This is a genomic window from Microcystis sp. M169S2 (assembly GCF_020245865.1).
In the GTDB taxonomy this organism is placed as follows: Bacteria; Cyanobacteriota; Cyanobacteriia; order Cyanobacteriales; family Microcystaceae; genus Microcystis; species Microcystis ichthyoblabe_A.
Genome location: NZ_JADBUB010000107.1, coordinates 1 through 54,602, shown reverse-complemented (window position 1 = coordinate 54,602; position 54,602 = coordinate 1). Strand labels below are relative to the sequence as shown.

60 protein-coding genes and 2 pseudogenes are annotated in these 54,602 nt (G+C 43.6%); 30 read left to right on the top strand and 32 right to left on the bottom strand.

What is annotated here, in order from left to right:
• Positions 1-632 precede the first annotated feature (632 nt).
• Positions 633-1,601 carry an integron integrase gene (locus IM485_RS11415; protein ID WP_287743118.1) on the bottom strand — a complete coding sequence of 323 codons (969 nt, stop codon included), beginning with the start codon at positions 1,599-1,601 and terminating at the stop codon, positions 633-635.
• A 593-nt stretch (positions 1,602-2,194) separates the two neighbouring features.
• Here IM485_RS11415 and IM485_RS11410 point away from each other — a divergent pair.
• Positions 2,195-5,959, top strand: coding sequence for an FAD-dependent oxidoreductase (locus tag IM485_RS11410; protein WP_287743116.1), 3,765 nt, complete (start codon positions 2,195-2,197; stop codon positions 5,957-5,959).
• A gap of 229 nt (positions 5,960-6,188) precedes the next feature.
• Here the strand turns inward: IM485_RS11410 and IM485_RS11405 are convergent, their stop codons facing one another.
• The 3 genes from IM485_RS11405 to IM485_RS11395 all read right to left on the bottom strand — a co-directional run bounded on the left by IM485_RS11405 (position 6,189) and on the right by IM485_RS11395 (position 10,228).
• The gene (locus tag IM485_RS11405) at positions 6,189-8,399 is read right to left on the bottom strand and encodes an aromatic acid exporter family protein (RefSeq protein WP_353846011.1); all 2,211 of its coding nucleotides are present in this window, start codon (positions 8,397-8,399) and stop codon (positions 6,189-6,191) included.
• Between the two features lie 55 nt (positions 8,400-8,454).
• A complete protein-coding gene (locus IM485_RS11400; protein ID WP_170915562.1) occupies positions 8,455-8,631 on the bottom strand; it encodes a hypothetical protein in 177 nt (58 codons plus the stop codon).
• Positions 8,632-8,695: 64 nt separating this feature from the next.
• Positions 8,696-10,228, bottom strand: coding sequence for an NHLP bacteriocin system secretion protein (locus IM485_RS11395; RefSeq protein ID WP_353846010.1), 1,533 nt, complete (start codon positions 10,226-10,228; stop codon positions 8,696-8,698).
• 573 nt (positions 10,229-10,801) lie between these two features.
• Here IM485_RS11395 and IM485_RS11390 point away from each other — a divergent pair.
• The 10 genes from IM485_RS11390 to IM485_RS11345 all read left to right on the top strand — a co-directional run bounded on the left by IM485_RS11390 (position 10,802) and on the right by IM485_RS11345 (position 18,646).
• Entirely contained in the window at positions 10,802-11,404 is a 603-nt protein-coding gene (locus tag IM485_RS11390; RefSeq protein WP_287743110.1) for a DUF3782 domain-containing protein, read from the top strand.
• Positions 11,405-11,648: 244 nt separating this feature from the next.
• Positions 11,649-12,209: a DUF3782 domain-containing protein gene (locus tag IM485_RS11385; RefSeq protein ID WP_287743107.1), complete on the top strand. Its 561-nt coding sequence runs from the start codon at positions 11,649-11,651 to the stop codon at positions 12,207-12,209.
• 175 nt (positions 12,210-12,384) lie between these two features.
• Positions 12,385-12,816, top strand: coding sequence for a hypothetical protein (locus IM485_RS11380; RefSeq protein ID WP_287743104.1), 432 nt, complete (start codon positions 12,385-12,387; stop codon positions 12,814-12,816).
• 57 nt (positions 12,817-12,873) lie between these two features.
• Positions 12,874-13,263, top strand: coding sequence for a hypothetical protein (locus IM485_RS11375; RefSeq protein WP_287234226.1), 390 nt, complete (start codon positions 12,874-12,876; stop codon positions 13,261-13,263).
• A 3-nt stretch (positions 13,264-13,266) separates the two neighbouring features.
• Positions 13,267-17,136: a tetratricopeptide repeat protein gene (locus IM485_RS11370; protein WP_287743101.1), complete on the top strand. Its 3,870-nt coding sequence runs from the start codon at positions 13,267-13,269 to the stop codon at positions 17,134-17,136.
• Between the two features lie 34 nt (positions 17,137-17,170).
• Entirely contained in the window at positions 17,171-17,392 is a 222-nt protein-coding gene (locus tag IM485_RS11365; protein WP_002736659.1) for a hypothetical protein, read from the top strand.
• A complete protein-coding gene (locus IM485_RS11360) occupies positions 17,370-17,627 on the top strand; it encodes a ParE family toxin-like protein (RefSeq protein WP_002737575.1) in 258 nt (85 codons plus the stop codon). Before IM485_RS11365 ends, IM485_RS11360 begins: the two co-directional genes overlap by 23 nt.
• A gap of 16 nt (positions 17,628-17,643) precedes the next feature.
• Positions 17,644-17,904, top strand: coding sequence for a tetratricopeptide repeat protein (locus IM485_RS22725; RefSeq protein ID WP_353846009.1), 261 nt, complete (start codon positions 17,644-17,646; stop codon positions 17,902-17,904).
• Between the two features lie 230 nt (positions 17,905-18,134).
• Positions 18,135-18,449 carry a nucleotidyltransferase domain-containing protein gene (locus IM485_RS11350; RefSeq protein WP_002737075.1) on the top strand — a complete coding sequence of 105 codons (315 nt, stop codon included), beginning with the start codon at positions 18,135-18,137 and terminating at the stop codon, positions 18,447-18,449.
• Positions 18,446-18,646 (top strand): hypothetical protein, encoded by a 201-nt coding sequence (locus tag IM485_RS11345; RefSeq protein WP_287743099.1) that lies wholly within the window; start codon positions 18,446-18,448, stop codon positions 18,644-18,646. Before IM485_RS11350 ends, IM485_RS11345 begins: the two co-directional genes overlap by 4 nt.
• A gap of 292 nt (positions 18,647-18,938) precedes the next feature.
• Here the strand turns inward: IM485_RS11345 and IM485_RS11340 are convergent, their stop codons facing one another.
• Positions 18,939-19,463 carry a DUF2062 domain-containing protein gene (locus tag IM485_RS11340; protein WP_287743097.1) on the bottom strand — a complete coding sequence of 175 codons (525 nt, stop codon included), beginning with the start codon at positions 19,461-19,463 and terminating at the stop codon, positions 18,939-18,941.
• A gap of 64 nt (positions 19,464-19,527) precedes the next feature.
• On the opposite strand from IM485_RS11340, the gene mnmE reads away from it, so the two are divergent.
• Positions 19,528-20,901, top strand: coding sequence for a tRNA uridine-5-carboxymethylaminomethyl(34) synthesis GTPase MnmE (mnmE, locus tag IM485_RS11335; protein WP_287743095.1), 1,374 nt, complete (start codon positions 19,528-19,530; stop codon positions 20,899-20,901).
• A 62-nt stretch (positions 20,902-20,963) separates the two neighbouring features.
• Here the strand turns inward: mnmE and IM485_RS11330 are convergent, their stop codons facing one another.
• The 4 genes from IM485_RS11330 to IM485_RS11315 all read right to left on the bottom strand — a co-directional run bounded on the left by IM485_RS11330 (position 20,964) and on the right by IM485_RS11315 (position 22,502).
• Positions 20,964-21,281: a DUF4164 family protein gene (locus IM485_RS11330; protein ID WP_079209767.1), complete on the bottom strand. Its 318-nt coding sequence runs from the start codon at positions 21,279-21,281 to the stop codon at positions 20,964-20,966.
• A gap of 113 nt (positions 21,282-21,394) precedes the next feature.
• Positions 21,395-21,691, bottom strand: coding sequence for a polyhydroxyalkanoate biosynthesis repressor PhaR (locus IM485_RS11325; protein ID WP_287743092.1), 297 nt, complete (start codon positions 21,689-21,691; stop codon positions 21,395-21,397).
• A 113-nt stretch (positions 21,692-21,804) separates the two neighbouring features.
• Positions 21,805-22,113: a DUF4164 family protein gene (locus IM485_RS11320; RefSeq protein WP_002760170.1), complete on the bottom strand. Its 309-nt coding sequence runs from the start codon at positions 22,111-22,113 to the stop codon at positions 21,805-21,807.
• A gap of 113 nt (positions 22,114-22,226) precedes the next feature.
• Positions 22,227-22,502, bottom strand: a complete 276-nt coding sequence (locus IM485_RS11315) for a hypothetical protein (RefSeq protein WP_002737292.1) — start codon at positions 22,500-22,502, stop codon at positions 22,227-22,229.
• A gap of 368 nt (positions 22,503-22,870) precedes the next feature.
• Here IM485_RS11315 and alr point away from each other — a divergent pair, with 368 nt between their 5' ends.
• On the top strand, positions 22,871-24,067 hold the full coding sequence (gene alr, locus IM485_RS11310) for an alanine racemase (RefSeq protein WP_287743090.1): 1,197 nt from the start codon (positions 22,871-22,873) through the stop codon (positions 24,065-24,067).
• A 209-nt stretch (positions 24,068-24,276) separates the two neighbouring features.
• A complete protein-coding gene (locus tag IM485_RS11305; RefSeq protein ID WP_287743121.1) occupies positions 24,277-25,581 on the top strand; it encodes a cytochrome P450 in 1,305 nt (434 codons plus the stop codon).
• Positions 25,582-25,703: 122 nt separating this feature from the next.
• Here the strand turns inward: IM485_RS11305 and IM485_RS11300 are convergent, their stop codons facing one another.
• The 6 genes and pseudogenes from IM485_RS11300 to IM485_RS11275 all read right to left on the bottom strand — a co-directional run.
• Entirely contained in the window at positions 25,704-27,695 is a 1,992-nt protein-coding gene (locus IM485_RS11300; protein ID WP_104396198.1) for an ABC1 kinase family protein, read from the bottom strand.
• Between the two features lie 299 nt (positions 27,696-27,994).
• Complete coding sequence (locus IM485_RS11295) at positions 27,995-29,089, bottom strand: glycosyltransferase family protein (RefSeq protein WP_104396196.1); 1,095 nt, start codon at positions 29,087-29,089, stop codon at positions 27,995-27,997.
• A 353-nt stretch (positions 29,090-29,442) separates the two neighbouring features.
• Complete coding sequence (bchI, locus tag IM485_RS11290; RefSeq protein WP_002803387.1) at positions 29,443-30,516, bottom strand: magnesium chelatase ATPase subunit I; 1,074 nt, start codon at positions 30,514-30,516, stop codon at positions 29,443-29,445.
• A gap of 83 nt (positions 30,517-30,599) precedes the next feature.
• Positions 30,600-30,989: a hypothetical protein gene (locus IM485_RS11285; RefSeq protein ID WP_194017933.1), complete on the bottom strand. Its 390-nt coding sequence runs from the start codon at positions 30,987-30,989 to the stop codon at positions 30,600-30,602.
• A 129-nt stretch (positions 30,990-31,118) separates the two neighbouring features.
• Complete coding sequence (gene glyS, locus IM485_RS11280; protein ID WP_287743085.1) at positions 31,119-33,251, bottom strand: glycine--tRNA ligase subunit beta; 2,133 nt, start codon at positions 33,249-33,251, stop codon at positions 31,119-31,121.
• 51 nt (positions 33,252-33,302) lie between these two features.
• Positions 33,303-33,509, bottom strand: a pseudogene (locus IM485_RS11275) (transposase); the annotation flags it as partial.
• Positions 33,510-33,778: 269 nt separating this feature from the next.
• On the opposite strand from IM485_RS11275, the gene IM485_RS11270 reads away from it, so the two are divergent.
• From IM485_RS11270 to IM485_RS11265, 3 genes and pseudogenes are all read left to right on the top strand, one after another.
• Complete coding sequence (locus IM485_RS11270) at positions 33,779-33,919, top strand: DUF4277 domain-containing protein (protein ID WP_104396191.1); 141 nt, start codon at positions 33,779-33,781, stop codon at positions 33,917-33,919.
• A gap of 384 nt (positions 33,920-34,303) precedes the next feature.
• Positions 34,304-34,411, top strand: a pseudogene (locus IM485_RS23000) (bluetail domain-containing putative surface protein); the annotation flags it as partial.
• Positions 34,412-34,605: 194 nt separating this feature from the next.
• Positions 34,606-34,929, top strand: a complete 324-nt coding sequence (locus tag IM485_RS11265; protein ID WP_002766059.1) for a HesB/IscA family protein — start codon at positions 34,606-34,608, stop codon at positions 34,927-34,929.
• On the opposite strand, the gene mraY is transcribed toward IM485_RS11265, so the two are convergent.
• The 3 genes from mraY to mutT are packed head-to-tail and all read right to left on the bottom strand — an operon-like array spanning position 34,930 to position 36,725.
• Positions 34,930-35,997 carry a phospho-N-acetylmuramoyl-pentapeptide-transferase gene (gene mraY / locus IM485_RS11260; RefSeq protein ID WP_287743082.1) on the bottom strand — a complete coding sequence of 356 codons (1,068 nt, stop codon included), beginning with the start codon at positions 35,995-35,997 and terminating at the stop codon, positions 34,930-34,932.
• A gap of 45 nt (positions 35,998-36,042) precedes the next feature.
• Positions 36,043-36,306 (bottom strand): DUF3134 domain-containing protein, encoded by a 264-nt coding sequence (locus IM485_RS11255; RefSeq protein WP_002735746.1) that lies wholly within the window; start codon positions 36,304-36,306, stop codon positions 36,043-36,045.
• The gene (gene mutT / locus IM485_RS11250; protein WP_104396188.1) at positions 36,303-36,725 is read right to left on the bottom strand and encodes an 8-oxo-dGTP diphosphatase MutT; all 423 of its coding nucleotides are present in this window, start codon (positions 36,723-36,725) and stop codon (positions 36,303-36,305) included. The genes IM485_RS11255 and mutT overlap by 4 nt, the downstream gene beginning before the upstream one ends.
• Positions 36,726-36,828: 103 nt before the next feature.
• Here mutT and IM485_RS11245 point away from each other — a divergent pair, with 103 nt between their 5' ends.
• Positions 36,829-37,152 (top strand): 30S ribosomal protein PSRP-3, encoded by a 324-nt coding sequence (locus IM485_RS11245; protein WP_002760450.1) that lies wholly within the window; start codon positions 36,829-36,831, stop codon positions 37,150-37,152.
• Positions 37,153-37,296: 144 nt separating this feature from the next.
• Here the strand turns inward: IM485_RS11245 and atpC are convergent, their stop codons facing one another.
• Complete coding sequence (gene atpC / locus IM485_RS11240; RefSeq protein WP_002735380.1) at positions 37,297-37,713, bottom strand: ATP synthase F1 subunit epsilon; 417 nt, start codon at positions 37,711-37,713, stop codon at positions 37,297-37,299.
• A gap of 74 nt (positions 37,714-37,787) precedes the next feature.
• Positions 37,788-39,236 carry a F0F1 ATP synthase subunit beta gene (gene atpD / locus IM485_RS11235; protein ID WP_287743079.1) on the bottom strand — a complete coding sequence of 483 codons (1,449 nt, stop codon included), beginning with the start codon at positions 39,234-39,236 and terminating at the stop codon, positions 37,788-37,790.
• A 599-nt stretch (positions 39,237-39,835) separates the two neighbouring features.
• Here atpD and IM485_RS11230 point away from each other — a divergent pair.
• Positions 39,836-39,979 carry a hypothetical protein gene (locus IM485_RS11230; RefSeq protein ID WP_287743077.1) on the top strand — a complete coding sequence of 48 codons (144 nt, stop codon included), beginning with the start codon at positions 39,836-39,838 and terminating at the stop codon, positions 39,977-39,979.
• A 51-nt stretch (positions 39,980-40,030) separates the two neighbouring features.
• Here IM485_RS11230 and IM485_RS11225 read toward each other — a convergent pair whose 3' ends face one another.
• Positions 40,031-42,418 carry an ATP-dependent Clp protease ATP-binding subunit gene (locus IM485_RS11225; RefSeq protein WP_287743075.1) on the bottom strand — a complete coding sequence of 796 codons (2,388 nt, stop codon included), beginning with the start codon at positions 42,416-42,418 and terminating at the stop codon, positions 40,031-40,033.
• 254 nt (positions 42,419-42,672) lie between these two features.
• Positions 42,673-42,966, bottom strand: a complete 294-nt coding sequence (locus tag IM485_RS11220) for a hypothetical protein (RefSeq protein ID WP_192575977.1) — start codon at positions 42,964-42,966, stop codon at positions 42,673-42,675.
• Between the two features lie 71 nt (positions 42,967-43,037).
• Here IM485_RS11220 and IM485_RS11215 point away from each other — a divergent pair, with 71 nt between their 5' ends.
• The 3 genes from IM485_RS11215 to IM485_RS11205 are packed head-to-tail and all read left to right on the top strand — an operon-like array spanning position 43,038 to position 43,948.
• A complete protein-coding gene (locus IM485_RS11215; RefSeq protein WP_104396185.1) occupies positions 43,038-43,322 on the top strand; it encodes a helix-turn-helix domain-containing protein in 285 nt (94 codons plus the stop codon).
• Positions 43,323-43,351: 29 nt separating this feature from the next.
• On the top strand, positions 43,352-43,681 hold the full coding sequence (locus IM485_RS11210; protein WP_002794896.1) for a DUF6883 domain-containing protein: 330 nt from the start codon (positions 43,352-43,354) through the stop codon (positions 43,679-43,681).
• 6 nt (positions 43,682-43,687) lie between these two features.
• Positions 43,688-43,948, top strand: a complete 261-nt coding sequence (locus IM485_RS11205) for a DUF4926 domain-containing protein (RefSeq protein ID WP_002794897.1) — start codon at positions 43,688-43,690, stop codon at positions 43,946-43,948.
• A gap of 158 nt (positions 43,949-44,106) precedes the next feature.
• Here the strand turns inward: IM485_RS11205 and IM485_RS11200 are convergent, their stop codons facing one another.
• Both IM485_RS11200 and IM485_RS11195 read right to left on the bottom strand, forming a co-directional pair.
• Positions 44,107-44,316, bottom strand: coding sequence for a BrnA antitoxin family protein (locus tag IM485_RS11200; protein ID WP_238141924.1), 210 nt, complete (start codon positions 44,314-44,316; stop codon positions 44,107-44,109).
• Positions 44,303-44,614: a BrnT family toxin gene (locus IM485_RS11195; RefSeq protein ID WP_061430167.1), complete on the bottom strand. Its 312-nt coding sequence runs from the start codon at positions 44,612-44,614 to the stop codon at positions 44,303-44,305. Before IM485_RS11195 ends, IM485_RS11200 begins: the two co-directional genes overlap by 14 nt.
• Before the next feature lie 642 nt (positions 44,615-45,256).
• Here IM485_RS11195 and IM485_RS11190 point away from each other — a divergent pair.
• Positions 45,257-45,880 carry a PEP-CTERM sorting domain-containing protein gene (locus IM485_RS11190; protein WP_238141920.1) on the top strand — a complete coding sequence of 208 codons (624 nt, stop codon included), beginning with the start codon at positions 45,257-45,259 and terminating at the stop codon, positions 45,878-45,880.
• Positions 45,881-46,034: 154 nt separating this feature from the next.
• Here the strand turns inward: IM485_RS11190 and IM485_RS11185 are convergent, their stop codons facing one another.
• The 3 genes from IM485_RS11185 to IM485_RS11175 form a co-directional block, all read right to left on the bottom strand.
• Positions 46,035-46,223 carry a hypothetical protein gene (locus IM485_RS11185; protein ID WP_104396182.1) on the bottom strand — a complete coding sequence of 63 codons (189 nt, stop codon included), beginning with the start codon at positions 46,221-46,223 and terminating at the stop codon, positions 46,035-46,037.
• Between the two features lie 72 nt (positions 46,224-46,295).
• Positions 46,296-47,207: a hypothetical protein gene (locus IM485_RS11180; protein ID WP_061430168.1), complete on the bottom strand. Its 912-nt coding sequence runs from the start codon at positions 47,205-47,207 to the stop codon at positions 46,296-46,298.
• Between the two features lie 91 nt (positions 47,208-47,298).
• The gene (locus tag IM485_RS11175) at positions 47,299-48,252 is read right to left on the bottom strand and encodes a branched-chain amino acid ABC transporter permease (RefSeq protein WP_287743058.1); all 954 of its coding nucleotides are present in this window, start codon (positions 48,250-48,252) and stop codon (positions 47,299-47,301) included.
• Positions 48,253-48,918: 666 nt separating this feature from the next.
• Here IM485_RS11175 and IM485_RS11170 point away from each other — a divergent pair.
• Entirely contained in the window at positions 48,919-49,491 is a 573-nt protein-coding gene (locus tag IM485_RS11170; RefSeq protein WP_287743056.1) for a manganese efflux pump MntP, read from the top strand.
• A 14-nt stretch (positions 49,492-49,505) separates the two neighbouring features.
• Here the strand turns inward: IM485_RS11170 and queC are convergent, their stop codons facing one another.
• From queC to IM485_RS11145, 5 genes are all read right to left on the bottom strand, one after another.
• Complete coding sequence (gene queC, locus IM485_RS11165) at positions 49,506-50,207, bottom strand: 7-cyano-7-deazaguanine synthase QueC (protein ID WP_287743053.1); 702 nt, start codon at positions 50,205-50,207, stop codon at positions 49,506-49,508.
• Entirely contained in the window at positions 50,207-50,569 is a 363-nt protein-coding gene (locus IM485_RS11160) for an aspartyl protease (RefSeq protein ID WP_104396178.1), read from the bottom strand. The genes queC and IM485_RS11160 overlap by 1 nt, the downstream gene beginning before the upstream one ends.
• The gene (locus IM485_RS11155; protein WP_002799114.1) at positions 50,566-50,883 is read right to left on the bottom strand and encodes a hypothetical protein; all 318 of its coding nucleotides are present in this window, start codon (positions 50,881-50,883) and stop codon (positions 50,566-50,568) included. The genes IM485_RS11160 and IM485_RS11155 overlap by 4 nt, the downstream gene beginning before the upstream one ends.
• 16 nt (positions 50,884-50,899) lie before the next feature.
• Positions 50,900-51,076, bottom strand: coding sequence for a hypothetical protein (locus IM485_RS11150; protein ID WP_170915473.1), 177 nt, complete (start codon positions 51,074-51,076; stop codon positions 50,900-50,902).
• 177 nt (positions 51,077-51,253) lie between these two features.
• Positions 51,254-51,871 (bottom strand): 7-carboxy-7-deazaguanine synthase QueE, encoded by a 618-nt coding sequence (locus IM485_RS11145; protein WP_104396177.1) that lies wholly within the window; start codon positions 51,869-51,871, stop codon positions 51,254-51,256.
• Between IM485_RS11145 and IM485_RS11140 the strand changes: the two genes are divergently transcribed.
• The 6 genes from IM485_RS11140 to IM485_RS11115 all read left to right on the top strand — a co-directional run bounded on the left by IM485_RS11140 (position 51,848) and on the right by IM485_RS11115 (position 54,455).
• Positions 51,848-52,405, top strand: coding sequence for a Ycf51 family protein (locus tag IM485_RS11140; RefSeq protein ID WP_002781770.1), 558 nt, complete (start codon positions 51,848-51,850; stop codon positions 52,403-52,405). The genes IM485_RS11145 and IM485_RS11140 overlap by 24 nt on opposite strands.
• A gap of 19 nt (positions 52,406-52,424) precedes the next feature.
• On the top strand, positions 52,425-53,534 hold the full coding sequence (locus IM485_RS11135; RefSeq protein ID WP_104396176.1) for an iron-containing alcohol dehydrogenase family protein: 1,110 nt from the start codon (positions 52,425-52,427) through the stop codon (positions 53,532-53,534).
• Positions 53,535-53,705: 171 nt separating this feature from the next.
• Entirely contained in the window at positions 53,706-53,915 is a 210-nt protein-coding gene (locus IM485_RS11130) for a type II toxin-antitoxin system HicB family antitoxin (RefSeq protein WP_002750184.1), read from the top strand.
• Between the two features lie 22 nt (positions 53,916-53,937).
• Positions 53,938-54,012 carry a type II toxin-antitoxin system HigB family toxin gene (locus IM485_RS11125; protein WP_223210750.1) on the top strand — a complete coding sequence of 25 codons (75 nt, stop codon included), beginning with the start codon at positions 53,938-53,940 and terminating at the stop codon, positions 54,010-54,012.
• Between the two features lie 28 nt (positions 54,013-54,040).
• Positions 54,041-54,262 carry a hypothetical protein gene (locus tag IM485_RS11120; protein ID WP_287743048.1) on the top strand — a complete coding sequence of 74 codons (222 nt, stop codon included), beginning with the start codon at positions 54,041-54,043 and terminating at the stop codon, positions 54,260-54,262.
• 37 nt (positions 54,263-54,299) lie between these two features.
• Positions 54,300-54,455, top strand: a complete 156-nt coding sequence (locus tag IM485_RS11115; protein WP_287743045.1) for a hypothetical protein — start codon at positions 54,300-54,302, stop codon at positions 54,453-54,455.
• Positions 54,456-54,602: the final 147 nt, after the last annotated feature.

Below are 54,602 nucleotides of genomic sequence, written 5' to 3'. Positions count from 1 at the left end.
CTTGACTCATTTGATTTAAGTTGCTGGCAATGGCTTTCATCGTCATAAAAGCCGAGCTAAAGGCGATTAGCTCATTTAAGGGATAACTTCGACTCTCAACCCCCAAGCTCAGTAATTGCTTCTCAAGAGATTCAATTTCTTGGATGAGCAATCCTAACTTTGGTGGGTTGAGAATGACCTAGTCAGCGATCGCAGTTTGTTGTGCGGTCTCGCGTAGCGAGCGCGTTGCGACCGCTGGTAATTCATTTGGTTGCTAAAACTGTGGAAATTTGTTCGAGACTGGCAATCTTAACCGAGGCTCGCTCGACCCCGTGTCGGTTAAATGACAGTGACCACTGCACCTACTATCTAACAAAAATAGCATTTTCTGAATTAGAAATTATTTGTCTTGCTGACTTACTCAGAGTTTTATTATTATCTAACCACCAAAGCAAAATATGAGTATCTAGTAAATATTTTAAAATTACTCTCTTTCAAAACTGTTGATAATATCATCGGGTAAAACATCAAAATCATCAGCCATTTTTAGCTACTAATAATTAAGGTTCCAATATCGATAACGGTAGCAGTCATAATTTAATAATTCCCTGGTTTATTATGTAAATTATAGACTATCTGTCATTACCAATCAGTCAATCATCAAGGGGACTTCTCACACCTCTGCCACCTCTGGCTAAAACGTGGGTATAAATCATCGTCGTCCTCACATCTTTATGACCTAACAATTCTTGAACGGTGCGAATATCATAGCCATTTTGCAGTAAATGGGTAGCGAAACTATGGCGAAAGGTATGGCAACTGACTCGCTTAGGCACGCCGGATTGCTGAACGGCTTGTTTGAGAGCTTTTTGGATGGTGCTTTCGTGGAGATGATGGCGGCGGGTTTCGCCGGAACGCGGGTCTTGGGATAGGGTGTAGGAGGGGAAAATATACTGCCAAATCCATTCACGGTCAGCTGTTGGATATTTTTGCGCCAGGGCGTAGGGCAAATAAACAGAACCGTAACCTCTTTCCAAGTCTTGTCGATGTAGGCGTTGTACAGTTTGGAGATGTTCTTTGAGAGAGGCTTGAATGCGTTGGGGTAGGGGGGTTACGCGGTCTTCTTTGCCTTTGGTATCGCGGATAATCAGTTGATTTTGAGCAAAATCCACGTCCTTGACTCGCAAATTGAGGGCTTCGGCTAATCTCAACCCGCTACCATAAAGCAGTTGAACGATAATATGCTCTACACCACTGAGGTGCTTCATGACGTTTTGCACTTCTTCTTTGGTGAGGACGGTGGGCAGACGTTTGTGACTTTTTGCCCGTAAATATGTACCGATATTTTCCAGTTCAATTTTAAGAACTTCTCGATAAAGGAAAAGGATGGCGTTGAGGGCTTGGTTTTGGGTGGCGGCGGCAACGTTTTTATCAACGGCAAGATGGGTCAAAAAGGCTCTAATTTCTTCACCCCCCATTTCACGGGGATGTTTTTTCTGATGGAAGAGCAGATAACGCTTAATCCAGTCCAGATATGTTTGTTCGGTGCGGTAGGAGTAGTGTTTGAGGCGAATGGTTTCACGCACTACGTCTAGGAGTTTTCGGGGTGCGGGAGGGTTCATCACAGAGTACGCTAATCGGCATAACACGCTTATTGTAATATTATACGGAAAACTTCTCGCGATCACTCTATTTGAGCGTAATATACGGAAAGATTCTTTAAAAAGTGCGTATTTAGCGTGATATACGGAAAATTTCCGCATAATATATAGTTAGGTTCTACGTGAACCCATCATGGGCTATATCAAATCGTAGTCCCCTAGCATTCGATGTTCAACCTTCTTTCGATATTCAAACTTCGGCGTTGCTGAATCAAGGTATGAATGACAACCTTGGACCTATCCAAAAGTTAGTTTGGGTCTAGGTTTTAAAAATCCCACAAAAGAAGATTCATATCTCAAATCAGCAACGCCCAAACTTCTAAAGATCAAACCTTGAACTTATGAGCTACCTCTCCTTTCACTCACCCTCATCGGCATCCCCCCCGGTTACTGCTAACGTTGGCTCCTTGCGATCGGCGTTTTCTCGCTGGGTGTTGAGGAATTATGGTTCGGACTATCGTTTTACTGTCAGTAGGCAGCGCAGCCGTGAGAATGCACAGCGATTTCAGCAGACATTTGAGGCTTGCAGTCGAGAGAACCCTACCGATCATCCGATGGTTGGTATTGTCGGCGGAGGTTTTGCTGGACTCTTCGCAGGGTTAATCCTGCGATCTCTCGGCATTGAGTGCGACATCTTTGAAAGCAGCGACCGGGTTGGGGGGCGGATCGACACCTGGTATTCCTCAGATTACGATCCGAATGACATGGAAAAGGCCGGTCTTTACGGTGAAGTCGGCGGTATGCGGCTGCCGCAATTTTCCGCAGATATGCTGCCAGTGCAACAAGTGGCGCTTGCTGTCAATGCTGTACTGGATCGCAACGGTTTAGGTGACAAAAAAGTCTACTGGCGGAAGTTCTATTACAACTCGCCCCAACAAAGACTCCGGTACAACAATATGCCAACGTTCACCACCAGCAGCCAGTCGGTGCTGAACGGGTTCAACTTTGGTCAATCAACTGGTGGCGACGTGCCCGACATTTGGCTGACACCCAAACTAGACTCCCAGAAAAATCAGTATTTGCCCATTAACCAGGTACTAGACCAAGTTAACAAGCCGTTCCTTGATGCCATCAACCGTTCCTTCGCGGAAGGCTTTGAACTGTTAATGCAATTTGACCAGTACTCGATGTGGGACTATCTCACCACCCAGTTTCGGTTGGGTGATATGGGCGAATACTACGATCCACAGATGGGTACCAAGAACGACCTGCTGCCGTGGTCGGTCGCCAGTTTCCTAGAAACCACCAATGTTGGCAGCGGTATGTATGCAGTGTCATTTGTAGAGATGGTGATAGCTGTATACGATTGGGGCGGCAGCAAAGATCCCTATCGACCCGGGGATAATGCCATCTATATGTTGACGGTTGATAAGGGAATGCAGCATTTTCCCGATGCCTGTCGCATTGTCCTCGATCTGGCGGATGCAGTGTCAAGCAAGGATGGTCAGATCGCACAGATACAGGTCGGAATGCTCCCGGCAAAACCGGATGGTTCCTATACTTACAATCCACCAAATCTGACCCCAGATGCCGAACCACCCCATGCCAAGGACAGCCAGAATGTACAAACTGCTGGGTCCAGCCCGCCAGAACTTGTTAGTGCCAACCAGCGCCAGCGGGTCTACCTGCGGCACAAGGCGGTGTCATTGCAGCACGATGCCGAGCTATATGATGGTCATGGTGGGATGCGGTTGGTCGTTCGCGACCTTGCTACCACACAGGATTCAGAACATGTATACCCTTATGCGATCGCCACATTACCCAACGGCTGCTACCTGAATGGCGCAGATCGGCTGAACCTGCTCAATAGTCTTTCCTTTGCCAAGGCGCAGGCAATCCGCGAATCCAACTATATGAGTGCATTCAAGGCATTTTTGACCTTCAAAAAACAGTTCTGGATTGAAGCCGGAGAGCGACAGGGGGGATACGGTGCTGCTGCCACCGACCGACCCAACCGCCAGATCATCTATCCATCCTATGGATACAATGCCCAGCAGGGCGTTCTACAGATCTATTGTTGGGCGATGGATGCCCGCAAACTTGGAGCGCTAAGCGATCGCGAACGTATCGAAGAATGCCTTAAAGGAATTCAGTATCTCTACCCAGATGTGGATGTTTACGAACACTTTGCCGGATACGACGACGGTAGAACCACAAAAACCTGGTTTTGGGACGAACACGCTGGGGGTGGCGCATTTGTGCTGTTTAACCCCAATCAATTTAAGTATCTCTACCCCACCCTGTTAACTCCAGAATTCGATGGCTGCCTCAACTTTGCTGGGGAGGGTTGCTCTGTGCATCACGGCTGGATCGTCGGCGCGCTGGATTCAGCCTATAACGCTGTACTGAATATCCTCCAGCAGGCGGGTGCAAAGGAGAAAATTCAACAGATGAAGGAGATCTGGGGTACTTACACAACACCCGATATCGAAGGCGATCCTAGTACCGCAAACCAGATGAGTTATGCCTATCAATACAATCTGGTGGATCGCAATGCGGCGGCAGTGCCACCCAATGGCGATCGCAGCATTTATGGGAATACAAATTACGTTTTTGAAGGTCTCGTCCCTGCATTCATTGCCGACTACAACACAGTGCCACAGACTATGAAAGCAACGACACAGGACAAGCAAGTCCTCAAGATGTTGAATGCACTGTGGGACGATAACGTGGCGCAGCGGGCGAAATTACCACCGAAGCCTATCCGCACGGACAATGCGGTAGATATGTTAGAAGACATCTATTATGGCAACAATTTCCAGGCTATTCCCGCTCCAGAGTTCTGGCTGAAGGACGACGATGAATTCGCACGCCAGCAGTTAGCCGGTTTCATGCCGAACCTGCTGACACGAGTAAATGTATCTGAGGTCAAACAGCTTATCGCCACGGCTGAGGTACCTAACCCGGAAGACCTGGGGCCAATCGAGAATGTTCAGTACATCGCAGATTATCGTCGTTACTTGTCAGCATGTACAGTAATTCCCGAAGGCTACTACCTCGCCAAGCCAATCGTATTTTTCACAGTCACAGCGCAAAACGAACTGATGCCGCTGGGCATCCAGCTTGAATTGGGCGGCGAGCTATTCACCCCCAATATGACTAATGCCGCCAATGCCTGGTTGCTGGCAAAAATGCAAACCAATTGCGCCGGACAAACCCTCCATGATGTTGGCTTTCATCAATTGCTGACCCACCAGATCTGTGCGATGGTGTCGATCTCATTGTTCTCGGAAGAGGTATTCAACCCACTCACCGAACCTGTTTCCAGCGAACCGTTCCAGCAACACCCTGTGTTCAAATTGCTGAGTCCTCATGTCGTCAAGACAGTCGAGTTCCAACAAACCATCTATAATCATGACTACGATCCGACAGCCCAACCATTCCCCACAACCCGAACTATCAATGGCACTCCCGGCGTATACAACATCGGCTTCATTTACGATTTAATCTTCTCTTGCGGTCGTATTGGCAACTATCAATTGCAAAATCGGATTTACAACGATAGTGATTTTCGTTTCCTAGATCTAGCAATTCCGATCGATGCTGCGAAACGTGGGGTTTCCGAAACACCGTTTTCCTACCCCTATGTGCACGATGCCAGCTTGTGGTTCAAAGCAATCTTCAGGTTCGTCAACGCATTTGTCAATGTGCAATATCCGGGGGGAGATCGCGAGATTGCAGCAGATGTGCAACTGCAACGATTCTTCGATAAGTTAATCCCGTCATTCAACTATATCGACGGCAACCGTCGGGCGCAGCGATTCCCCAGCGAGGTCAAGACCGCTGACTGCCTAAAGCAAGTGCTAACGATGTTTATCTGGCAGTTCTCTGTACAGCACACCGTGGTCAATGACGGTGCCTACAATCACGCTGCATTCGTACCGAACGCCTCCACCCTAATGTACGCCCCCCCGCAAGGCAAATCCTCTGCTGAATGGACATCCGCCGATGTATTGTTCTGTCTTCCATCACAAACTGCGACCTATGAGGATATCGGGAACATGACTTTTATGGATGTCCAGATCAACGCATCGGTTACTGGGCAGGGTCCTTATCCTGAAACCGTCTTTGGTCGAGGTGTGCTGGAGCCATCCATTGATGTGCTACAGGATAGCTATGGTTTTGTCGTACCAGCACTACGCGACATCGTTGACAGTTTTTACCAAGACGTGCGCGAGGTGGGTCAGGCGATCCGCATCAGACAGGCAAAGGACATCGCCCGGTACCTCGAACTGTATCCAAACGCCGATGCGGTGCCAGAGACGGTTGTGTTTGACCTGATCTCGCCCGTGAACGTGATGAATACGATCCAGACCTAACAAGCGCGCTGCACCGGAACGGACAAATATGGTCGGTTGAGTTTAAAGGTTTTTTGTGTCCGGTGAGCGCGACCGTTAGTGCGATCGCCGATCTTGTAGGGTGTGTTACGGCGAATTATTAATTTTAGTTTTTTGACTAAATTGATAGCCGCCTAACGCACCCTACACTCTACTGAATATACAGCCCTAAGAGCAGAAATCCTTCAGGCTGATAATATTTGCCTATTACCTATTGGGTGTAGGCAGGTAAGTCTTGACTCATTTGATTTAAGTTGCTGGCAATGGCTTTCATCGTCATAAAAGCCGAGCTAAACGCGATTAGCTCATTTAAGGGATAACTTCGACTCTCAACCCGCAAACTCAGTAATTGCTTCTCAAGAGATTCAATTTCTTCGATGAGCAATCCTAACTTTGGTGGGTTGAGAATTACCTGGGCAGCGATCGCCTCAGCAATTTCATCAAAAGCGATCGCAGTCTTTTTTGCAATCGCTTGTAATTCAGGTAAAAACTTTTGTCGTATCGGTTCAGGAAGCGGTTGCTGTAGCACATCTTGTAAAGCATCCAGTTGAGCCGAGAGTTTTTGTTCGTAGCCAATGGAGAAATTCCAAAAATTTTGGTGTTTGGTTGCTAAAACTGTGGAAATTTGTTCGAGACTGGCAATCTTAACCGAGGCTGGATGTTGAGCGATCGCCACTGTGATGGCCTGCTTCAGTTGGGCGATATCTGACGGTGGTATCGTATCCTGAAAATAGCCTGACAGCAGTTTTTGATATAGCTGTCCCATTTTCTTAAAAGTCACAGAAAAATCTGTTTCCAGTTGGTTTGTAGCCGATTTTGTCATAAATACAGTGGTCAGCAACACCCCCAGAAACGCGCCTACGGGAACTGAAATCAGTGCAGCCCAAATTCCTTGCTCGAAAAAAGGAAAAATATCCTTCCCGATGGCATCGGCTGCTACAATCGCACCGATGCGAGCGATCGGCGTAAACCCCAGCCAAGCACAACTGAAGTAGGCGAAAAAATAAGCCAGACTGCTACTAAAAGGATTATAACCAAAGGACTTGACCAACAGGTAAATACAGAGAATCGTCAAACTCAAGGAAACAGTGGCCGCCCAACCGATCGCGATCGCTCGCCCCCTTGTCGGTTGAATGACAGTGACCACTGCACCTATTATCACAATATCTGCCACTTTTTCGTAAGCAGAAGGATAGGGAAACTCGATGTGACGAATAATAGCCAGTAACAAACCAATAACCAGGCCAAGACTGACAATTTCTCTCAGGCGTTTTAGGGATATAGGGGCCCATTTGGGAAAGGTAATCAGGTGTCTTCGCCTGAAAGTTGCAGTTACTTTCGTTTTATCGATTATCCTGCCTCCTAATCCCTCGCATTGTTGGATAAATCGAGATACAAGTTGAATAAATTGATAAAACTGTAGTGATTCTTGAACATCATACCGATCAATCTCTCCACTTGTTCGGAGATGATCAAGTTTACCCCCAATATTCGCTAAATCTTCTTCTAATTCTGTCAGGTAAGGGGTAGCTAAGATTTTTTTGGCGTTACTCAGATCCCTCAAGCTATCAAAGCTGTCGGTAAGATGAGTCGCCAATTGGTGAAATTCCGCCCTGAACTGACGCACTAAATTTTGTTCATGCTTTTCGCCCTTAAAAGCCATCAGATCAGCTAATTGTCGAGTCAATTGGTTCTGAATTGCCAAGATTTCACTCCAATTTTCTGCCACCAATATCTCACTACCGAATTCATGGGTTGCTTTTGTGAGCATTGAAAGGCTAGTTTGTGTTGATTTTTTAATCTGATTGAGTAAGTTAAGCTCGTTCTGCTCAATAGAAAGAGAATAATCCCGCTCCTCGACCTCAGTTTTTAAGTGGCGATCGAGGATTTTTTGGAACAAGTGCGGTATATCTTGAAGGATTCCCATCAAGTTCCGGTTGAGATCGGATCGAGTATTCTGGGGCCAAAATAGTAAGGCCACAGCAATTCCCACAGCGATTCCGATCCAGTTATCGATCAGGCGCGATCGCAAATAGAGCCAGATATCTTGTTGTGCTGATGTTCCTACCACTCTCATGGCAATTAAAGCGCCCAGTAGTGTGGCTTGGGAATAAGCGGCTTGCCATCGGTAAGTTTCACAGATCAGGGCGGCTAAAATGTAGGTGAGAGAGGGAATGACAAAAAAACTTGAGCCTTGGATTCCGTAGGCGTTCACCAGGATAGCGGCAATGATTCCCCCCAAAGCACTTCCCCCCAAACGCCCCAAACCAGCAGCGATCGCACCTCCCATGGATGGCTCAATCAGTACAGAGACATACCCAAAGACGGGATAAACAAAGTTGTCTAATACATTTCCTCGGTGCCAAAAGAAACTCGTTAAGAGAGCAGCACCTAGGGAAAACTTCAATCCCTGTCTGATCATTAGCCCGTTTTTACTGTCCAAGGTATCTCTATATCCTTTTTCGGCTTACTCATTGTTACTCATTAATCGCTCGCTCAATCCCATATAAAATTAGTGCCAAAAACGTCACCAACCAAAACCAAAGCTGAGGAGGCTCACTATGGATCAAGATTACTAAGACAAACGCTGCGGCGATAATCCACCACTTAAACCACCAAGTCCACCATTGAGAACGTCTTTTCGGATTTTCCATATTAGCTTTAACCGTTTATTCTAGTCGTTGTTTCTTTCAGCTACTTACGCTCGCAAGATTGTGGTTAACGGTCGTACACCCCTGTAATCCAGCGAAAAGCAGGGGTTATATAACTCACTAAAGAACGCTCTTCTACCACGGCATGGACATCTGCGGTAGTCCCGTTGGTAATTGTTTGGGGAGCTCCCTTGGCTTGGGTCCAGTAAAAACCACTCGGTGTATTGCGATCGACCTTCAGCGCTAAAGTGGCTTTGATAACACTTGCATTGACGGGTATAGGCTTATCGCGATCGTCTTCATCTCTACCCAGAAACAGCTTGCTGGCCAGTTCATGACTTCCCACTATATTTGCCAGTTCTGCCACAGTTACCGGCTGCTGATCGACGGTAATTACCTTAGCGACGATACCCCCATAGCGTTCGCGATCATAGAGATCGGGAACGACTTCTACTTCCTTGCCCGGTTCTAATCGTTTAGCATCACCACTCTTAAACAAGGCCACCACGTTGGTCTTGGCCTTTAGATTGGAGACTTCTAACGTACCGATGCGCCCCCCCGGAGCCAGGACTTCCCCCGGATTAACAGATAAGTCTAAAATCTGGCCGTTGTACAGACTCACTACATTTTTGTTGGCTTGAATGGTGGTTTTTAACGTATTAATCTCTCGTTGCTGGTCAGCGATCGCATTGTAACGAAGAATATCACTGGCTGTATCTTGCAGGTCTATTTGCCGTTTTTCTGTGTTTAGTATATTATTCTGGGCCGTCAATGCGTTCATCTGCGCTCGCAGGCTTTCATCAACCCCCTTCAGGCGATCGAGTTCTATTTGGACGCGATTGATACTATTAGAAGCCTCTAGATTATTGAACTGAAACAAATAGGAGGGAAAATCTAGCTTGGCGACAGCCCCCTCTTCGATAAGTTTATCGTAGGCGGCTAGTCTTTCATCCGTTGAGTTCTGGAAATTTTTAAGATATCGAGCATGGGAGAGATAGGCTTCTCGCTGTTTTTGATTACTGGATAATTGAACTTGAAGTGCTTTAATCTGAAGCTGATTGGCCTTTTGCTGGCGATCTATTGAGGCTGCATTCAATTGGCGACGACTCACTTCAATAGAGTCCACTCTTTTATCCTGCTGCTTGAGATCTGCTAACCTATCCTTTTTATCCTTTAATTCTGTTTCTAATTCAGGAAACTCTAAAGTTGCCAGTAACTGCCCTTTTTTGACAGAATCTCCCGGTTGAATCAGGAGGGTTAACACCCGCCCACCTTGACGGGGTTCGATATTAACAATAGAACGAGGAATCAAAATGACCGCTCGTCCTTGAACAGGAGTCGGAATCTTACCAACTATCGCCCAATAACTCAGTCCTCCGAGCAAAAGACCCACCGGCATTAAGCGCAGGATTATCTCCCCTAATCTTCCTGTTGGCTCCGAATATTTAAACGGTTTTTCCGAATCAATTTTAGGAGCAATTCCCGTTTTTATTTGATTATCATCCTGACCTTCTATCCTAGCCTGCGTTGTTTTCTTCGCACCCATATCTGGCTGCTGATGATTCTGATCAGACATAGATTCGGCTTGATTCTTTGCCATTGTACTGAAATGAGTAAAAATCACTTAATTTGTAACATGATAAACATTCAGAGGATATTACTTTAGACTAGAAAAATCCTCTGAAAAAATCGCTCAAGCTATTTTTGACATAAGATAACTAGGCTACCTCGAAAGATTTACCGAAGGCTCAAACCTTTAAAATTTCCTGTAAGAAACCTAATAAAGTAGCATACTTGATGTGACCTAAAACAACCTAATTAGGGATCAAGTGTTTGAGTCCAACACTCCGACTAGAGAGATAATCTATCGAACGAGTTTACACCATTCCAGCTTTTAACTTACATAAGGCGTATAGCTTTATTGTAACCGTTCAGGGGGGGGATGTCAAGCCGCCAGTGGCATTGACTCAGTGGAAGGACTCTCCAGGGGCAGCAGAGAGGGAGAAGAACTGCCTTTCCTAGAGCCATGGATACTACTCTCTGACAGTAGCCGCTCTTTTCTGCGTCTTTTTAGATTACTAGATTTTGTCCCCCCCTGAACGGTTACTTCAAGGGAGAAAAAGCGATCGGGCTATAATAGAGAAAATTTTATTTTAACTTGAGAAAATTCATTATGACAGCCACTATTGAAGACATTCGGGCAATACTAAAGGAATTGGCCCAATCCCAACAAGAGTTATCCCAATCCCAACAAGAGTTATCCCAAGCTCAAAAAGAGTTATCCCAAGCTCAAAAAGAAACGGATAAACAAATCAAGGAAACAGATAAGCAAATTAACAGAGTTAGTAAGCAGATTGGGGAGTTGGGCAATCGTTTAGGAGAGTTTGTCGAGTGGCAAGTGCGTCCTGCGGTGGTGCGTCTTTTTCAAGAGCGGGGCATTAATGTGCATGAGTTTCACCCTGGTATTTCGGTAAAACGGGATAATGAGGGTTTAGAGATTGATCTATTGGTAGTGAATGATACGGATGCCATTTTAGTGGAGGTCAAAAGTAAGTTAACTCAAAGGGATGTGGATGAGCATTTACAATGTTTGGCCAAGTTTAAGCGGTTAATGCCTCGTTTTCGAGATGTAAAGGCTTTGGGAGCGGTGGCAGCGATGATTGTTCCCGATGAGGTGGCGAGTTACGCTTGTCGTCAGGGTTTGTTTGTGTTGGTGCAGTCAGGGGAAAATGTAATAATTTTAAATGATGCGGAGTTTACGCCCCGGGTTTGGTAGGTTTAGCTTTTTCTCGAAATCTTCTAGGTTCTGTGTGATCAGTTTAACTTACATAGGATCGATCTTTGTGTCCTTTGTGTCTTTGTGGTTCCTTCCACTCACTCCCTAGGAGAGATGTATCTTAGAATACATTTTACCCACCAAACCTGGGAGAGCCGATTCCATTCCTGCCAATAATCAACGCTAAAATTATACTAAATCCCTTGAGTATAGGCTACATCACTTTAACCTGAGAAAATTCATTATGACAGCCACTATTGAAGAGATTCGGGCAATACTAAAGCAATTAGCTCAATCCCAACAAGAGTTATCCCAATCCCAACAAGAGTTATCCCAAGCTCAAAAAGAAACAGATAAGCAAATTAACAGAGTTAGTAAGCAGATTGGGGAGTTGGGCAATCGTTTAGGAGAGTTTGTCGAGTGGCAAGTACGTCCTGCGGTGGTGCGTCTGTTTCAGGAGCGGGGTATTGATGTCCATGAGTTTCACCCCGGCATTTCGGTAAAACGGGATAATGAGGGTTTAGAGATTGATCTATTGGTAGTGAATGATACGGATGCCATTTTAGTGGAGGTCAAAAGTAAGTTAACTCAAAGGGATGTGGATGAGCATTTACAACGTTTGGCTAAGTTTAAGCGGTTAATGCCTCGTTTTCGAGATGTAAAGGCCTTGGGAGCGGTGGCAGCGATGGTGGTTCCCAATGAGGTGGCGAGTTACGCTTGTCGTCAGGGTTTGTTTGTGTTGGTGCAGTCAGGGGAAAATGTAATAATTTTAAATGATGCGGAGTTTACGCCCCGGGTTTGGTAGGTTTAGCTTTCGTTCCACCCCCTCGCTAGGAGGAATGTATCTTAGAATACATTTTACCCACCAAATCCAAGAGAGCCATGAGAGTGAAGAGATTGAAAATTTAGAGATTTTATTTTTCTCCAAACGTTGAGAGTCTCAAACCCAATTTGAATTACTATTAGAGGAAAATTTAAAAATGACTGAGCCATTAACAGCAGGTTTACTTATCACCTTAGCAGTACAAGAGTTTGTGAAGTCTGGGACGGGGGATTTAACGAAACGGTTTACGGCTGAAGCTTTGGCTAAGATTCCCATTTTATGGGGAAAGATCAAAACCCGATTAATGGGAAGATCGGCGAAAGTTAATGAAGCGATCGCCAAGGTTGAAGGCGGTGATAGTACAGCCGTTGAAACTTTAACTAAAAATTTGGATGTGATTTTAGATGAAGATCCTGCTTTTGCGAAAGAGTTAAAAGTTTTAGCGCAGACGATCCAAGCGGGTAAAATTCAGGATAATAGTAGTATGATTCAAAATAATTCTGATAATGCTAAGGGCTGGCAGACAAAAGTTGAAGGGGGAACTGCCTATATTGGGAGGATTCATCTTGCCAATATAGGCAGCAAATAACAATCGTAACACAGGATCAGAGGGCAAATTTTTTGGATATTATTAGAGGTAGTGTGTATGGATGTCAGGATTTCTTTTGAAGGAGCAACCACCGAGGATGATTCTTATCACCTAAAAAATCTTGCTCGACTAATTGAAGAAGAATGCGACTGTTCTGTAAGTATTGAAACCAGAGAAGCAGAGGTGGGAATCCGAGACGGTGGCTTGGCTATCGGTATAGCAATAGCATCTTTAGTATTAACAGGGATTCAAACCTTGGTTTCAGTTCTTCAATACTGGGAATCTCAACAAAGTCAATATTCTATATCTATCACTGTTGATGCCAATGGACAGCAAAAAAGATTTTTAATGAAAAATTTATCCTTGAAAGAAATTCAATCCTTGCTGTCTGAGATTAATTCTCAACCTCATCACGGAACAGTTAGCGTAAAAATATTAAAACAGTAAACTATGGATATTTCAGAAAAACAGTCACAAAGAATTGCTGTTGCTATTTCTGCTATTAATAAAGGAGAACTAAATGCCGTTATTCCCGATGTTTCGCGGGTTCATGCTTGGTTAACAAATCCTGAGTTCGGCAATTGTAAAAGTAATGGACCAAAACCTTTACATGAGTGTCAAAGCAGGGCTAATTTTTCTGACTATTTTTTACCAATAATAGAAAAGTGGAACACTCAAGATCAACTAATTTTTTATTTCTCAGGACATGGAGACATGAGGGGAGAAATATATTGTTTAAAACTAGGAATAAATGATCGTGATTGGTTACCTTTTTCTAGCTTGATAGATGATTTACGTGCCTCTAAAGTTAATCGAGCAATCTTAATTCTTGATGCCTGTCATAGTGGTGCTGCAACTAAAGGAATTCGGTCTTCAGAATCATTAGTCTCGGAACTAGAAAAAAGCAATCAAAAACTTCCTAAAGGAATAGTTATTATTACTTCTTGTCAAGAAACTCAAGTATCCCGTGAAACAAACGAAGGAAACTATGGAATTTTTACAAAATTTTTATGTGAAGGAATAGAGAACGGAATGGAAGGCAACAGCAATAAGCCTTATATTTATGTCGGAGATATCGTTAATTATATAACAGGGAAAATTGAGAGAGATCCTATTTATTCCCAATTTAATCAGCGTCCAGAATTTAAAGTAATTAATGCTGATTCTGATATTTGGATTGCCAAAAACAAACACATCTTACAAGATAAATCTAAGGAAAATGAGCAACAAAACCGCGTTACTTCTTCTGAAGAATTAAAATTTCTTTATGAACAAATTCATCCAAATAGGCATCCATGCACGGAAGCGAGTCTTGATAAAATCGATTTAGAATTGATTAAAAAGTATGCAACAAGGATGGGATTATCTGAAGAAGATCAAAAGAATTTAGAAAAAATAGTTGATGAACTTAAACTTTATTCTCCTATTTACCATGAGGGAAAACAATATCTACATAAGGCAGCTGTATTATGTTTTCATCAAAACCCTGAAAGAATTTATCCTCAATGTAAATCTACTTTCGTGGACAGAACTAGAGGAAAAACTGCTTTTGAAAGGTATGATATTCATGGATCTTTGATTCATCAAATAGAAAAATTAGTTGAGCGAGTAAAACAAGCAACAAAAAAGATTTCATTTATTAACAAAAAAGGAATGCGACAAGAAATTGACGATATAGATTTGGAGGTGGCACGGGAGATAATTTCTAATGCGATCGCTCATAGAAACTACCAATTAAATAGTCATGTTCAAGTAATTATTACACCAGAAGCTCTTGAAGTAAAAAGCCCTGGTAATTTTCCAGATAATACATCTTGGGAAGAACTTATAAAGGAATCAACACCTGTATCAATTCCAATTGATGCGGCTATTGCTCAATATCTTTCTCAGTTGTCAGGATATGAAGGAATTGGTCAAGGTTTTACTTTATTCAAGCAATATATAGAAAACAATGGTTTAGACAGCCTAACTTGTAAGAAATTACGGGGAGAATATATATGTGTTAGTCTCTTACGTCGAAATGAGTTTAGTAATGAAATTTTGGAAAATAATATCGCCATCCCTACTTATACAGCAAATATCCCTAATAATCTAAATCGGGCGCGTACTGGGGCGGTTAATTTCGTGGGGCGTGAAGATGCAATGAAACAACTGCACCACCAGTTACAGCAACAAGAAAGAATTGCGATTACCGCCGTCGTTACGGGAATGGCAGGAGTGGGTAAGACAGAGTTAGCACTCCAGTATGCCCTACATCATCAGAAAAACTCAACTTATCCCGGCGGTATTTGCTGGATCGGGGTGCAAGGTGAAATGGTGGGGGTACAACTATTAGATTTTGCTAAGTCGCAGTTGGGCTTGTTTCCCCCTGAAGATTTGAATTTGCGGGGGCAATTGGATTATTGTTGGGCGAGATGGCAACCGCCGGGGGATGTACTGCTAATTTTAGATGATGTGCATCAGTATAAGGAAATTCAAGATTATTTGCCTCCCCAAGAACAACGATTTAAGGTGTTGATTACGACTCGGCAACAGTCCCTGGCAGCATCGTTTGAGCAGTTGCGCTTACCCGTTTTAAGCGAATCAGCCGCCCTTGCTTTACTGGAATCTCTGATTGGTGCGTCGCGTCTGCAAGCTGAATTAGAGGTAGGGAAGGGGCTATGTGCGTGGCTAGGATATTTGCCTTTAGGGTTGGAATTGGTAGGGCGTTTCCTCAAGCGGCGTACTAATTGGACGTTGGCAAAGATGCAGCAGCAGTTGATAGATAAGGGTTTACAGTTGTCTGCTTTGCAGAATCCTTCGGGAGATATGACGGCGCAAAGAGGGGTAGAGGCAGCTTTTGAGGTGAGTTGGGATGAGTTAAATCAGCCAGCGCGGGATTTAGGGTGTTTTCTCAGTCTCTTTGCTTTGGCTCCTATTCCTTGGCGGTTGGTGGTAGAAAGGTGTTTGTCTGCTGAAGATGAGGAGAAGTTGGAAGAGATTAGAGAGGGACAATTACTAAACCTCAATCTGTTGCAAGCAGTAGAAGGAGAAACTTATCAGTTTTATCCGTTGGTGCGACAGTTTTTTCAAGCTAAGTTAGCACTACGAGAGGATGGGGATGAGTTGAAACGCTCCTTTTGTCGGGGTATGGTGGAGGAGGCAAAGACTATTCCTCAGACTCCAACCAAGGAGCAAATAGAAGCCGTCGCCCTATCTATTCCCCACATTGCGGAGTCAGCGACAGCGTTGGAAAAATGGCTGGAGGGGGAGGATTTAATCCCGTCTTTTGGAGGATTGGGAAATTTCTATTATGGACAAGGATTGTACGAACAAGCTGAATTTTGGTATCAGCAATGTCTAGAAGTAACTCACCGCCGCTTGGGAAAAGAACATCCCGATGTAGCTACTTCTCTTAACAATCTAGCATTATTGTACGAATCCCAAGGAAGGTACGCAGAAGCTGAACCCCTCTATTTACAAGCTTTAGGATTGTATAAACGGCTATTAGGTGACAATCATCCCAATGTTGCGACTTCCCTCAATAATTTGGCAAACTTGTACGAATCCGAAGGAAACTACGCAGAAGCTGAACCCCTCTATTTACAAGCAATAGAGTTGTGTAAACGACTATTAGGGGAGAGTGATCCCAATGTTGCAACTTCCCTCAACAATTTAGCATTTCTGTACTATTCTCAAGGCAGGTACACAGAAGCGGAACCTCTCTATCTAGAAGCATTAGATTTGAGGAAACAACTATTAGGTGACAATCATCCAGATGTTGCTTCTTCCCTCAACAATTTAGCAGAATTGTACCGTTCTCAAGGCAGGTACACAGAAGCGGAACCTCTCCATCTAGAAGCATTAGATTTGTTAAAACGACTCTTAGGAGACAATCATCCCTCTGTGGCAACTTCCCTCAACAATTTAGCACTATTGTACCAATCCCAAGGCAGGTACACAGAAGCGGAACCTCTCTATCTAGAAGCATTAGATTTGAGAAAACGACTCTTAGGAGACAATCATCCCCATGTGGCAGCTTCCCTCAACAATTTAGCAGGATTGTACGATTCCCAAGGCAGGTACACAGAAGCGGAACCTCTCTTTTTACAAGCTTTAGATTTGAGAAAACGACTCTTAGGAGACAATCATCCCGATGTGGCAACTTCCCTTAACAATTTAGCATACTTGTACAAATCCCAAGGCAGGTACACAGAAGCAGAACCTCTCTATCTAGAAGCATTAGCAATTGCCGAGCAAGCTTTAGGGGAGAATCATCCTACTACTGTTAGGATTCGCGTAGGATGGGTTATTAACCTATCCGATAATACAACAATATAAAATAATACAATCACCTTCAATCAACCAAACAATCATGACTACACTCAAAGATATTGAATCCGCGATTCTCCAGTTGCCTGACGAAGAAATCCATCAATTATCAGCTTGGTTACAAGACTATCTTGATGATAGTTGGGACAAACAGATAAAAAACGATCTCGAATCAGGGAAACTCGATCGACTATTACAAAAAGTCAACAATGATATCAGTAACAATCAAGTTAAGCCTTTAGATGAAATCCTTAACAACTCCTGATTTTTGGCAATGTTATGCCAACTTACCTCCCTACATTAAGCAACAGGCAAAAAAAGCCTATCGTCTCTGGATTAGTAATGTTTTCCATCGATCATTACATTTCAAGAAAGTAGGGAAAAATGTCTGGTCAGTCCGAATAACTGAGAATTATAGAGCTTTAGCATTGAAAAAAGGTGAAGATTATTACTGGTTTTGGATTGGTTCTCATGATGAGTATGAAGAGTTAATTAAATAGAAGGAGAAAATTAACCATGCTAGAGCCTAAAGAATTTCGCAATATTATCCACCAATATTTTACTGAAGTTACCTCACAGGAATTTCTGGCAAATCAAAAAAAATACTGTCCAGAAATTTTTGAAGGCGATAACTATCCCAATATCACTGAAAATCTTAATAATTTAGCAAAACTCTACCACTCTCAAGGAAGATACGCGGAAGCTGAACCCCCTCTATTTACAAGCTTTAGCAATTGCCGAGCAAGCTTTAGGGGAGAATCATCCTGCTACTGTTAAGATTCGGGAAAACTTACAAACGCTGCGACAACAGCAACATCCATCGTCTTAACTGTGATCAATTTGACCATGGGATGGACTATAATTGATCATTGATGAAGACTTGCTGAATACAACACAATCATAGTATTCATTCAATCATTCAAATAACAGTTTAGACTTATTATGGAATTATGGGATGGACTATATTGTTAATATTGTTTTGCAGTACAAAAAGGTAATAAAAAATCATGGACAAACAACTATTACTCAATAAAATTAAACAAGCAGTACAAGCGATCGAACCACAAGCGCAAATATTTCTTTATGGTTCACGGGCGCGAAACGATGCTCAACCAGACTCTGATTGGGATATATTAGTATTAGTTGATGGGATCACTAACCCTACTCGCACATCTCAAATCCGTCGTCAAATTTATGAAATCGAATGGGAAACAGAAGAAGTTATTTGTACCATTGTTCGCAGCAAAAATCAATGGGAACATCCCTTATTACAAACTACTCCTTTCTGGCAATCAGTTAACAAAGAAGCTATTATGCTATGAGTAAAAATTCCCCTCACGATATCCGTAGTGAAATTATTTCAAAAGACTTTGGTGCAGTTTATAACGAATTGTTTGAATACCGTCTCGAAGCAGATTATACAGACTTTGCAGATTTTGATGAATTACAAGTTCTTCCTTTCATTGCAAAAGTGAGAGATTTTTTAAATATAATTTCAGACCTACTTCCTACTGATTAAATGACAAAAGTATTGTATGTCAATACATTAAGTAAAGAGCATCTCAATACACAAATGATTCGTAATAATTTACAAATGATGCGACAGTCACATCCATCGTCTTAACTGTGATTGATGGGATTATGGGATGGACTATAATTGATCATTGATGAAGACTTGCTGAATACAACACAATCATAGTATTCATTCAATCATTCAAATAACAGTTTAGACTTATTATGGGATTACCGTAGGTGCTTCTCCTCTATGCCTCTTAGATTACCAGATTTCGTCCCCCCTGAACGGTTACATTTTATCGGCGTTTTCTACCTGTTTGTCGCCGGTGATACCGTTGATGAACTAGGCGATAGCTAACAAAATAGGTTATCGTAGCAAATACCGTCGCTGATAGTAAGCAACCAAAAAACAGGGTCAAAAGAAATTGGCCGCCAGAACTAGCTAACTTTTCGGTGAAGCTTTGATTAGTTTGAAAAATGTCACCCACATTCGATCGCCCGCTTTGACCAAGAATAAACTCTCCCAATCTATAATTAAACAGGAAAATCGGCAGATCGGTCACGGGATTGCTGATATAAGTACCAGCAGCAGCGGCAATTTTGTTGGCACGAAATAGGGTAGCTAAAAAGATAGCGATGATGATTTGAAGGCCGATCCACGGGAAAAATCCCGAAAAAACTCCCAAGGCAAAACCCCTGGCAATTTCCCTAGGATGTCCTTGTAATCGCATTAAGCGAATATACCAATAGCGCAAAAATCGCAGTAAGCGATTACTTGAATATTTGCGGCTTTTTCTCGCTTTTAATGACCTTGAGCGCATATTTTCGGGATAAATGCTGACAAAATTGATCCTGACTTCAATTTTAGCAAGGAGTGATTAAGAGATGTTAAACACAGGGGATACGATCGCCGCTATCGCTACGGCGATCGTTCCAGAACAGGGTAGTATCGGTATTGTCCGTTTATCCGGTAGTGAGGCAGTGGCGATCGCTCGTCGGCTTTTCCATACCCGCAATCGTCAAAAATGGGAAAGTCATCGTCTTCTCTACGGTTATATCCGGCATCCCCACAGTCAGGCAATTATCGATGAAGCTTTACTGTTGCTCATGTTGGCTCCCCGCTCTTTCACCCGCGAGGATGTGGTGGAATTTCACTGTCATGGCGGCATTATGCCCGTACAACAGGTGTTACAGTTATGTCTAGAAAATGGGGCGCGTTTAGCCCAAGCGGGGGAATTTAGCCTGCGTGCCTTTCTTAACGGCAGAATTGACCTAACTCAAGCCGAAAGCGTCGTCGATCTCGTTGGGGCGCGTTCTCCCCAAGCGGCACAATTTGCCCTCGCTGGGTTGCAGGGGAAACTCGCGCAACCGATTCGGCATTTGCGCGCCACCTGTCTCGATATTTTGGCCGAAATTGAGGCTCGTATTGACTTTGAAGAGGATTTACCGCCCTTGGATCATGAGGCGGTTCTCCATAGCATAGAACAGGTTTTTTGTCAAGTAAATTTAATTTTAGCTACTGCCGAGCGCGGGGAATTGCTGCGTAGTGGTCTGAAAGTGGCGATCGTGGGACGGCCGAATGTGGGTAAATCCAGTTTGTTAAATGCTTGGAGTCGGAGCGATCGAGCGATTGTCACCGATTTACCCGGCACTACCCGCGATATCGTCGAATCTCAGCTAGTTGTGGCGGGAATCCCCGTACAAGTCCTCGATACGGCTGGAATTCGCTCGGCCAGCGATCGAGTCGAACAAATTGGGGTGGAACGTTCCCGCCAAACGGCCCGGTCTGCTGATTTAGTTCTCTTAACCGTCTCCGCAGAGTCCGGATGGACAGAGGAAGATGAGGAAATTTATCGCTCTGTCAGCGATCGCCGATTAATTTTAGTGATTAATAAAATTGATTTAGCTCATCCCGAAACGGTAATTTATCCAGCAGAAATTGAGCGAGTTGTCAAGCTTTCCGCCGCCCAAAATCAGGGTATTGAAGACTTAGAAAAAACTATTATTAATGCTGTCCAAAATCAAGAAATACAGGCGGCTAATTTGGATTTAGCCATTAATCAACGACAGGCGGCCGCTTTAACTAGGGCGAAAATTGCTTTGCAACAGGTCAAAAAAACAATTGACCAAAATTTGCCTTTTGATTTTTGGTCGATCGATCTGCGTACTGCCATTCAATCCTTAGGAGAAATTACCGGCGAAGAAGTGACTGAATCGGTACTTGATCGCATTTTTAGCCGTTTTTGTATTGGCAAGTAAGCAATTAGAAAATCTGGTCAACTGTGTTGGGTTAACTGTGGTCTTGTTGAGGATTGGAGAACTCAGATATTACTGGAAAAAAATACTTTCCAAGCGGCCGTAATAATGGCACTCCCCAAAAGGATGATCAATGTCCAGACCTGATTTTTTTGGGTTCCTTCCACTGATTTTAGCCGATTGTCGATGCCTTCGATTTTCTCGTCTAAAACTTTAATATCCCCTTTGATATCAGCTTGTCCTATCTCAAGTTTTGTTAAGCGATTATCTAATCGATCAAACCGTTCATCAATCTTATCGAATTTCTGGCTAACTTCCTTGATACTGTCTTTAATTTCTTTAAGTACGACATCAAGGGAATAAGTAACAGTTTCGTTAGACATTGGGTTAACTCCTATACTGCATCTGGTTGGATATAATTTTATCTTAAGTCTAGGCTTTTAAAAAATTTTCTTTCAGGAGGGGTTAACTGTAGTCTTGTTGAGAATTGAAGAACTCAGATATTGCCGGAAAAAAAGACTTTCCAAGCGGCCGTAATAATGGCACTTCCCAAAAGGATAATCAATGTCCAGACCTGATTTTTTTGGGTTCCCTCTACCGATATTAGCCGATTGTCGATGCCTTCAATTTTCCCGTCTAACACTTTAATATCCCCTTTGAGATCAGCTATTCCTATTTCTACTTTTGTCAAGCGTTCATCAATCTTATCGAATTTTTGACTAACTTCCTTGATACTGTCTTTAATTTCTTTAAGGACGACATCCAGGGAATAAGTGACAGTTTCGTTAGACATTGGCTAAACTCCTATACTGCATCTGGTTGGATATAATTTTATCTCAAGTCTAGGCTTTAAGAAAATTTTCTTTCAGGAGCGATTAACTGTAGTCTTGTTGAGAATTAGAGAACTCAGATATTACTGGAAAAAAATACTTTCCAAGCAGCCGTAATAATGGCACTTCCCAAAAGGATAATCAATGTCCAGACCTGATTTTTTTGGGTTCCCTCTACCGATATTAGCCGATTGTCGATGCCTTCGATTTTCTCGTCTAAAACTTTAATATCCCCTTTGAGATCAGTTACTCCTATTTCTAGTTTGGTTAACCGATCTTCTACCTTGTCAAATCTTTCGTTAACCCGCTTCTCAAGCGAGTCAATCTTCCCCTCAATCCTTGTGAGGACAGCTTCTAGGGAATAAGTAACAGTTTCGTTAGACATTTGGTAAACTCCTATACTGCATCTGGTTGGATATGATTTTATCTTAAGTCTATGCTTTAAGAAAATTTTCTTTTAGGAGCGGTTAACTGTAGTCTTGTTGAGAATTAGAAAGATCAGATATTACTGGAAAAAAATACTTTCCAAGCAGCCGTAATAATGGCACTTCCCAAAAGGATAATCAATGTCCAGACCTGATTTTTTTGGGTTCCCTCTACCGATATTAGCCGATTGTCCATGCCTTCGATTTTCTCGTCTAACACTTTAATATCTCCTTTGAGATCGGTTAATCCTATTTCTACTTTTGTCAAGCGCTCATCAATCTTATCGATCTTTCCCTCAATCCTTGTGAGGACAGCTTCTAGGGAATAAGTAACAGTTTCGTTAGACATTGGCTAAACTCCTGTACTGCATCTGGTTGGATATAATAATTTTATCTTAGTCTAGGCTTTTTGGCATTCCTTACCCTATAGTTAACTTCACTTCTGTCCAACCACTGAGATAGTGTTAGGTGAAAATTTCCCTACTTTCTTGTCACTGATTACCCGTTACTGTTCATTCTCTACGAAAAAACCCTAACCCCTAACACCGATAACCCTAACTGCCAATTTTTTCGGGAACTTCCTAACATCCCATTCATCTTAAAGCCTAGATTCCGCCTGGAAAAAGGAGGAAATCCAGAGGAGTTTCCGGCTTTTTTCCTAGCCCTCTCGGTTTTCTTTTGGTATAAATTGGGTTATGCGTGCAAAGGAGTGAGCGAGTGACGTTTAGCATCGAACCAAAAATTATCAATCCGCCCAAAAACCGTCATGATTATCAATTGTCGGAAGTAATTCGCTATCGTGCTTGGGTAGAGATTGATCGATCTGCCCTACAACAAAACGTGCGAAAAGTCAAGGCCTTATTAGCCCCAAAAACGGAATTAATGGCGGTAATTAAAGCCGATGCTTACGGACACGGGGCAGTTAAGGTGGCTAACAGCGTTTTAGAAGCCGGGGCGCAATCTTTAGCCATCGCGACTATCGGGGAAGGTATCGAACTACGCGAAGCGGGAATCGTTGCCCCAATTATGATTTTAGGGGCAGTCAATACCCCAGAAGAAGTGGCAGCCTTGGCCCATTGGCAATTGCAACCCACCCTGGTGCAAATCGAACAGGTGCAAATTTTTGCCAGCGTGATGAGACGCTTAGAGCAGCGGCTGCCAGTTCATATCAAACTAGATACGGGGATGTCTCGCTTAGGTACACAATGGCACAACGGCACCAAATTCGTCGAACAGGTTTTAGAGGCTCCTAACCTGAAAATTGCCAGTATATACTCCCATTTTGCCACAGCTGACGATCCCAATCCCGAGATCATGCAGTTACAACGGCAAAGATTCCAACAAGCGATCGCCGAGTTAAGATCAAAAGGTTATCATCCTCCCTGTCTGCATTTAGCCAACTCTGCCGCTACCCTAAGCGATCGATCTCTGCACTACGATCGAGTTAGAGTCGGATTAGCTCTCTACGGTCTTTATCCCGCCGATCATCTCACCGATAAAGTCCCTTTGCAACCCGTCCTGCAAGTAAAAGCGCGCATTGCCCAAGTCAAAACCATTGCCGCCGGTTCGGGAGTGAGTTATGGTCATCAGTACATAGCCGCAAAAGATACTCGTATTGCTGTGGTCGGTATCGGTTACGCCGATGGAATTCCCCGCAATCTCTCCAATCGTTTAAAAGTATCCCTGAGAGGACGTTTAGTACCCCAAATCGGCGCGATAACCATGGATCAGTTAATGATTGACGTGAGCGAGATTCCAGAGGTAAAAACAGGGGAAATCGTCACACTTATCGGTAAAGACGGACCACAGTGCATTACCGCCGACGATTGGGCGCGGGATTTAGGTACAATATCCTGGGAAATTCTCTGCGGGTTTAAGCATCGTTTGCCGCGAATTATTATTAGCAACGGCTAATTATGGCGGCGATCTTAAAAAATGTCAATTGGCGGCAATTCTTACTGTTGACTGGTAAGATGTGTAATTAATTTTGCTTAGGTGCTTACCGTTGCTGAGTGCGATCGCTGATTGCTGGGCTAGATGAGGGGATGAATTCTCCGGTGCTTTAGGTTAAAATAAACGGGGTTAATCGACGGCAAATGATTAGTTTTACCCTAGAGGCAGCGATGACTATAAGCAAAGATTTACCCTTACCCCCCGGCAGTTTCGGATTACCCCTATTAGGAGAAACAATCGCTTTTTTGACCGATGGGGATTTTGCCAGTAAACGTCATAATAAATATGGTCAACTTTTCCGTACTCATATTTTTGGCAGTCCCACGATTATTTTATCCGGTGCCGAAGCTAACCGGTTTCTCCTCAGCAACGAGAATAAATACTTTGCGGCAACTTGGCCTAAAAGTACCAAAACTCTCCTAGGTAGCGCATCTTTAGCAGTGCATACGGGAGATGTTCACGCTTCCCGTCGTCGTTTAATCTATCAAGCTTTTCAACCCCGGTCCCTAGCAAGTTATATCCCTACGGTAGAAACAATTACCGCTCACTATTTAGAGCGTTGGCAAACCGCAAAAACCCTGTCATGGTATCCTGAATTAAGAAACTATACCCTCGATATCGCCTGTAAATTATTTGTCGGTCTTGACCAGGGTTCTGCTACCAAATTAGGAGAAGCTTTTGATACTTTTTCTGCGGGACTATTTACCCTTCCCCTTCCCCTTCCTTGGACAGCTTTCGGCAAAGCATTACGCTGTCGAGAAGAATTACTGCAAGCGCTCGAAACTATCATTTTAGAAAGACAAAAAAATGATAACCCTGGCCAGGATGCTCTTGCTATCCTTTTACAAGCTAAAGACGAAAACGGTCAAAGTTTATCCCTAGCGGAATTAAAGGATCAAGTGCTATTATTACTCTTTGCTGGTCATGAAACTTTAACCTCTGCTATCGCCACTTTCTGCCTACAAATGGCACTGCATCCCGATATTTTTCAGCTTGTCCTTGAGGAAATAACTAATTTTGATCTATCCACTCCTTTAAGCGTTGATACCCTCAAACAGATGACCTATTTAGATCGCGTTTTAAAGGAAGTTTTACGTTTTACTCCCCCCGTGGGAGGAGGATTCCGTCGGGTAGTAGAAGACTGTCAATTTAACGGTTATCATTTGCCGAAAGGATGGGTAGTGCAGTATCAAATCACCAATACCCATAAAGATAATAATATTTATTCCCATCCTGAAACCTTTGATCCCGATCGCTTTTTAGCCGAGGAAAAACCCTACGGATATATCCCCTTTGGTGCGGGATTGCGCGAATGTATCGGCAAGGAATTCGCTCGTTTAGAGATGAAAATTTTAGCCGTCCGTTTAGTACAAAAGTACGATTGGCAATTACTCCCTAATCAAGATCTCACCCTCACCACTATCCCCACTCCCCATCCTCGCGACGGTTTACAAGTCACCTTTAAACCCCGTTAACCAGTTAGGATAAAAAAACTTTAAAAACAGTTTAGCGTTTTTCTCGTAGCCGTGAAATTTATTTCACGGCCTTTATTGTCGGAAATGCTCAGATTTTGAGCAGTCGGTGGAACTGACAGAGGTTAATCGGCAGCGGGTAAAGCTTTCGATAATTCTCCATTTTGCCGATGATTTGGTCTATCGAATTCGAGAACTAAGTAACGAATTAAACGCGCTAGGGATTTTTGTAGCAAACCTTCAGCAATTTTTTGTCCCATCTGTTGGGTTTCCGGTTTAGCGATTAGTTTAGTCATCACTGGCACCATAGCCATGGCATCGAATCCTTTTGTTTCCTGTAAAATACTAAAGATGTTGCGAAGATGCTCAAAACTCTTGGCATCACCTAACAATTCTGGGGGAGTTTCTTGTACCGCTAAACCCACCTGTTGCCGGAAATTAACTGTGAGATTAAACCAAGTGCGACGGCCGAAGTTATCTAGCGCATTTACTAACTCATTAACTAATTTTTCGCGGATAAATATACCCCTGTCTGAAAGGAGAAAATCTAACGCTTGATCGGTGACTTTCTCGAAGTTAAAATCATTAGAATCTTTAGCATTACGCAAGAGATTTTCTAAACGATTCCAGCGAAAAGTACCGTCTTTAAACAATAAATCCCGCAGGGAATCTCGCAACTCCGTGGAAGGATCGGTGAGCAGACGTTTAGCAATATAAGGATAGGCTTTACTGAGTACCTTAAAATTAGGATCGATGCCAATTGCTATTCCCTCTAAAGTCACCATCGAGCGAATAATCAGGGCATAATAGGCAGGAACTCGAAAGGGAAACTCATACATCATTGCCGACATTTTATCGGTGATACTTTTAAAGTTTAATTCTGCTACACTTGCCCCTAAAGCATTACCGAAAACTTCCGAAAAAGCGGGAACAATTGGCTCTAAATTGGTGGTTGGTGATAGGAAGTCTAACTTAACGTAATCCTTGGCCAAAGACTCAAAATCCCGGTTGACTAAATGCACCACCGCTTCGATTAAACCGTAGCGTTGATAGGGTTCAATATTGCTCATCATGCCGAAATCAAGATAAGCTAATTTACCGTCGGGAGTCGCTAATAAATTACCCGGATGGGGATCCGCATGGAAAAATCCGTGTTCAAGTAATTGACGCAAAGAACACTGCACCCCCACATTAACTAAGTGGGTGGCATCAATACCCTGGGCCTGAATTTCTTTGATATTAGTTAATTTTGTGCCGTCCACCCACTCCATGGTTAAAACCCGTCGCCCGGTATATTTCCAGTAGATTTTGGGGATGTAAATTTCGGCAATGTGACCATAAAGTTGAGCGAATTTTTCGGCGTTTTGTCCCTCGTGAAGATAATTAATTTCTTCAAAAATACGAGCGGCTAATTCGTCGGTAATTGCCACTAAATCGGAGCGAAGTCTTTTAATATTACCTTTCACCCAAGTCGCCAAACTACGCATGATATACACATCTAAAGTTATACAGCGAATCAAATCGGGACGCTGTACTTTAACGGCGACTTTCTCTCCGGTTTTTAATTTACCTTTGTAAACTTGTCCTAGGGAAGCGGCCGCTATGGGATTGGGGGATAATTCTGCATAAATTTCTTCGGGACAATAACCTAATTCTTCCTCGATAAAACGATAGGCAATTTCGTTAGGAAAAGAGGGAATTTGATCCTGGAGAGTGGTTAATTCTTCTAAATATAAAGGTGGTACTAAATCAGGCCGGGTAGAGAGAGCTTGACCGATTTTAATATAGGTCGGTCCCAATTTGGTCAACATTTCCCGCAATTGTACGGCCCGTCTAATTTCATTTTTTGGCGATTTTCCCCGCAGTTTATCCCACCAGATACCGATGACAAAAGATAAAACCGGCAGGGCAATTTCGATTAATCTCCCCAAAACGTCTAGAGGTCGCCGACGGTAATAGTCGTTAATAACTTGGGGATTGTAGCGCCAACTTTCGGCTACGTTGTCATCCATGGGGCCGATATCTTCCCGATGCTCTTCGGGAATATGGACCGGCTGCACTTCAACGGTAATCGCTTCTGGGGTTTGCGTCTCCGGGGAGATCATCTGTTCGGACATAGTTCGGTGACGGGGCAGGGTGATTTGTAAACTATTGTAACAAGTATCGGCTTGCTGCCCGATCTTGTTTCTGTCTCCCTAGTTCTAGGTTCAGGTTGGCCGTCAACTTTCCCAGGATGGTTATCGGTGTTTTTGACGATTTCGAGGCTGATACTGCCCTGATTATCCTGAATGTAGGTGTCAAAAAATAGGGCGGTAATTTGGCTGATTTCTAGGACTTTGTTAAATAAACTAGGGACGGCTGACCGATAACTAAATTCACCGCTAATCATCCGAGGTTAAATTGGCTAAGTTAATCATTATTGTTGCCTCTCAAAGTATTCTATGATAGCTCTCGCTATCGATTCTGCACCATCTTTAGCCAGTTTAACCTTTAATCTGGGCGGTTGGGGAGCTTGCCGTAAAAAGTCCCAATTACCTTGAAAAAATTCTTCACTGCTAATAATTTGATGATAACTATAATCTTGGATCCCAGCCAATAAAATCGCTGATTCGGCGAAACCTTCTCGCATTAGGGAAACAATCGGCACCTCTAATTTTAAAGCCTCGGCAAAGGTACTATATCCCGGTTTGGAAATAATTCGATCGCACAGGGGCATAAAATCCACGGGACGATAGCTCCGATCTGGTTTATCCTGTAAGCGGATTAAATTGGGCAATTCGGGCGCGTTTTTTTCAAAAGCGATAAATTGCCAATCGGGAAAACTGGCGAGGTTATTATATGGAATTGCTTCTAATCCTAACCCCCCAAAACTCAATAAAATAGTTTTTTCTTTGGGGGCATTTAGCTTAAATTCCTGTCGCAATTGTTCTTCACTGTAGCGGGGTGTACCCCCGGTTAAATTTGCCTCTGTAACGTGAGGAAATGCTGTCATTGCTTCTGCTAAAGGCAGTTTAAATAAGCGATCACATTGATTATAACAACGACTGATCCAATCACTAATACTGGCGAATTCTTCACCCCAATCACGATAGATAAAATCCCAGCCAAAGTTACCAATCATCCAACAAGGAAGCCCCGCACTTTTGGCAATTAGTGCCGCTAAAGGCGGTAAATCGGCCACAACTAAACCCACACGATTAGTTTTAATAAAATTAACTTCACTGGCAATAATTGCCCTTGATTGAGCAATTATTTGTTCTAGTTTTTCTTTAGTAGCTAATTTATCCATCGTTAAACTATCCGATTGGATTACCCCCACATCAAACCCCCGATGTCTTTGAATATATTCTCCGGATATATAGGAATCTAATAACCAGCGCGGAGCAGTGGTGACTAATATCGGCAAAATTTCGGGATTAAGTTCAATAATATTAGCTACCACCGAAGCACTGCGGACAGCATGGCCAAAACCATGATTAGTAACGGCAAAATAAACAACAGGACGAGACATATAAGTAGTCGTGTAAAATAAATTTCCTAGGGAAGATAGGCAAAAGGCAAGAGGCAAGAGGCTTCGGCCGTCAGCTCAGCCGAACGGCAAGAGGTGGTTAGATATGTGTAATTAATTTTGCTTAGGTACTTAGCAGTTATCTTAATGGTGAGATACGAAGTTTTCGTTTTGGGGAGACGGTCGACTCCGAGACTATGCCCTGTCAGATCATACTTGATCTTTACGATAAACGCTGTAAGATCTAAGTAAAAAGAAAAAAGCGATTAACATTCTCCCAGTTAGGGGTCAAAATAATGCTTTCATCACTTTTGACTATTAAAAAACCCTCTCTTCGCAGAGAGGGTGAATTAGATTTAGGAATTTTCTTCTAATCCAAAGACGCGATTAAAAGCTTTCAAGACTTTATAACCAGAATCGATCGATTCTAGCGGATCTTTCCGCAAACGGTGACGTAAACAGAGAACAATTACCCGACGGATATCATCTACCGTCACAGTTGTCCGTCCTTCTAAAGCGGCCAGAGCTTTAGCGGCGCGATTGGTAACGATATCGCCGCGCAATCCGTCCACGTCTAACTCGGAACAAACCTCGGAAATTTTCACCCGCAGATCATAATCAAGCTCCACGGAAGGCAAAAGATTCTGGGCCTCCACTAGCTTTCTTTGCAGTTCTTCCTGTTCTAAGTTGTATTTCTCTAAAAACGAGAGGGGATTGCCATCAAATTCCGCACGCTGTTCCACGATTTTGACCCGTAGAGGTGGTTCTTTGACGGTGTGAATCTCGGCGTGCATTCCGAAGCGATCAAGCAGTTGTGGGCGCAATTCTCCCTCTTCTGGGTTGCCCGATCCCACCAAAACAAACCGGGCCGGGTGACGGATGGAAATTCCTTCCCGTTCCACCGTATTCCAACCACTAGCGGCCGAATCTAATAGCACATCGACGAGGTGATCGTCAAGTAAATTGACTTCATCCACATAGAGAATGCCGCGGTTAGCTTTGGCCAGCAATCCTGGTTCAAAAGCTTTTACCCCTTCTGACAGGGCCTTTTCGATGTCAATCGTGCCACAGACCCGATCCTCCGTCGCACCGAGGGGCAGATCTACCATAGTGACTTTTTTCTTGGCAATGGTCAAGGGGATGGCCTCGTCCACCCTTTGCCGCACCTCATCGCTCATTAAATCGGGATCATTGGGATCAGAATTAAAGGGATCGTTAGCAACTACGTCAATTTCTGGTAAAAGGTCGGCTAAAGCCCTAATCGTGGTCGATTTTCCCGTACCTCGATCCCCCATAATCATCACCCCGCCAATTTTGGGGTCGATGACGTTGAGCATTAGGGATAATTTCATTTCTTCCTGGCCGACAATAGCGGTGAAGGGAAAAACCACGCGGCGAGTTTTCGGAGGAGCTTGGGGAGTCACGGTCATAAGTTGATTCAAAAGTCAAGAGTTTTTGAGTAAAGAATTATATCTAGTGGGGGTTCTAGCCGTCAGCTTTCAGCAAAGCTTTATCATTGTAAGTCTTTTTCCCTGCTTTTTAAGATCCAGCGCCAGAGGGGATGACGCGACCCTTCGTCCCGAATTTTCCGCACCCGTTGCTCTAAGCGCAGTTTTTCTCTGGGGGAAAGTCCTAAAATAATGTTGCGACTTTGCCAGACTAACACTGCTCCTGTAATGGCAAGACAAAAGGCTAGACCGATAGAAGGCCAGTAATTGAAAGCTAAAGCGTATCTTAGGGCTGTCCAAGTAAAATATTGCCGCATTAAGGCTATATCATCCCATAAAACCCATAAACTCGCCGAACCAATCACTAACCAACAACCCAACACGAATAACCAACGACCCCATACTGTCAGTCGATGTAATCTTTGGACTTGTTGCTGTAGTTCAAAATCGGCCATTTCATTTATCAGTGGGGAATTATAAATTATGAATTATGAATTATGAATTATGAAGTGTTTTCAGTGAACAGTAATCAGTGAACTGATAACCGATAACTGATAACTGATAACTGATAACTGATAACTGAATTATCCCTTGACAATTGCCCCAAAATCTGCTAGGACTCGGGCGTGATTTCGCAGTAAACCCAACAGATTTAAACGATTGCGACGGACAGATTCTTTTTCTGCCATCACTAACACACTATTTTCGCCATCAAAAAAGTCAGCCACCAGGGGAGAAATTGCCGTTAAAGCAGTGACGAGACGCTGATAATCTCTTTGCTCTCTTGCGCTGATAGTTTCGGGAATTAGGGCAATTAAAGCGTTATAAAATGCCTGTTCGGAGGATTGTTCAAATAACTCCTTATTGATGATTCCCTTGACTTCTAGGGTGGTTGTATCTAAATCTCCTTTTTGTGCTAAACGGGTGGAGCGATTGACGGTTTCATAGATGTTGGCTAACTGACCATCCTGACGAATTTGGCATAAAAAGCGGGCGCGTTCACGGGTATCTAATAAATTTTCTAAAGCGCGAGACTTATACTCTGGATCGTTTTCCCCTAAAACTGCATTAACGAGATCGTAATCTATCCTCAAATCATCAATTAAGAGAGTTTGCAGACGTTGTAAAAAGAAATCTTTAATCAGATTGACTGGGTTGGGTTTATCGGGATGACTGGTGACAAAATCCTGAGCTATCTGCTCGATTAATGCCAAAAGATTGATATTAAAATCGGCTGACCAGATAATACTAATTATTGCATTGGCAGCCCGACGGAGAGCGAAGGGATCTGAGGAACCAGTGGGCAGCATTCCCAGTCCAAAAATACCGACTAAAGTATCTAAGCGATCGGCAATTCCCACCACTTGACCGGTGATTGTTTCCGGGAGTATATCCCCAGCATTGCGAGGTAGATAATGTTCAAAAATGCCCCGGGCAACTACAGCAGATTCGCCACTAATTAAAGCATATTTTTCAGCCATTACTCCCTGTAATTCGGGAAATTCGTAAACCATTTGGGTAACTAAATCCGCTTTACAAAGCATGGCAGTGGACTCTATATCACTGCGACTTTGTTCATCGAGATTTAACTGTTCGACGATCATCTGGGCAATTTCCATAATCCGATCAACTTTATCGCGCATGGTTCCCAATTCTTCTTGGAAAGTGACGGTTTCCAGTTGGGGAAGGAAACTATCTAAGGGTTCATCACAATCGGCAGTATAGAAAAATCTGGCATCGGCTAACCGCGCGCGGATAACCCTTTCATTTCCCGCGGAAATAATCTCAGATTTCTGGGGATCGCCATTGGAAATAGTAATAAAATAGGGTGACAAACCCTGGGGAGTTTTCACCGGGAAATAACGCTGATGTGTCACCATCACGGTAATAATTACTTCCGGGGGTAATTCCAGAAATTCATCGTCAAATTTGCCGACAATTGCCGTGGGATATTCGACTAAGTTAGTCACTTCTGCTAATAAATCGGCGGGAATTTCTGCCACTCCATCCAGCTTTTTAGCTAGGGTGCTAATCTGATCAGTAATTATCTGTTGACGCACTTGCGGATCCGCTTCCACAAAAATCGATCGCAAACTGGTTAAATATGCTTGGGGGTGACTAATGGCTAGGGATTGGGGGTGTAGAATGCGATGACCAAAAGTTAAGCGATCGCTGGTTAAAGTGGTAGAGCCATTAATTAATTCTAGGGGCAAAACTTCCCCATCCACTAAAGTTAATAACCAACGAATTGGCCGAGGAAATCTTAAATCTCCATCTCCCCAACGCATAAAACGTCTTCCTTCCAAACGAGTAATCCATTGGGGAATTAATTCGCTTAAAATCTCGGCTGTTGGACGACCCGGAATCGTTTTTTCAATATAGACAAATTCTCCTTTGTCCGTGGCACGAATGGAGAAAGCAGCGGTGCTAACTCCCTGTTTCCGAGCAAAACCCTCACCTGCGGGGGTAACTTGGCCATTTTTGTAGGCGGCACTAACTGGCGGTCCTTTGATCTCCTCGCTGCGAGCCTCTTGCTCCGTCGGTAATCCTGTGATTAACACGGCCAAACGGCGCGGGGTTGCGTAAACTTGAATAGCAGTCGCGTCCAGAGATTCAGTCTCTAAACTCTTGCTAACTCTTTCCTGCAATTGTGCGATCGCGCTATCGACAAAATCTGCGGGTAGTTCTTCTGTACCGACTTCCAGTAAAAAATCCATCTGATTGATTGGCCGTGTTTATCGAAAATTTGGGTTTAAAACCCCGTCGTTCTACGACGGCTTTTCTTGATCCCTAATATAGCACTTGAGAACTTCATAAAGCGCACCTCCCAGAGAAGAAACAAAATGACTAGGAGATCAAAGAGCATCTTTCCCCTCTGGTTTGGGATAGCCAGCTTGTCCATACCTGCGACCAGAAACCCCTTTTAAGGAATTAACCATTACAGAAATAGAAAGTTTCGGTGGGTATTCAATCAGTTATCAGTTATCAGATGTGAGTTATCAGATGTGAGTTTTTAAGTGTGCAGTATTAAATAGAAGTTTCCTACTGTCTTTTTACTGTTTACTGATTATAAAGTGTCTTTCGTTTCGCAGCCGACTTGCCCTTATTGACAGACCTAATTAAAATATAGTGCAGACACACTTATTTTAACCCCTATTCCGTACTGGTTAAGAGGAGGTAAAAAATAAACTCAGAAATAGCGACGGAATAGCTACAATCAAATCAACCAGTCACTCACCTGACAATGACTCAACTAACCGTTAAAAATCTCGACCATTTAGGCATGATCACTGCTATCATTGATGAGCTAGGCATTGTGGACTATATAAATCAACAACTTGGAGAAAAAGACACCACTAAAATCAATGCAGGTCTAGTCGTTTGAGAGGATTATGGCATTAGCCTTGATTATGGCGTTGTGTTTGTTAGTGTACAACCTAGGGCAACGTCCACTGAGACTAGCTCTAGAAGAGCAAGAGGAGACGGTGCCGAATCAGTTGGGAAAGCCGACTCAGCGTCCGACATTGCCTTGGATTTTTCAATGTTTGAGGGGGATTCATTGGGTTGTACTGGATAATTGTCCCCAAATTATCAATCTAACCCATGAGCGAGAGAGGCTTTTAGGCTTTTTGGGAGCTGCTACTTGCCAGTATTATCTGTTGTCATGAGAGTTTTTCTTATTTTCTTTGTCCTTGTTTTTTAGTACGGAATGTGGGTTTCTAACTGCGAATCACCGTCATTTGTCGTCCCACAGGACTCATTACCGTTTCTGATTAATGGTGGCACAGATGGCTTCCAATCCAGCAATGATTTATTGATAAATATTACTGGATTTGCTGGTACTTTACCAGCTTTAGGGAGCATTCTATCCTTCTAAGTCACCTAGAAAACGGGTTTCTTCAAGAAACTATTTAGAAACCCGTTTTCTTTGAGAAACCCGTTTTCTGTGTTAAAAATTGTCAGCTACCCCCGCCATTTATTAGTCACATATTTCTTAACATAAAGTTGGACAACAACTGTGGTATAACTTCACAATAACTTGATATTATTATTACAATAGTCTCAAAAACAATGATCGAATTAAGTCCCGCCGCCGCTAGAGAAATTGAACGTTGGAGTCAAAGCCGTCGTCTGACTGGTTCCTATCTGCGTTTGGCCGTAAAAAACGGTGGTTGTTCGGGACTTCACTACCATCTCGAATTAACCCCTATTGCGGCAGAAAACGATCGCTTTTATCAAAGTCAGGGTATTAATATTTTAGTCGATCCTGACAGCGATCGCTACCTACAAATTTTAAAATTAGACTATTCAGAAGATCTCATGGGTGGTGGTTTCCGTTTTACCAATGCCAACACCCAAAATACCTGCGGTTGTGGTCTTTCCTTTAGTGCTTAATTAACTGCTCCAAATAGCCAAGACAACTAAAAGCGCATTAACCAGATAAAAAGCTCCCACGATCTTGGTTTCGGTCCAACCACTTAATTCTAAATGATGATGAAAAGGAGCCATTTTTAACAATCTTTTGCCCTTGCCATCGGGTCCTTTTGTGGCTTTATAATAGATAACCTGAGCGATTACCGAAAGAGATTCCAGAAAGAAGAGACCACTAATTAAAAATAATCCCCAGAGATGTCCAGTAATTAAACCCACCGCAGCTAAAGCACCTCCCAAAGCGAGGGAACCGGTATCACCCATAAACACTTTAGCGGGGTTGCGGTTATGAAAAATGAAGCCTAGACAAGCACCAGCAAAACAAGTGCAGAAAATCGCCAAATCTGGATGACTAGGAGCGATAATAATGGCTAAACCCAAAAATGCGATCGCACCAGTTCCCCCCGCTAATCCATCCACCCCATCGGTGAGATTAGTGGCGTTACTTTCAGCCACAAGGACAAATGCCGCCAAAATCCAGAAGAAAAAGCCCAAAGGAATCACTAATCGACCCCAAAGGGTGATATCGGTACTCACCTGATTGACCAACATCCAGAGACAAAAAAGCACCGCCCCCGCTATCTGTAAAATTAACTTCATCCGGGGAGATAGGCCCTTATTCGACTTATAACGCAGAATTTGCCAATCATCTAACCAACCGATACCCATGTAAACAAAGGTCAGCAAAGCAACCGCCACCACATTAGGAGTGAATTTAGACCAGATTAAAGCGAAAATAAGGGCTACTGGCACAAAAAAGCTGCCTCCCATTGTCGGGGTTCCTGCTTTCTTTAAATGAGCTTGGGGTCCATCTTCGCGCATAATCTGACCCATTTTCAAGCGCCGCAGCATCGGGACTACTTGACAACCAAGACCACCACTGATTAACGTTGTGGCCATCAGGGGGAATAACAGGGAATTAGTGGACTGAAAAAAAACTACTAACAGAAATAGTAATCCCGTTAGTAGAATCAGCAGATGGGTTCCAGTGGGTTTTTTAAAGATAGGGGCGGAAAAAATGTTAGCGTTCACGACTAAAGCGCCAGATAAGGGTAAAATTTGCCAAAGAAGACGGGATTAATCTTCATCTAAGACTAATTCATCCTCGTCGTCATCATAACCGATATCATCGACATCCATCAGTTCAGATAGTTCCACATCTTCTTCGAGAGTCAGATCTGGTTCGGCGATTTTATCCCGGGGAATCATGCGATTATTTTTTTCTAACCACTCGACAATGGAAGCGTCTTTTTTTAGGGGAATAACCGCGGCCGGTTCGTAGCGGGGTTCTTGACGAATAGAAGGATTAAGCATAATCACTCGACGATTAACAGCAATCATTTCGAGTTTACCATGTCTTTTAAGGCTCTGATAATCTCTTGATTGGCAGCGGGGAAAGTGTAATGATCTAGTTCCTGGATAGTTACCCAGCGGATTTCTTCACATTCGATCGCCCGCGCTTCGCCGCTGAGATAACTACAGTTATATACTTGTAGATTCACCCGAAAATGACTATAGGTGTGATCGATGGTGATTAAATGACTATCCACTGCGATGTCAATGCCAATTTCTTCTAATATCTCCCGTTTAATACATTCCTGCACCGTTTCATTGCCTTCGATTTTGCCGCCGGGGAATTCCCAAAAACCGCCCAGGAGTCCCTTGGCTAGACGGCGATCGATTAAAATTAAATCTCGATCATCTCTAATTACGGCCACACCGATTTGTTTAGAAGCTAAAGAGTCTGTTTCGGGAATCATAGCGGTTATTGGCGAAAAAATAGGAAAAAATAGTTAAAAACTGACTGCGGAAAATTGAGTCAAAAGATGATATAATCGAGAATTGTACGATTAACGATTAACAATGACAGTCAGTTCCGAATCAAAGTTTATTTTAAAAGTATTGTGGTTAGATCAGAACGTAGCGATCGCTGTAGATCAGGTGGTCGGCAAAGGAACTAGCCCCCTCACCGCTTATTTTTTCTGGCCGCGCAATGATGCTTGGCAACAACTGCAAGAGGAGTTAGAAGCAAAACACTGGATTGATGAGTCCGATCGCGTTGATGTTCTCAACAAAGCCACAGAAGTAATTAATTTTTGGCAAGAGTTACGCAATCAAGGCCGACAAATCCCCATGGCCGATGCACAGTTAAAATTCCCCGAAGTTGTTTTTAGTGGTAGCAATTAATCAGCTTGTTAGCCGTTAGCTAGATAATCTTGATAGTAAGCAGAAAAATGGCTAAAAGCTGATTGCTAAAGGCTAAAAAATCGATCGGGTAGGTTTATATAAACCCGCCCGATTTTGCTTGAATTTAATTTGATTTGGTTGGGTTTAAACCGATACTAAACCGCCAGCGGCCTGGTATCTAGCGCGAGCTTTGCGCCATGATTGTTGCGCTTGGATAGTTTTGCGACGGTCATCCCCTTTACTGACTTCATCGAGACGAGTTTGGGCCCGTTCGTATTCGGCGCGAGCTTTTTCTTTATCGATTTTTGAGCCTAATTCCGCCCCATTAACGAGGACTTTGATCTCATTATTTTCGACTTCGGCAAAACCGCCCAAAACTGCGATATTTTCCCAGTCTTTCCCCGGTCGAATTCGCATTACGCCAATATTCAGGGCAGTTAATAAAGGAGCGTGACCACTAAGAATACCTAATTGTCCCGTGGAACTGGGTAGGATTACTTCTTCGGCCACGTTATCCCAGACAATGCGATCGGGTGTAATAACCCGTACTGTAATGCTCATTGGTGATAATAACGATAATTTTGGCAGATTTCTGGGTTAAGTAACCGCGTTTAGCGGTTACTACTGACTTTTAATTAGCCTTTTTTGAGTTTTTCGCCTTTAGCGATCGCTTCATCGATATTGCCGACCATATAGAACGCTTGTTCGGGTAAGCTATCGAGTTCACCTTTGAGGATCATCTGGAAACCTTTGATCGTATCAGCGAGGGTAACGTATTTACCCGGGGAACCGGTGAACACTTCCGCCACGAAGAAAGGTTGCGAGAGGAAACGCTCAATTTTACGAGCGCGGTCAACGGTGAGACGATCTTCTTCCGACAATTCGTCTAAACCGAGAATAGCGATGATGTCCTGTAACTCTTTATAGCGTTGCAGGGTAGATTGGACGGCGCGAGCGGTGCCGTAGTGTTCATCACCGACGATATCAGCTTGGAGCATGGTGCTGGTGGAACCGAGGGGATCTACCGCCGGATAGATACCTTTGGAAGCCAGACCACGGGATAGTACAGTAGTTCCATCCAAGTGAGCGAAGGTAGTAGCGGGAGCGGGGTCAGTCAAGTCATCCGCCGGTACATAGACCGCTTGGATGGAAGTGATCGATCCTTCTTTGGTGGAGGTAATCCGCTCTTGCAGGTCGCCTACATCAGTGCCGAGGGTGGGTTGGTATCCTACCGCAGAAGGCATCCGACCGAGGAGCGCCGATACTTCCGAACCGGCTTGCACGAAACGGAAGATATTATCAATAAATAAGAGTACGTCTTGCTTGCTGACATCGCGGAAATATTCGGCCATGGTCAAAGCAGAGAGACCGACGCGCATTCTCGCTCCGGGGGGTTCGTTCATCTGACCGTAAACGAGGGCAATTTTCGAGTCTTCGGGGTTATCAGCGTTGATTACCTTCGATTCGATCATCTCGTTGTAGAGGTCGTTTCCTTCGCGGGTTCTTTCACCCACACCGCCAAAAACCGAGACACCCCCGTGTTGAATGGCGATATTGTTGATTAATTCCATCATAATGACGGTTTTGCCCACACCAGCACCCCCAAAGAGGCCGATTTTGCCACCTTGACGGTAGGGGGTGAGCAGGTCAATTACCTTGATACCGGTTTCAAAAACCGTCGGTGTTACTTCAAGATCGACTAATTTGGGAGCGGGACGGTGAATAGGAGAGGTTTCGGTGACGTTAACCGGTCCTTTTTCGTCCACGGGTTCACCAAGAACGTTAAAAATCCGACCGAGGGTGCATTTACCCACGGGAACGCTAATCGCTGCGCCGGTATCGACGATATCCATACCGCGCACTAAACCATCGGTGGTACTCATGGCAACGGCCCGCACTTGGTTGTCACCAAGTAACTGTTGCACTTCACAAGTAACGGATAAATTTTGACCGGCGGAGTTGGTTCCTTTTACGGTTAAGGCATTATAAATACGGGGCAGGTTGCCACTGGGAAATTCGGCATCGATGACAGGACCGATGATCTGGACGATTTTACCAACGTTAGTTTCTGTTGTCGCTACCATTGTTTATGTCTACTCTGGGTTTTAGCTGATAACTCCCACAAGGGGAAAGTCTTAATTTTTTGTAAAATTAGCCAATACACAGCTTATCACGCTAGGGGATCAGATCAGTTATCAGTTATCAGTTACCAGTTACCAGTGATCAGATGTGAGTTTTCCGTGGACAGTCTAAGCAGTGATCGGTATTAAATGGCAATTTTCTGCTTACTGGTTGCTGATCACCGATAAAAAGTAAGGCAGGCCTTAGCCTGCCTTAAAACAAAGCGAGGTTGATCAACTTTGGGGATGCCGATGCAGTGGATGGAATTGGTTTCATACCATATATTGGCGATTATAACAAGGGTTTTGCTGGTTGCATAGATTCAAATAAAAAATAATTTAAAGCTTGACCATAGAGTTAAGTCTATGTCTTGAGCCGCAAACACTATCTCCTGTCAAATTTTCAAGGGACAGCTTTACCGAGATGCACTCCCTTGTCTCAACTGTCCGGGAGAATTGTGCTGTAAGATATCCTCAGTTTCAATTGTTTAGGCTCGCAATCGTAGATGAGAATAAATTTCGGTAGCTTTTGCGGCAATCTCAGGAAATTAACGTTTAACTATATGAATTCTGGTAAAATTATCGCCATTATCACAGGAGCGATTTCGATTTTAATCGCCGTTGCCTATTTAATCCTAGTCCAGATTCTGGACTTTCGCACCGAGATGATTCCCGCTCCCCTAGAAGTTATTTTGCCTAGATTATAAAAATCGGGGTTGAAAAATTTTCAACCCCGGAAAAAGCAATTTTTGAGCGGATTAACCCACCGGTTGTAACTGTAATTGCGAGAGAATATCGCTCTGCTCGGAGCGCTGATGACTAGAGACTGTCACCACACCGTCCGCAGTTACATCTAATAGCGCATGGTCTCCAGAATTGACTTTTCCCGATAACATCGCGACCGCTAAACTATCCTCTAAGCGTCGAGTTAAAGCACGACGTAAAGGCCGCGCACCGTAGCTAGGATCATAACCCTCATTGATGACCAAATCCTTGAAAGCGGCGGTAACTTGCACAGAAATGCCTTTTTCTATCAATTGTTTGGCTAGATCTGCGATCAGAATATCGGCAATCTGGGTAACTTCTTCGCGAGTTAACTGTCGGAAAACAATGATTTCATCGAGACGGTTGAGAAATTCGGGACGGAAATATTGTTTTAACTCGTCTGTCACCCGATTAGAAATCTGTTGGTAACGCGATTGAGCAAAATCGTCAGCCATCTCGAATCCTAAGCTATTACCGCCCTTTTCGATGACTTTTGAGCCAATATTCGAGGTCATGATAATTAGGGTATTCTTAAAGTCCACCCGACGACCTTGGGAATCGGTCAAACGACCATCTTCTAACAGTTGCAGGAGAAGATTAAAAACATCGGGATGTGCTTTCTCGATTTCGTCAAACAAGACCACTCTATAGGGTTGACGACGCACTGCTTCCGTTAACTGACCGCCTTCATTGTAACCGATGTATCCGGGAGGCGCACCAATTAACTTAGAAACCGTGTGGGATTCCATAAATTCCGACATATCTAGGCGAATCATACTGGATTCCGAGCCAAAGAGTAACTTAGCTAAGGCTTTCGTTAATTCAGTTTTACCAACTCCCGTGGGACCGGCAAAAATAAACGAGGCAATCGGACGGTTAGGATTCTTTAAATTTACTCGCGCTCGACGAATAGCACGAGAAACGGCATTTACTGCCTCCTGTTGACCAATAATCCGCTCGTGCAGTTGAGATTCCAGATTTAAGAGCGATTCTGACTCAGTTTCAGTTAATTGGGTAACGGGAATACCAGTCCAAGCGGCGACAATTTGGGCGATTTCCTCCGCATCCACCACTGGAATTAAAGATTCGGGGTTAATTAGGGGTGATTCTTCGCTAACCTCTGCGGGACTTTTACTTTGCAGGGAATAGCGTAGATGGGTGCGGGATCCCGCTTCATCGAGAAGATCGATCGCTTTGTCCGGTAAAAAGCGATCATTGATATAGCGCGAGGATAGATGAACAGCAGCTTCGATCGCTTTTTGATCGTATTTTACCTGATGGAAATCCTCGTAGGTGGCTTTTAAACCGCGTAAAATCTCGATCGCCTGCTCTTTAGTTGGTTCTCCCACCATAACTGGCTGAAAACGTCTTTCTAGAGCCGCATCTCGCTCAATATGCTGTTTATACTCATCGAGAGTGGTGGCTCCTAAACACTGTAACTCCCCGCGAGCTAAAGCAGGTTTAAGCAGGTTAGAAGCATCCATAGCTCCCCCCATGCTACCAGCACCCACAAGAGTGTGAATTTCATCGATAAACAGGATAATACTGCCCGATTTGCGAACTTCCTCCACGATACCCTTTAAACGTTCCTCAAAATCGCCGCGAAAACGGGTTCCTGCCAGTAAAGACCCCATATCGAGGGCAATTACCTGTTTATCCCGCAAAAGTTCGGGAATATCGCCATTATGGATGCGTTGTGCTAACCCTTCAGCGATCGCTGTTTTGCCCACCCCCGGCTCACCCAGTAAAATCGGGTTACTTTTGGTACGACGGCCTAAAATTTGGACAACTCGCTCGATTTCTGGCTCTCTACCGATTACAGGGTCAATTTTGCCATTTTTGACCTCTTGGCTTAAATTGCGACCATATTGGGCTAAAATCCCGCCTTGGGGAGCATTTTTCTGGTCTTCATAGTCACTCTTGGCCGTGAAGCGACCACTAGCGACTTTTTCCCCGGCATTTTTAATTAAAAGGCCGCGAAGTTTGATCAAATCAACACCCTGCATAATTAAAATTTTAGCGGCTAGGGATTCGGGATCGCTGGTGATAGCGAGTAATAGATGTTCAGGTGCGATCGCCTGTTCCCCTAATTGTCGAGCTTCCTGAAATGCTTGCTCGAACATCTTTTTCGCTTTCGGGGTAAAAGGGATATTAACGGGACTGTAACCGCTGCCACGACCGGTCATTCCTTCAATCAGGCGGCGACTTTCGTGCAGGGTAACTTTTAAATCCTTGAGAATCAAGGCTGCGGTGGCGGTGGCTTCTCCTATCAATCCTAAGAGCAAATGCTCCGTACCGACGACACTGTGACCGGTACGACGGGCTTCCTCTTGGGCGAACATCACCGCTTTGATAGCTTTCTGGTTAAAGTATTCAAACATGATCGACGGCTTCCTGGCTACTGGGCTTTACTTGTTACTGTAACGTTTTCTTTACATTAGCCGGAAGGGGGATATCCGTATCAGCAGGGTGGGTTAGGGGACAGGAGTAGGGAGTAGGGGCAATTCATGAATTATGAATTATGAAGTGGGGTGATGGGGGAGTGGGGAGACCACTTCGTGCGCGTTGCGGGGGGAGGTGGGGAGACCACTTCGTGCGCCTTGCGGGGGGAGATGATCGTAACGAATTTGCAGGTTCAGCCGGAAATATGGGGAAACTTGCCAATATTTCGCCAATCGAAGGGCGGTACTCCCAGTGATTTCCGGGCGACCGTTGACGATCTCGTTAATCCGATTGATGTACCATATAACTGAGAAGGTAAGGATTGAAAAGGCTGCCAGCCAAGTTTTTTCGAGCCGAAGGTGGGTCGGAGCCAGTCAAAGATTGGTGGAAAACCCTCGGCCGTGAAGATTGCCGGATTATTGGCAGCGATATCAAGGACGTAGAGTTTAGCTTTCCCATCGGCTGCCCCTGTGCCGTTCACTTTCATCAAGAAGTCCCAAAAAAACCCAAAACAGGAAATCGATTTAGCTCTCAATCGTAAGAAGGAACAGGAAAAATATGACCGCTAACCCCCATACTGGCTCCGATTTCGATGATTTTCTCAAAGAAGAAGGTCTTGACGAGGACTGTAGTGCGGTGGCACTCAAACGGGTACGGTTGCGGCAGTTGGCTGAGGAGATGAAACGGCTCTCTCTGACCAAAACGGAGATGGCGGCGCGGATGCAGACCAGTCGGGCGCAACTTGACCGCCTCCTCGACCCCGAAAAGACGGGCGTTTCCCTCGATACTATCCAACGGGCGGCTTCTGTGGTGGGCCGCCAATTGCGAATCGAGTTGCTCTGAGGGAAGTCAGAAAGTTCGGAGTGCCGCAGATGAAATTACCCAACGGGGAACTGGCAGAAATCTCGATGGAAAAACTGATTGGCTATTGCTTAAATCCAGAACATTCCAGAGGAAAAAATAAAGCCAGAGTCTTTCGCTCTCGTCTGGGAATAACTGCCGAGAACGCTGAGGTTTTGCGATCGCTTATCTCACAGGCTGCCCTGGAGGGGGAAGTTGTGCAACAAGCGGTCACGGAATTCGGCCAGCAGTTTAAAGTGGATTGGACGATACCAGAACGGGAAGGAACACAACTGCGAACTATCTGGGAAATCAGCTTAATTAATCCCAACCCTCGTCTAATTTCTGCCTTTATCAAGTGAAGTACCATGAAAGACATCAAACTTTTAGATACGGTTGCCATCCTCAACTCCGTCCCTCGGGAGCGATTGACTTTGGTTGAGCCAGATTATGAGGCTGTCCCCAGCTTGCCAAGCGGACAGGTGGGAACAGTGGTTGAGGTGTATGAAAAAGGTTCGCGCTATCAATATTTAGTGGAATTTTCTGACAGTCAGGGGCGGGAATATGCGATGGCTATTCTGCCAGGCGATGAGCTTCTGGTCTTGCATTATGAACTGGAGGCGGCGTAAATTCTGCTTAAGGGAAAACACTTATAGCGGTAAGCGCTTGAGTGAGATACAAACCAAGCTTTGCCTAGCATGGTTTATAGCTCGTGAAACTGTACCTCATACGACTGCACACCGCTATATGGCTCAAGTAAAAGTTTTCTATGAACCGGAAATCGCACTTAACAATTATGTTCTATCATATATTTTTTTAGTACGGCATTAATTAAAGTCTGATATTTTTTGGGAAATTGCTGTTTATACCAAGCAACAACTGAGGGTTCAAGCTGCAGAGTTACAGGAACTTTTAGAGGAGAATTAACAGTAGCTTCTTGCCAAAATTCGGCATCAGTAGCAGGTACATCTGAATAATCTATATCAGAATCTTTCATCTGACCAAGGATATTTAATTGTTCCTCTCTCGACATACTCATAATAAATTCCCCTTTCCTCTGCATTAGCGCGTCTTGTAGATATAAGCCGTATTTTCTGTTCTCGTAGAGTGTACACTGCAACTAGGACAAATTCTCCTAAAAGTCCCAAAGCGATTAATCTTTCTTCGCCGTAGTCTCTGCGATTATCAGGTTTTGATATCCAGACTCCTGAAAAGATTTCCTTGGCAAAATTAAAGTCGATCCCGTGTTTTTCAATATTGATGTTGTTCTTTTGGTCATCCCACTCGAACTCCATCTTTTGACTCTAACTCCATAAACTAAGAAATTATACTGCGATCGCAAGCGATGTATAATACACCCTCCCAACTACCAAGATAACCTCTAAGTCTAGAAATCATGCCTACCGGGGAGATGCAAGACTTAACAACAGTTAATAAATAATTACCTAACAATGTTAGCGAAATTTTGAACCCTATTACCGAATCTGACACACCGCGCCACAATCCCTCACGGAAGGCGATAGGTCGCTTGAGAAGCAGTAAAACAGGGGAAAATACCTGAAACTCTTTCCCCTGTGAATCCCTAATGGGACTTAGGTATTTTCGGGCAGCAAAAAAGGCTCAAACCATTACGGGACAAAGGGTTAACCTCAATTTATGATTTTCCTTGATATATCTGGGTTTCAGCGATTTTGGGCTTCTCGAAGTAAATCCCAAGCGGGGATTGGAGTTGAAGCTTTTATCGATTTGTTTTTTGTCTAAGTCCCACTAAGCGAGGGAGAAGAATATAAAGATTTATTAAATTGTAGCTTTTGCTACAGTTGTGGGGGGGGGAGTGTGTATGCTTCTGCTATCTCCCTTTGGTGTTGGGTTGTAAGCAAGCACCACAAACCATCCCCCACTTGTTTGATACATAAAGTTTTTCTGGAGGAAATCTCATGAGTATATCTAACTTATTAGAGAAGTTAGCTCTGCTTGGAAGTGCTACGATAATTAGTACCATTGGTGTTCAGTTTAATGCTCAAGCTGACATTTTGGGTCAACATATTTTTGAAGATACTCCCAGTTTTTTTCGTGCAGATGTTTTCTTAAATTCAACTGCCAGCCCATTAAGTACATGGTTTGTTACTGGAAAACATTGGCAATTTAAGGTAACTGAAGGGTCTGGTGTAATTAATGTTCCTAAGGGTCAAGCAGACGGAGCTAATTTAACAATATCAGAAATTATTCATAAAATAGCACCTCATAGGGAACCTCAAAATCAGTGGCCTGTACAATTCTCTTTTGTTCGTTTGCCTTCGTCTCAACTTTCATTCCTAGCAGTAGATCCTCATGAACCTACGTCCCACCTCGATTTAGGTGTCTTTAATTATGGACAGGGTACAACAACTGAAGCTCCTGCAACAACACAATATGTCTTAAAAGCTACTTTGGTTCATGTCCCCGAACCCACCTCAACTCTCAGCCTCCTCGCCCTCGGCACACTAGGCGCAGCTTCAACCCTCAAACGCAAACTGAAGCCCTCTAAATCCACCGGAAAAGAAACCACAAAAGTTGGCTAAATTGCTTCTAAAAATACCATAAATGCCCCCTTGATTCAGTCAGTTGAAGGGGTATTTTTTACATAACTCTCTCAATTTCCATAATTTCAAGGAGGATGGTTTATCCTTTCATCCGATATCTGCTACAATAGAGATACAGGAAATAAAATTTTTATCAGTAGGGTGGAAGTGGCGGTAAAACTCGTAGGTTGGGTTGACGCAAGGAAACCCAACAACTTCCCGGAATATTTTCACAATCTTGGTTGGGTTTCGCCTTTTGAGCCGATTGGTAATACCTGCTCAATAATAATAGCTCAATCCAACCCACGGCTAGAGCGTCTGAGGGAATGCTAGATTTGACCATGACAGTAACTCAGCAGACAAACTACCATCAGGATTTTGGCATGAAAATTCATGGCTTGAGCGGACTAAAACTTTAATCTTTTCTCAATCTTTCTAACAGTTCAGAGCGGGATAAATTCACTAAAGAAAGAAGTAACCCGGTGCGTTCTGAGATGGGAAGTTGGGCAATCTGTTCAACTAGACCAGACAATTCCGAATCTAGGGTTCCAAACCGCCCTTCCAGAAGACTAGCTATCAGCGAGAGTTGTCCCTCTAAAGTGCCTTCCTGTTTTCCTTCTATTTTCCAATCTTCTCGCTGTTTTAGATAGGCTGGTGATAGGTTCATGATGTCCTCCTGTTCCTCGCTACTTAAATTATCTCTCAATTCCAAATTCTTACGCCAGTTGGCTAGAATTTCTAACAAATTTTCTTTAAAAGAGTTATCTTCTGGCAATTGAACTAACTCTTCTACGGCTCTTTTTTGTGTTTCTCCTTTTCCTAAAACCCTCAACCATAAAGTGTCTTCACTCACTGGTAACTGGTGGATGGCAACGATTGCCACTTTGAGGAAGTCAGCTAAAAAGTAAACCCCTTTTAACCAATTCCTCTCATCGCTGTCAGCCCTGAATCCTTGAATCATTCTAGCTGAAAAGGTGGGGGTGAGAATCCATAAAACTGGCAATTCTGCGACCGTCAGAGTTTTGTTTGCCCGTTTCGCCTTTCTTAACAGGTCATTATGAACAGTATATAACTTTGATATACAACTGCGAATCTCTATTTCTGAGGGCGGGTTACGGAAAGGTTCAAACAAACAGGAAGTCGCCGCCATTTTTCCGAGTAAACCTAAAGGGAGTTCGGTCCTTGATGGTGAACTGGCCGGTTCAAACCAGACATCTATTTCTTGAACCTCACTTTTCACTTTCTTACTCTTTTTTATGGTTCCTAGAGGCGCTAACAGTTCCTCTAAATATTCCTTGGCAAATTGGTCGTGAATTTGGCGGGTCATTCTCGGAGATGACTGAGAATATAAAGGGGTATAAACTATCCTATTATATCATTAATTAAAAAGGAATCCAATCGACAACATTGATCCATAACTAGGAATCAAATTGACTAAGAGAGGAACGTCTTTTAAAAGGCATTATTTTTTTGATTAATTCAGGTGTAATTAAGCCTTGGGGATAAAAAATCGTTCCCAAAACGATTAAAATTCCAAAGATAATCAAACGACCATCGCGCAAGAAATTACCCAACCAAATTGGTAAACCATTCACGCCACCGAGGGCGCGTAAAACTTCGGGCAAAGCAGTTAAAACAATGCCTCCCACCACCGGCCCGACAAAAGTTCTGGAACCACCAATTAAAACGAAAGCCAAGAAAATAATACTGGCATCAAAAGTTCCTTGACGGGAATTCCATGTATTGAGAAAATGGGCGCTTACCGCTCCCACCACTGCCGCTAAAACTGCCCCGAAAGTGAAGGATAAAACTTTGTGATAGGTGGGATTAATTCCCATGGCCGCGGCCGCCAATTCATCGGCACGAATGGCATTAAATGCCCGACCAATTTTGATGTTTTCTAACCGGTAGAGAAACAGCATAGTTAGGAATAAGAGGGGCAAGGCCAGCCAAAGGTAGGCTAATTGAGTAGTGAAGGGTTGGGGAATGGCGAAAATACCAACCGCACCGCCGGTTATCTCGAGATTAAGGGCAATAATTCTCAAAATTTCTACCCAGGCGATCGTGGCAATAGCTAAATAAATACCTCGCAAACGGAGAACAGGAATACCTAAAACTATGGCTAATATTCCCGAAATAATGCCAGCAATTAACATTTCTAAAAATACCAAAGCCAGGGGATAATTGCTACCAGTATTAGTAAAAACTTTCGTGGAAAGAATGGCAGCCACATAACCACCTAAAGCATAAAAACCGGGGGTTGCTAAGGATAATTGACCAGCCATTAAGGGCAGATAAATTGAAATGCCTAAGATGGACCCAAAGATCATTGAAACAATTAAAAAACCATAGGTGTTAAAAAAATCAGCCATATTTTCGGTGAGCGGTTATTGGGGGCTTAAGTTAGGGGAGTCAATTAGCTAATTTTATCACCGTTCTCTCCCACCTCATTCTCCAGTAATTCTCGAAATTATCATAATTTTTTACTTGGCACTTTCCCTATATGGTAGCGTTCGCCACCTTAAAGGCAGACGGGATGATCGATGATGGGAAAAAGTATCTTCCTTAACTGTGTCTGGGAAAAAATTCGGGGGAATTTATGAAACAGCAGCATTGGTTAGTTAACTCCGAAAACCGGTTAGTCGCACTCCTACGGCTGAATTTCCTGATAAAATCGCAGTAGCGGCTGAAAAAGTCCTAGAAGCTGAGGATATTATCAGTTTTACCCCAGAAGCAATCCATCAGGTACAGGCGATCGGTGAGGAACCAGTAATATGCTTTTAAACGTTTTCCATTCGATCCTCTCACTAATTAAGTAGCTGGTTATAATTAAATTAAAAATGGATTTTAGGTTCGATCCCCCCTGCCCCCCTTGATAAGGGGGGTACCGATAGGTGGGGGTATCTGACAACTTTTAACGCCTACCTACTTAGGTTAGAGAAATGATAGATAAATGAGAGGATCATGAGAGAAATATGAAAGTTTTCTGGGGAAAAATTAGTTAAGATAGGGGGAAATTAAAGGATAAACAACTATAGATGTTTACTTCAGTCGAACTTTTGACCATTTCTTTTGTAGCCGTGGGATTAGCCGCCGATGCTGTGGCTGTTTCTCTGACCAGTGGCCTGATGATTCGTCATATTCATGTTAATAAGGCTTTGAAAATTGCTTTGTTTTTTGGGGGATTTCAAGCGATTATGCCGATGATCGGTTGGGGGATCGGCCTAACCTGTCGCGATTTCCTCGCCTCTTTTGACCATTGGATCGCTTTTATTATTTTAGGGGCGATCGGCAGTAAAATGATCTACGAAGCTGTTCAAAATGATGACGAGGAAAAAAAATTTAATCCTCTAGATTCCTATACTTTAATCGGATTAGCGATCGCTACTAGCATCGATGCTTTAGTAGTTGGTTTGGGTCTATCGATGATTAAAACTCCCTTACTTTTAGCTTGCACTGTTATCGGTTCTATTACCTTTGCTTTATGTTTTATAGCTGTTTTTATCGGGCATAAATTCGGTAATTTATTTAGTCAAAAGGTGGAAATTCTCGGCGGTTTAGTTTTAATATTAATCGGCAGTAAAATCCTCATTGAACATTTAATCGCCTAGATTATCCCCATTTTTCACAATCGGCCTCCTTTTCCTGACTGTTTCAAGAAGGAAGTAGCTAATTCGGGATAACCAGCCTCAATTAAAGCCTGATCTCTGATGCGACAGGAATCGCATAAACCGCAGGGTTCAACTTCTCCTTGATAACAAGACCAAGTATCAGCGATGGGAACCCCCAAACTAACAGCACGCCGGACGATATCTACCTTACTATCCATCACCAAAGGGGCAATTAATTGGGGTGCTTTCCCTTCTAAACCCGCTTTCGATGATAAATTAGCTAAAGTTTGAAAGGCCTCTAAATACTCGGGACGACAATCGGGATAACCGGAATAATCCACCGCATTAATTCCTAAATATATCGCCTCCGCTTCCCTTGCTTCCGCTAAAGAAAGAGCGATCGAAATAAAAACTGTATTTCTCCCCGGCACATAGGTAATCGGGATAATATTCGGGTTAATTCCCTCTTGGGGAATAGCAATAGATTGATCCGTTAAAGCGGAACCTCCCCACAAAGATAGATTGACTTCGATCAGATGATGTTCTTTAATTTCGAGGAAATTAGCAATTTTTTTCGCCGCTGCTAATTCCCGCTCGTGTCTTTGTCCATAACGAAAGGAAAGGGCAATTAATTGATAACCAGCCGCTAAAGCGATCGCTGCTGTTGTCGCTGAATCTAATCCCCCAGAAAGTAAAATAATCGCCTTTTTTGTCATTATCCTAATGTCACCTGTGTTTGTTGATAATTAGCTACTAAGATAAATTGTTTTAGCCACCGCGAACCTAACAAAATCTCCTTAATTGCCTCCCCTGCAAAAACGGGAATTTCGTATTCCTGACCATCAATTCTTACTCTGCCTAAATATATATCAAAAAATGCTTCTCCTTGAGCGGTTATCAATTTATTTTGTCGCAAAAAACGCCAATCAAGACTGTCAGCATCTTGACTATTTATGGCTAAAAACTCGGTAAAACCCGTATCCAGAATGACTTCTGTGGGTAGAATCAATCCATCATCGCCAACTAAATCGATATCAAAATAAATTTGTCCTTTGGTTCCAAATCTCCCTTCAATCATATTCTGCCACTAACTCCAGTTTCATTAATGCCAAAGATGTGATGAATTTTGTCGGGATATTTTGCCCTTGCTTTTTTACTGGCCACTTCTTGATCGGGATCGATAAAATAATCGCCGCTATCGGGTTCGATCGCAATGTACCAACCATAATAATGTTTCATTAACCGGGGCTGTAAACTCTGAAAAATCGGCCAACAACGATGATAAAATTCTAATTGTCGGGCGCGATGTTTGGCCTTTTCTTCCTCTGTAGATTGCATCTCTGGAAAAACTCGACCACGACGCACTACTCGTTCAGAATTGTTGTTAGACATAGTATTTAACCTCTTGTTAGTCAATTAGAGTTTGGGAATTATGAATTATGAATTGGGGATTGGGGAGAATAAATAAAAAGTAATCTCCTGACTTGAAAGAGGGTGTAGGGTGTAGGGTGTAGGGTGTGGGGTGTGGGGTGTGGGGTGTAGGGAAGGAAACCTCTTTCATCTCTGGGGGTGAAAATTTTTTCATCGAGACTGACTCCTGATAACTGACTCCTGATAACTGACTCCTGATAACTGACTCCTGATAACTGACTCCTGATAACTGACTCCTGATAACTGACTCCTGATAACTGACTCCTGATAACTGATAACTGACTCCTGATAACTGATAACTGATAACTGATAACTGATAACTGATAACTGACTAGCGGACTCCTAAAAACTTATGGGTTTGGAGACTGAGACGCCATTGGGGATGCCGGAGAACATAATTAAAGACTAACTCTTTGCTTTCCACTGTATTCCATTCGGGTTGTAGATATTTAATCACCCCTTCCGATAACTTACTTTCCTGCATAGCTGCCCATTCTAAATCCTCTGGATTAGCCACGACAATTTTTAACTCATTTACCCGTGTATAAATACTAGGATCGGGCATTTTATAAGTTTTAGGAGAAAAAGTCACCCAATCGAAAACCCCAGTAAAAGGATGAGCGCCAGAAGTTTCTAAATGTACCCGTAAACCCTGATTTTTTAATTCCTTGGTCAAAGGATCAAGATTATGCATTAAAGGTTCACCCCCGGTAATCACCACCATAGCGGGGTTAGCCCCTTTTGCCATCTCTACCAATTCCCCCAGGGATTTTTGGGGATAACGGTGGGCATTCCAAGACTCTTTTTGGTCGCACCAAGGACAATAGACATCGCAACCTCCCAAACGGAGGAAAAAAGCATTGCTTCCCGTCCAAAAGCCTTCGCCCTGGACAGAATGGAAAGTTTCGACAACAGGATAGGTACAATGGTTTATGCTAACCGTTTTCATAGAATCAGTATTATAGAAAATATGGACATTCCCCTGAACTTTGCCAAATACACCCAATGGTCCGGTATTGCCACGCTGGTTTTTTTGGTACTCACGATTATCGCTTTTCTCGTCGGTTGGGGAATCCGCTTTCGTCTCGTCGGTGTCACTAGCTTTATGGCCGTGTTGACGGTGGGGATTTTCGGTCTTGGGTTAGGATTATTTACCCGTACCGAAATTCCGGGAGCGGTGAGATTCTCCCTTGTCTATGATAACGGAGCTAATCAAGCTGTTATCTCCCTGCCCAATACTGTTACTCCCGAGCAGGTGGAAGCAACCCTAAAACAAGCCGCTAGTGACTTGTTTTCCTCCGGTCGCGCCGGTGCTGGCGGTAATAATCAATTTATCATTAGCGCTCGCACTCTTGTTCACCCTCAGCCCGGTTTATCTGCTCCTTTGTACCTGGGACAGATTAAAAAATCCTTCTCCGCCCCGGGGGATAATACTCCTGAACTACAGCTTTTTCCCGAAAGTTTCGCTAAAATTAGCCAATAATCCTTGAGGTTGTCAAAAAATGTCCAATGCTGTCGCTGTTTTGCCCCTGTTAATCGCCCCCGCACAAGTGATTCGGGGTGACAATGCCCTAGAAGAATCCACCGGCAAGTTAGCGGATTTGGGCAAATGTCCCCTGGTGGTGGGCGGCGATCGCAATCTAGCTTTTTTGTCATCTCCCCTGAAAAATCTCACTCCTAGCTATCACAGTTACGCCCCCGATTGTTCGGAAAATTCCCTAGCATATTTAAAGGCATCTGTCAAGAGTCATGAGGCAGATTTTATCATCGGTGTGGGTGGCGGCAAGGCCCTCGATACGGCCAAATTACTCGCCCATCAGTGCCATTTGCCGATCGCCACGATTCCCACCTCCGCCGCTACCTGTGCCGCTTGGACAGCCCTATCTAACGTCTATTCTGACGCGGGGGCGTTTCTTTACGATCTGTCCCTAGCCCGTTGTCCGGATTTATTAATTCTCGATTACGGTATTATCCAAACTGCCCCGAAAAGAACCTTAATCGCTGGTATTGGCGATGCGATCGCTAAATGGTACGAAGCTTCCGTCAGTAGCGGTCATTCCACAGAAACCCTGATCATTGCCGCTGTCCAACAGGCCCGGGTTTTGCGGGATATCCTTTTCCAAAAATCCCCGGCAGCTCTGGAAAATATCGGCGGGGAGGACTGGAAACAGGTGGTAGATGCCACCGTTTTATTAGCCGGAGTAATTGGTGGTTTAGGGGGTGCTAATTGTCGTACCGTGGCCGCCCATGCAATTCATAATGGTTTAACCCATATTCCCGCTTGCCATCATGCCCTGCACGGGGAAAAGGTCGCCTACGGCATCCTCGCCCAATTGCGTCTAGAGGAAATAGTTTTGGGCAATCAATTGGCAGTATCGGCCCGGGGACAACTAATCCAGTTTTATGAACAAATTGGTTTACCGAAATCCCTAGAGGATTTAGGATTAAGAGATGTTTCCCTTGCCCAATTGCGCCACGCGGCCGCAATTGCCTGTCAGCCTAATTCGGACATTCATCGTCTGCCTTTTACGGTTTCCCCCGAACAAGTCATGGCGGCCATGGTTTCTACTACCACTGCCGATACAATCGGGCAGAAAGTTAAAGCTAATTAACGGGAATATTTTCGGGACTTATGGCTTTATCTGCTGCGGGTGAGTAGTGATTTTATTGTAGTGGTGATAGCTCAAACCTTTGCTTTGTTGGTCGAAATCCAGCGTTGATGTTCCTATTGGGACTCTTAAAAATATATGGCGACAAGCTCAAATTGAGGAGGACAAAATATAATGCGATATGCAGTTGTTATTGAAAAAGGAGAAAATAGCTACGGTGCTTATGTTCCCGATCTTCCCGGATGTGTTGCGGTTGCAGAAACATTAGAAGAAGTTAAACAATTAATTGCTGAGGCAATAATTTTTCATTTGGAAGGCTTAAAAGAAGATGGATTAACTGTTCCTGAATCAGTGTCGATCTGTGAGTATGTAGATGTAGCTTAGGGGGTTCCAAGGTGGAAATAAGATTAGACTCATAGCGGCGATTCATTACAAGCGACAAAAAATTTATATTCGAGAAGTTTTAACTCATGCTGAATAGGACAAAAATAAATGGAAGGAGTAAAAAAATGCCGACGATAGATATAGAGAAAACACGGCAAGCTTGGACAAACTTAAAGCAAATACTCTTTATCCCTCGCAATGAATCAGAATATGAACAATTAGTAATTATGTTAGATAATTTGATAGATGAAATAGGAGAAAATGAAAATAATCCTCTTGCTTCTTTAATGGAAATTTTGGGAATATTAATAAAAAATTATGAACAGGAAAATGTTCCCGAATTATAAATGGTAGGGGTGGTGCATTCCCAAATATTGGTTAACCTTGAAATTGTCATGTTTTCAGGGAACACACCCTAGGGAAGAATGCGATCGCCCGGCAAGAAAATATCCTTACCCTCCTGATCGCCTACGAAACCGCCAGCGATCGGGAACAGGCGATCGCCGCTCCCCTGCAATCTTAACGAGTAATTTATACTAAATCCAGTTATAGCACTTCTTGGAGCTATAAGGTACAATGAAAAGCAAATAGACAAATAATAGAAATCGCCAGCTTCCTATGAGACCCTATTCCGTAGATTTTCGCCAAAAAATTATCGATGTCTGGAAGAAAGAAAAAATTTCTATT

Coding starts and splice junctions, on each gene's coding strand:
- IM485_RS11415 (WP_287743118.1), bottom strand. CDS start 1,601: ATGAACCCTCCCGCACCCCGAAAACTCCTAGACGTAGTGCGTGAAACC.
- IM485_RS11410 (WP_287743116.1), top strand. CDS start 2,195: ATGGTTGGTATTGTCGGCGGAGGTTTTGCTGGACTCTTCGCAGGGTTA.
- IM485_RS11405 (WP_353846011.1), bottom strand. CDS start 8,399: ATGATCAGACAGGGATTGAAGTTTTCCCTAGGTGCTGCTCTCTTAACG.
- IM485_RS11400 (WP_170915562.1), bottom strand. CDS start 8,631: ATGGAAAATCCGAAAAGACGTTCTCAATGGTGGACTTGGTGGTTTAAG.
- IM485_RS11395 (WP_353846010.1), bottom strand. CDS start 10,228: ATGGCAAAGAATCAAGCCGAATCTATGTCTGATCAGAATCATCAGCAG.
- IM485_RS11390 (WP_287743110.1), top strand. CDS start 10,802: ATGACAGCCACTATTGAAGACATTCGGGCAATACTAAAGGAATTGGCC.
- IM485_RS11385 (WP_287743107.1), top strand. CDS start 11,649: ATGACAGCCACTATTGAAGAGATTCGGGCAATACTAAAGCAATTAGCT.
- IM485_RS11380 (WP_287743104.1), top strand. CDS start 12,385: ATGACTGAGCCATTAACAGCAGGTTTACTTATCACCTTAGCAGTACAA.
- IM485_RS11375 (WP_287234226.1), top strand. CDS start 12,874: ATGGATGTCAGGATTTCTTTTGAAGGAGCAACCACCGAGGATGATTCT.
- IM485_RS11370 (WP_287743101.1), top strand. CDS start 13,267: ATGGATATTTCAGAAAAACAGTCACAAAGAATTGCTGTTGCTATTTCT.
- IM485_RS11365 (WP_002736659.1), top strand. CDS start 17,171: ATGACTACACTCAAAGATATTGAATCCGCGATTCTCCAGTTGCCTGAC.
- IM485_RS11360 (WP_002737575.1), top strand. CDS start 17,370: ATGAAATCCTTAACAACTCCTGATTTTTGGCAATGTTATGCCAACTTA.
- IM485_RS22725 (WP_353846009.1), top strand. CDS start 17,644: ATGCTAGAGCCTAAAGAATTTCGCAATATTATCCACCAATATTTTACT.
- IM485_RS11350 (WP_002737075.1), top strand. CDS start 18,135: ATGGACAAACAACTATTACTCAATAAAATTAAACAAGCAGTACAAGCG.
- IM485_RS11345 (WP_287743099.1), top strand. CDS start 18,446: ATGAGTAAAAATTCCCCTCACGATATCCGTAGTGAAATTATTTCAAAA.
- IM485_RS11340 (WP_287743097.1), bottom strand. CDS start 19,463: ATGCGCTCAAGGTCATTAAAAGCGAGAAAAAGCCGCAAATATTCAAGT.
- mnmE (WP_287743095.1), top strand. CDS start 19,528: ATGTTAAACACAGGGGATACGATCGCCGCTATCGCTACGGCGATCGTT.
- IM485_RS11330 (WP_079209767.1), bottom strand. CDS start 21,281: ATGTCTAACGAAACTGTTACTTATTCCCTTGATGTCGTACTTAAAGAA.
- IM485_RS11325 (WP_287743092.1), bottom strand. CDS start 21,691: ATGTCTAACGAAACTGTCACTTATTCCCTGGATGTCGTCCTTAAAGAA.
- IM485_RS11320 (WP_002760170.1), bottom strand. CDS start 22,113: ATGTCTAACGAAACTGTTACTTATTCCCTAGAAGCTGTCCTCACAAGG.
- IM485_RS11315 (WP_002737292.1), bottom strand. CDS start 22,502: ATGTCTAACGAAACTGTTACTTATTCCCTAGAAGCTGTCCTCACAAGG.
- IM485_RS11305 (WP_287743121.1), top strand. CDS start 24,277: ATGACTATAAGCAAAGATTTACCCTTACCCCCCGGCAGTTTCGGATTA.
- IM485_RS11300 (WP_104396198.1), bottom strand. CDS start 27,695: ATGTCCGAACAGATGATCTCCCCGGAGACGCAAACCCCAGAAGCGATT.
- IM485_RS11295 (WP_104396196.1), bottom strand. CDS start 29,089: ATGTCTCGTCCTGTTGTTTATTTTGCCGTTACTAATCATGGTTTTGGC.
- bchI (WP_002803387.1), bottom strand. CDS start 30,516: ATGACCGTGACTCCCCAAGCTCCTCCGAAAACTCGCCGCGTGGTTTTT.
- IM485_RS11285 (WP_194017933.1), bottom strand. CDS start 30,989: ATGGCCGATTTTGAACTACAGCAACAAGTCCAAAGATTACATCGACTG.
- glyS (WP_287743085.1), bottom strand. CDS start 33,251: ATGGATTTTTTACTGGAAGTCGGTACAGAAGAACTACCCGCAGATTTT.
- IM485_RS11270 (WP_104396191.1), top strand. CDS start 33,779: ATGACTCAACTAACCGTTAAAAATCTCGACCATTTAGGCATGATCACT.
- IM485_RS11265 (WP_002766059.1), top strand. CDS start 34,606: ATGATCGAATTAAGTCCCGCCGCCGCTAGAGAAATTGAACGTTGGAGT.
- IM485_RS11255 (WP_002735746.1), bottom strand. CDS start 36,306: ATGATTGCTGTTAATCGTCGAGTGATTATGCTTAATCCTTCTATTCGT.
- mutT (WP_104396188.1), bottom strand. CDS start 36,725: ATGATTCCCGAAACAGACTCTTTAGCTTCTAAACAAATCGGTGTGGCC.
- IM485_RS11245 (WP_002760450.1), top strand. CDS start 36,829: ATGACAGTCAGTTCCGAATCAAAGTTTATTTTAAAAGTATTGTGGTTA.
- atpC (WP_002735380.1), bottom strand. CDS start 37,713: ATGAGCATTACAGTACGGGTTATTACACCCGATCGCATTGTCTGGGAT.
- atpD (WP_287743079.1), bottom strand. CDS start 39,236: ATGGTAGCGACAACAGAAACTAACGTTGGTAAAATCGTCCAGATCATC.
- IM485_RS11230 (WP_287743077.1), top strand. CDS start 39,836: ATGAATTCTGGTAAAATTATCGCCATTATCACAGGAGCGATTTCGATT.
- IM485_RS11225 (WP_287743075.1), bottom strand. CDS start 42,418: ATGTTTGAATACTTTAACCAGAAAGCTATCAAAGCGGTGATGTTCGCC.
- IM485_RS11220 (WP_192575977.1), bottom strand. CDS start 42,966: ATGAAAGTGAACGGCACAGGGGCAGCCGATGGGAAAGCTAAACTCTAC.
- IM485_RS11215 (WP_104396185.1), top strand. CDS start 43,038: ATGACCGCTAACCCCCATACTGGCTCCGATTTCGATGATTTTCTCAAA.
- IM485_RS11210 (WP_002794896.1), top strand. CDS start 43,352: ATGAAATTACCCAACGGGGAACTGGCAGAAATCTCGATGGAAAAACTG.
- IM485_RS11205 (WP_002794897.1), top strand. CDS start 43,688: ATGAAAGACATCAAACTTTTAGATACGGTTGCCATCCTCAACTCCGTC.
- IM485_RS11200 (WP_238141924.1), bottom strand. CDS start 44,316: ATGAAAGATTCTGATATAGATTATTCAGATGTACCTGCTACTGATGCC.
- IM485_RS11195 (WP_061430167.1), bottom strand. CDS start 44,614: ATGGAGTTCGAGTGGGATGACCAAAAGAACAACATCAATATTGAAAAA.
- IM485_RS11190 (WP_238141920.1), top strand. CDS start 45,257: ATGAGTATATCTAACTTATTAGAGAAGTTAGCTCTGCTTGGAAGTGCT.
- IM485_RS11185 (WP_104396182.1), bottom strand. CDS start 46,223: ATGGTCAAATCTAGCATTCCCTCAGACGCTCTAGCCGTGGGTTGGATT.
- IM485_RS11180 (WP_061430168.1), bottom strand. CDS start 47,207: ATGACCCGCCAAATTCACGACCAATTTGCCAAGGAATATTTAGAGGAA.
- IM485_RS11175 (WP_287743058.1), bottom strand. CDS start 48,252: ATGGCTGATTTTTTTAACACCTATGGTTTTTTAATTGTTTCAATGATC.
- IM485_RS11170 (WP_287743056.1), top strand. CDS start 48,919: ATGTTTACTTCAGTCGAACTTTTGACCATTTCTTTTGTAGCCGTGGGA.
- queC (WP_287743053.1), bottom strand. CDS start 50,207: ATGACAAAAAAGGCGATTATTTTACTTTCTGGGGGATTAGATTCAGCG.
- IM485_RS11160 (WP_104396178.1), bottom strand. CDS start 50,569: ATGATTGAAGGGAGATTTGGAACCAAAGGACAAATTTATTTTGATATC.
- IM485_RS11155 (WP_002799114.1), bottom strand. CDS start 50,883: ATGTCTAACAACAATTCTGAACGAGTAGTGCGTCGTGGTCGAGTTTTT.
- IM485_RS11150 (WP_170915473.1), bottom strand. CDS start 51,076: ATGAAAAAATTTTCACCCCCAGAGATGAAAGAGGTTTCCTTCCCTACA.
- IM485_RS11140 (WP_002781770.1), top strand. CDS start 51,848: ATGGTTTATGCTAACCGTTTTCATAGAATCAGTATTATAGAAAATATG.
- IM485_RS11145 (WP_104396177.1), bottom strand. CDS start 51,871: ATGAAAACGGTTAGCATAAACCATTGTACCTATCCTGTTGTCGAAACT.
- IM485_RS11135 (WP_104396176.1), top strand. CDS start 52,425: ATGTCCAATGCTGTCGCTGTTTTGCCCCTGTTAATCGCCCCCGCACAA.
- IM485_RS11130 (WP_002750184.1), top strand. CDS start 53,706: ATGCGATATGCAGTTGTTATTGAAAAAGGAGAAAATAGCTACGGTGCT.
- IM485_RS11120 (WP_287743048.1), top strand. CDS start 54,041: ATGCCGACGATAGATATAGAGAAAACACGGCAAGCTTGGACAAACTTA.